This is a genomic window from Stutzerimonas kunmingensis (genome assembly GCF_032106285.1).
GTDB classification, from domain to species: Bacteria; Pseudomonadota; Gammaproteobacteria; order Pseudomonadales; family Pseudomonadaceae; genus Stutzerimonas; species Stutzerimonas kunmingensis_B.
In genome coordinates, this window is sequence record NZ_DAMCPO010000007.1 from 691 (window position 1) to 58,361 (window position 57,671).

General features: G+C 61.3%; 51 protein-coding genes and 3 tRNA genes (1 of these 54 running past the window's edge). 31 read left to right on the forward strand and 23 right to left on the reverse strand.

Going from position 1 to position 57,671, the window contains the following annotated elements; translation table 11 throughout:
• Positions 1-437 precede the first annotated feature (437 nt).
• The 10 genes from RT582_RS07415 to RT582_RS07460 form a co-directional block, all read right to left on the reverse strand.
• A tRNA-Pro gene (locus RT582_RS07415) sits at positions 438-514 on the reverse strand.
• A gap of 85 nt (positions 515-599) precedes the next feature.
• The gene (locus RT582_RS07420) at positions 600-956 is read right to left on the reverse strand and encodes a MerR family transcriptional regulator (RefSeq protein WP_003298372.1); all 357 of its coding nucleotides are present in this window, start codon (positions 954-956) and stop codon (positions 600-602) included.
• Positions 937-1,239, reverse strand: a complete 303-nt coding sequence (gene ihfA, locus RT582_RS07425) for an integration host factor subunit alpha (RefSeq protein WP_003282572.1) — start codon at positions 1,237-1,239, stop codon at positions 937-939. The genes RT582_RS07420 and ihfA overlap by 20 nt, the downstream gene beginning before the upstream one ends.
• A 3-nt stretch (positions 1,240-1,242) precedes the next feature.
• The gene (gene pheT / locus RT582_RS07430) at positions 1,243-3,621 is read right to left on the reverse strand and encodes a phenylalanine--tRNA ligase subunit beta (RefSeq protein WP_313477042.1); all 2,379 of its coding nucleotides are present in this window, start codon (positions 3,619-3,621) and stop codon (positions 1,243-1,245) included.
• Between the two features lie 31 nt (positions 3,622-3,652).
• Entirely contained in the window at positions 3,653-4,657 is a 1,005-nt protein-coding gene (gene pheS / locus RT582_RS07435; protein WP_058064614.1) for a phenylalanine--tRNA ligase subunit alpha, read from the reverse strand.
• A 173-nt stretch (positions 4,658-4,830) separates the two neighbouring features.
• Positions 4,831-5,187, reverse strand: coding sequence for a 50S ribosomal protein L20 (gene rplT / locus RT582_RS07440; RefSeq protein ID WP_003282569.1), 357 nt, complete (start codon positions 5,185-5,187; stop codon positions 4,831-4,833).
• 27 nt (positions 5,188-5,214) lie between these two features.
• Positions 5,215-5,409 (reverse strand): 50S ribosomal protein L35, encoded by a 195-nt coding sequence (gene rpmI, locus RT582_RS07445; protein ID WP_003289526.1) that lies wholly within the window; start codon positions 5,407-5,409, stop codon positions 5,215-5,217.
• A 62-nt stretch (positions 5,410-5,471) separates the two neighbouring features.
• On the reverse strand, positions 5,472-6,023 hold the full coding sequence (infC, locus tag RT582_RS07450; RefSeq protein WP_172602761.1) for a translation initiation factor IF-3: 552 nt from the start codon (positions 6,021-6,023) through the stop codon (positions 5,472-5,474).
• Positions 6,023-7,945, reverse strand: a complete 1,923-nt coding sequence (gene thrS, locus RT582_RS07455) for a threonine--tRNA ligase (RefSeq protein WP_313477043.1) — start codon at positions 7,943-7,945, stop codon at positions 6,023-6,025. The genes infC and thrS overlap by 1 nt, the downstream gene beginning before the upstream one ends.
• Before the next feature lie 227 nt (positions 7,946-8,172).
• Positions 8,173-8,249 (reverse strand) — tRNA-Val (locus RT582_RS07460).
• A gap of 168 nt (positions 8,250-8,417) precedes the next feature.
• On the opposite strand from RT582_RS07460, the gene RT582_RS07465 reads away from it, so the two are divergent.
• Positions 8,418-9,701 carry an NAD(P)/FAD-dependent oxidoreductase gene (locus tag RT582_RS07465; protein WP_313477044.1) on the forward strand — a complete coding sequence of 428 codons (1,284 nt, stop codon included), beginning with the start codon at positions 8,418-8,420 and terminating at the stop codon, positions 9,699-9,701.
• Positions 9,702-9,707: 6 nt separating this feature from the next.
• Here the strand turns inward: RT582_RS07465 and RT582_RS07470 are convergent, their stop codons facing one another.
• Complete coding sequence (locus RT582_RS07470; RefSeq protein WP_312168146.1) at positions 9,708-10,661, reverse strand: PA2778 family cysteine peptidase; 954 nt, start codon at positions 10,659-10,661, stop codon at positions 9,708-9,710.
• A complete protein-coding gene (locus RT582_RS07475; RefSeq protein WP_003298355.1) occupies positions 10,658-11,059 on the reverse strand; it encodes a PA2779 family protein in 402 nt (133 codons plus the stop codon). The genes RT582_RS07470 and RT582_RS07475 overlap by 4 nt, the downstream gene beginning before the upstream one ends.
• Before the next feature lie 185 nt (positions 11,060-11,244).
• Between RT582_RS07475 and RT582_RS07480 the strand changes: the two genes are divergently transcribed.
• Entirely contained in the window at positions 11,245-11,562 is a 318-nt protein-coding gene (locus tag RT582_RS07480; RefSeq protein WP_185743965.1) for an I78 family peptidase inhibitor, read from the forward strand.
• Positions 11,563-11,636: 74 nt separating this feature from the next.
• Here RT582_RS07480 and RT582_RS07485 read toward each other — a convergent pair whose 3' ends face one another.
• On the reverse strand, positions 11,637-12,668 hold the full coding sequence (locus tag RT582_RS07485) for an acyltransferase family protein (protein WP_313477045.1): 1,032 nt from the start codon (positions 12,666-12,668) through the stop codon (positions 11,637-11,639).
• A 230-nt stretch (positions 12,669-12,898) separates the two neighbouring features.
• Between RT582_RS07485 and mobA the strand changes: the two genes are divergently transcribed.
• The 3 genes from mobA (at position 12,899) to RT582_RS07500 (ending at position 14,002) form a co-directional block, all read left to right on the forward strand.
• On the forward strand, positions 12,899-13,504 hold the full coding sequence (gene mobA / locus RT582_RS07490) for a molybdenum cofactor guanylyltransferase MobA (protein ID WP_313239633.1): 606 nt from the start codon (positions 12,899-12,901) through the stop codon (positions 13,502-13,504).
• A 45-nt stretch (positions 13,505-13,549) separates the two neighbouring features.
• Positions 13,550-13,771: a YgdI/YgdR family lipoprotein gene (locus RT582_RS07495; RefSeq protein ID WP_313477046.1), complete on the forward strand. Its 222-nt coding sequence runs from the start codon at positions 13,550-13,552 to the stop codon at positions 13,769-13,771.
• A 154-nt stretch (positions 13,772-13,925) separates the two neighbouring features.
• Positions 13,926-14,002: transfer RNA gene (locus RT582_RS07500), tRNA-Pro, on the forward strand.
• A gap of 83 nt (positions 14,003-14,085) precedes the next feature.
• On the opposite strand, the gene RT582_RS07505 is transcribed toward RT582_RS07500, so the two are convergent.
• Positions 14,086-14,331, reverse strand: a complete 246-nt coding sequence (locus RT582_RS07505; RefSeq protein WP_104097365.1) for a glutaredoxin family protein — start codon at positions 14,329-14,331, stop codon at positions 14,086-14,088.
• 422 nt (positions 14,332-14,753) lie between these two features.
• Here RT582_RS07505 and RT582_RS07510 point away from each other — a divergent pair, with 422 nt between their 5' ends.
• The 6 genes from RT582_RS07510 to RT582_RS07535 all read left to right on the forward strand — a co-directional run bounded on the left by RT582_RS07510 (position 14,754) and on the right by RT582_RS07535 (position 19,939).
• On the forward strand, positions 14,754-16,028 hold the full coding sequence (locus RT582_RS07510; RefSeq protein ID WP_090523278.1) for an OprD family porin: 1,275 nt from the start codon (positions 14,754-14,756) through the stop codon (positions 16,026-16,028).
• Between the two features lie 201 nt (positions 16,029-16,229).
• Entirely contained in the window at positions 16,230-16,631 is a 402-nt protein-coding gene (locus tag RT582_RS07515) for a DUF883 family protein (RefSeq protein ID WP_003298345.1), read from the forward strand.
• A gap of 14 nt (positions 16,632-16,645) precedes the next feature.
• On the forward strand, positions 16,646-17,026 hold the full coding sequence (locus RT582_RS07520) for a phage holin family protein (protein ID WP_278444505.1): 381 nt from the start codon (positions 16,646-16,648) through the stop codon (positions 17,024-17,026).
• Positions 17,023-17,343, forward strand: a complete 321-nt coding sequence (locus RT582_RS07525) for a hypothetical protein (RefSeq protein ID WP_278444507.1) — start codon at positions 17,023-17,025, stop codon at positions 17,341-17,343. Before RT582_RS07520 ends, RT582_RS07525 begins: the two co-directional genes overlap by 4 nt.
• A gap of 164 nt (positions 17,344-17,507) precedes the next feature.
• Positions 17,508-18,839 carry a deoxyguanosinetriphosphate triphosphohydrolase gene (locus RT582_RS07530; protein ID WP_278414124.1) on the forward strand — a complete coding sequence of 444 codons (1,332 nt, stop codon included), beginning with the start codon at positions 17,508-17,510 and terminating at the stop codon, positions 18,837-18,839.
• A 5-nt stretch (positions 18,840-18,844) separates the two neighbouring features.
• Complete coding sequence (locus RT582_RS07535; RefSeq protein WP_313477047.1) at positions 18,845-19,939, forward strand: FUSC family protein; 1,095 nt, start codon at positions 18,845-18,847, stop codon at positions 19,937-19,939.
• Here RT582_RS07535 and RT582_RS07540 read toward each other — a convergent pair.
• A complete protein-coding gene (locus RT582_RS07540) occupies positions 19,923-20,267 on the reverse strand; it encodes a YggL family protein (protein WP_313477048.1) in 345 nt (114 codons plus the stop codon). The two genes, RT582_RS07535 and RT582_RS07540, sit on opposite strands and share 17 nt — an antisense overlap.
• Before the next feature lie 276 nt (positions 20,268-20,543).
• On the opposite strand from RT582_RS07540, the gene dacB reads away from it, so the two are divergent.
• A complete protein-coding gene (gene dacB / locus RT582_RS07545) occupies positions 20,544-22,001 on the forward strand; it encodes a D-alanyl-D-alanine carboxypeptidase/D-alanyl-D-alanine endopeptidase (protein ID WP_313477049.1) in 1,458 nt (485 codons plus the stop codon).
• Between the two features lie 44 nt (positions 22,002-22,045).
• Here dacB and rlmKL read toward each other — a convergent pair whose 3' ends face one another.
• Positions 22,046-24,226, reverse strand: coding sequence for a bifunctional 23S rRNA (guanine(2069)-N(7))-methyltransferase RlmK/23S rRNA (guanine(2445)-N(2))-methyltransferase RlmL (rlmKL, locus tag RT582_RS07550; RefSeq protein ID WP_313477050.1), 2,181 nt, complete (start codon positions 24,224-24,226; stop codon positions 22,046-22,048).
• A gap of 359 nt (positions 24,227-24,585) precedes the next feature.
• On the opposite strand from rlmKL, the gene rmf reads away from it, so the two are divergent.
• Positions 24,586-24,801 carry a ribosome modulation factor gene (gene rmf, locus RT582_RS07555; protein ID WP_003280740.1) on the forward strand — a complete coding sequence of 72 codons (216 nt, stop codon included), beginning with the start codon at positions 24,586-24,588 and terminating at the stop codon, positions 24,799-24,801.
• 91 nt (positions 24,802-24,892) lie between these two features.
• On the opposite strand, the gene RT582_RS07560 is transcribed toward rmf, so the two are convergent.
• Both RT582_RS07560 and RT582_RS07565 read right to left on the reverse strand, forming a co-directional pair.
• Complete coding sequence (locus RT582_RS07560) at positions 24,893-25,927, reverse strand: quinone-dependent dihydroorotate dehydrogenase (protein ID WP_313477051.1); 1,035 nt, start codon at positions 25,925-25,927, stop codon at positions 24,893-24,895.
• A gap of 111 nt (positions 25,928-26,038) precedes the next feature.
• Entirely contained in the window at positions 26,039-26,260 is a 222-nt protein-coding gene (locus RT582_RS07565) for a DUF2835 domain-containing protein (protein WP_003298332.1), read from the reverse strand.
• Between the two features lie 158 nt (positions 26,261-26,418).
• Between RT582_RS07565 and RT582_RS07570 the strand changes: the two genes are divergently transcribed.
• Positions 26,419-27,333, forward strand: coding sequence for a DUF6685 family protein (locus RT582_RS07570; protein WP_041754446.1), 915 nt, complete (start codon positions 26,419-26,421; stop codon positions 27,331-27,333).
• 147 nt (positions 27,334-27,480) lie between these two features.
• Here the strand turns inward: RT582_RS07570 and RT582_RS07575 are convergent, their stop codons facing one another.
• Complete coding sequence (locus tag RT582_RS07575) at positions 27,481-32,331, reverse strand: NAD-glutamate dehydrogenase (protein ID WP_313477052.1); 4,851 nt, start codon at positions 32,329-32,331, stop codon at positions 27,481-27,483.
• A gap of 210 nt (positions 32,332-32,541) precedes the next feature.
• Between RT582_RS07575 and RT582_RS07580 the strand changes: the two genes are divergently transcribed.
• The 10 genes from RT582_RS07580 to RT582_RS07625 all read left to right on the forward strand — a co-directional run bounded on the left by RT582_RS07580 (position 32,542) and on the right by RT582_RS07625 (position 42,998).
• Positions 32,542-33,501: an AAA family ATPase gene (locus tag RT582_RS07580; RefSeq protein ID WP_003298329.1), complete on the forward strand. Its 960-nt coding sequence runs from the start codon at positions 32,542-32,544 to the stop codon at positions 33,499-33,501.
• Positions 33,501-34,463 (forward strand): DUF58 domain-containing protein, encoded by a 963-nt coding sequence (locus RT582_RS07585; protein WP_042925063.1) that lies wholly within the window; start codon positions 33,501-33,503, stop codon positions 34,461-34,463. The genes RT582_RS07580 and RT582_RS07585 overlap by 1 nt, the downstream gene beginning before the upstream one ends.
• Complete coding sequence (locus tag RT582_RS07590; RefSeq protein WP_104097358.1) at positions 34,460-34,954, forward strand: DUF4381 domain-containing protein; 495 nt, start codon at positions 34,460-34,462, stop codon at positions 34,952-34,954. The genes RT582_RS07585 and RT582_RS07590 overlap by 4 nt, the downstream gene beginning before the upstream one ends.
• Positions 34,947-35,966: a vWA domain-containing protein gene (locus RT582_RS07595; protein ID WP_313477053.1), complete on the forward strand. Its 1,020-nt coding sequence runs from the start codon at positions 34,947-34,949 to the stop codon at positions 35,964-35,966. Before RT582_RS07590 ends, RT582_RS07595 begins: the two co-directional genes overlap by 8 nt.
• Positions 35,963-37,687 carry a VWA domain-containing protein gene (locus tag RT582_RS07600; RefSeq protein ID WP_014820699.1) on the forward strand — a complete coding sequence of 575 codons (1,725 nt, stop codon included), beginning with the start codon at positions 35,963-35,965 and terminating at the stop codon, positions 37,685-37,687. Before RT582_RS07595 ends, RT582_RS07600 begins: the two co-directional genes overlap by 4 nt.
• Positions 37,684-39,312, forward strand: coding sequence for a BatD family protein (locus RT582_RS07605; RefSeq protein WP_014820700.1), 1,629 nt, complete (start codon positions 37,684-37,686; stop codon positions 39,310-39,312). The genes RT582_RS07600 and RT582_RS07605 overlap by 4 nt, the downstream gene beginning before the upstream one ends.
• A 177-nt stretch (positions 39,313-39,489) precedes the next feature.
• Entirely contained in the window at positions 39,490-40,710 is a 1,221-nt protein-coding gene (locus RT582_RS07610) for a CmpA/NrtA family ABC transporter substrate-binding protein (protein WP_313477054.1), read from the forward strand.
• A 14-nt stretch (positions 40,711-40,724) separates the two neighbouring features.
• Positions 40,725-41,303: an ANTAR domain-containing response regulator gene (locus tag RT582_RS07615; protein WP_313477055.1), complete on the forward strand. Its 579-nt coding sequence runs from the start codon at positions 40,725-40,727 to the stop codon at positions 41,301-41,303.
• 300 nt (positions 41,304-41,603) lie between these two features.
• Entirely contained in the window at positions 41,604-42,326 is a 723-nt protein-coding gene (locus tag RT582_RS07620) for a hypothetical protein (RefSeq protein ID WP_313477056.1), read from the forward strand.
• A 228-nt stretch (positions 42,327-42,554) separates the two neighbouring features.
• Positions 42,555-42,998: a thioesterase family protein gene (locus RT582_RS07625; protein WP_003280718.1), complete on the forward strand. Its 444-nt coding sequence runs from the start codon at positions 42,555-42,557 to the stop codon at positions 42,996-42,998.
• Here RT582_RS07625 and RT582_RS07630 read toward each other — a convergent pair.
• The gene (locus tag RT582_RS07630) at positions 42,982-43,932 is read right to left on the reverse strand and encodes a 1-phosphofructokinase family hexose kinase (RefSeq protein ID WP_313477057.1); all 951 of its coding nucleotides are present in this window, start codon (positions 43,930-43,932) and stop codon (positions 42,982-42,984) included. The genes RT582_RS07625 and RT582_RS07630 overlap by 17 nt on opposite strands.
• Positions 43,933-44,289: 357 nt before the next feature.
• On the opposite strand from RT582_RS07630, the gene RT582_RS07635 reads away from it, so the two are divergent.
• The gene (locus RT582_RS07635; protein ID WP_313477058.1) at positions 44,290-45,501 is read left to right on the forward strand and encodes a nitrate/nitrite transporter; all 1,212 of its coding nucleotides are present in this window, start codon (positions 44,290-44,292) and stop codon (positions 45,499-45,501) included.
• Between the two features lie 67 nt (positions 45,502-45,568).
• On the forward strand, positions 45,569-47,242 hold the full coding sequence (locus RT582_RS07640) for a bifunctional protein-serine/threonine kinase/phosphatase (RefSeq protein WP_313477059.1): 1,674 nt from the start codon (positions 45,569-45,571) through the stop codon (positions 47,240-47,242).
• A gap of 3 nt (positions 47,243-47,245) precedes the next feature.
• Here RT582_RS07640 and RT582_RS07645 read toward each other — a convergent pair whose 3' ends face one another.
• Positions 47,246-47,554 carry a hypothetical protein gene (locus RT582_RS07645; protein WP_042925043.1) on the reverse strand — a complete coding sequence of 103 codons (309 nt, stop codon included), beginning with the start codon at positions 47,552-47,554 and terminating at the stop codon, positions 47,246-47,248.
• Positions 47,555-48,046: 492 nt separating this feature from the next.
• Between RT582_RS07645 and nirB the strand changes: the two genes are divergently transcribed.
• From nirB to RT582_RS07670, 5 genes are all read left to right on the forward strand, one after another.
• Positions 48,047-50,497 carry a nitrite reductase large subunit NirB gene (nirB, locus tag RT582_RS07650; protein WP_313477060.1) on the forward strand — a complete coding sequence of 817 codons (2,451 nt, stop codon included), beginning with the start codon at positions 48,047-48,049 and terminating at the stop codon, positions 50,495-50,497.
• A gap of 24 nt (positions 50,498-50,521) precedes the next feature.
• On the forward strand, positions 50,522-50,851 hold the full coding sequence (gene nirD / locus RT582_RS07655; protein WP_015276768.1) for a nitrite reductase small subunit NirD: 330 nt from the start codon (positions 50,522-50,524) through the stop codon (positions 50,849-50,851).
• A gap of 43 nt (positions 50,852-50,894) precedes the next feature.
• On the forward strand, positions 50,895-53,600 hold the full coding sequence (locus tag RT582_RS07660; protein WP_313477061.1) for a nitrate reductase: 2,706 nt from the start codon (positions 50,895-50,897) through the stop codon (positions 53,598-53,600).
• 25 nt (positions 53,601-53,625) lie between these two features.
• On the forward strand, positions 53,626-54,363 hold the full coding sequence (cobA, locus tag RT582_RS07665; RefSeq protein WP_313477062.1) for a uroporphyrinogen-III C-methyltransferase: 738 nt from the start codon (positions 53,626-53,628) through the stop codon (positions 54,361-54,363).
• A 150-nt stretch (positions 54,364-54,513) separates the two neighbouring features.
• Positions 54,514-54,717 carry a hypothetical protein gene (locus RT582_RS07670; RefSeq protein WP_230356145.1) on the forward strand — a complete coding sequence of 68 codons (204 nt, stop codon included), beginning with the start codon at positions 54,514-54,516 and terminating at the stop codon, positions 54,715-54,717.
• Positions 54,718-54,780: 63 nt separating this feature from the next.
• Here RT582_RS07670 and RT582_RS07675 read toward each other — a convergent pair whose 3' ends face one another.
• Positions 54,781-57,135 (reverse strand): efflux RND transporter permease subunit, encoded by a 2,355-nt coding sequence (locus RT582_RS07675; RefSeq protein ID WP_014820713.1) that lies wholly within the window; start codon positions 57,133-57,135, stop codon positions 54,781-54,783.
• Positions 57,136-57,151: 16 nt separating this feature from the next.
• Positions 57,152-57,671 carry the 3' portion of a WD40/YVTN/BNR-like repeat-containing protein gene (locus RT582_RS07680; RefSeq protein ID WP_313477121.1) on the reverse strand. The gene runs 479 nt beyond the window's last position, so only the last 520 of its 999 coding nucleotides appear in the window; the start codon falls outside the window, past its right edge; its stop codon occupies positions 57,152-57,154.

Here is a 57,671-nt window from a genome sequence, read left to right on the forward strand (position 1 = left end):
CCAGATTGCTCAGGATTTACGTTCACCCCCGCCAAGGCGGGGAATACACACTACGTCAAACCCAGATTGCTCAGGATTTACGTTCACCCCCGCCAAGGCGGGGAATACACACTACGCCAAACCCAGATTGCTCAGGATTTGCGTTCACCCCCGCCAAGGCGGGGAATACATTCCAAGTCGCGTACAGGTTTCCCCGGACTAACGCTTACCCCAAGCAGAATCCATATTAGGCACTCCCGCATCCATGATGCAATGACTATCGCGGAGAAAGGCCAAATACCCTCGCCAGTCGGACTCGAAAAAATTGCCATTAGCCCTACCGTCCGCCCCGGAAAAATCAGTGGCACAAAAAGTGGCACAAAAAATACCGCCCCAAGAAAACAGCAAGCATAAAAAAATCCAGTCACCGTTAAGTGACTGGATTTTTTAGGGTTTTTTGGTCGGGACGGAGTGATTCGAACACTCGACCCCTTGCACCCCATGCAAGTGCGCTACCAGGCTGCGCTACGCCCCGACTGACGCCAACAGCACTGCTGAAAGCGGATCGAACTATACATTAAGCATCTGAAAATGTGAAAGTTTTTTAGATACCAGATCGACTATTTCCTCAGCACCTGAAGAACCTCTTCCAACTCCGAGATCATCTGCCGAATGAGCTGCTTGTACTGAGTGGTGTCGTCGCGCGCTTCGTCGCCGGACATGCGCTGTCTGGCGCCACCGATGGTGAAGCCTTGATCGTACAGCAGCGCACGAATCTGACGAATCATCAGGACATCCTGCCGCTGGTAGTAGCGCCGGTTGCCGCGCCGCTTAACCGGATTGAGCTGAGGGAACTCCTGCTCCCAGTAACGCAGCACGTGAGGCTTGACCGCACAAAGCTCGCTCACCTCACCAATGGTGAAATAGCGCTTGCCGGGGATCGACGGAAGCTCGTCGTTATGACTTGGTTCCAGCATAGGCCTCGACTCTCGCTTTGAGTTTCTGCCCTGGACGGAACGTCACCACGCGACGCGCCGTGATAGGTATCTCCTCACCTGTCTTCGGATTGCGACCCGGCCGCTGACGCTTGTCGCGCAGGTCGAAATTGCCGAACCCGGACAACTTGACCTGCTCGTTATGCTCGAGCGCCTGACGGATCTCCTCGAAAAACAGCTCCACCAACTCCTTGGCCTCGCGCTTATTCAAGCCCAGCTCTTCATATAGACGTTCCGCCATTTCAGCTTTCGTCAGAGCCCCCATACGCTATTTCCTTAACGTGGCGTTGAACCTTTCTTCCAGGGAGGTGAGGATTTTCTGCATCGCACCGTTCACCTCATCGTCGTTTAGAGTGCGCGATGGGTGCTGCCAGGTCAAGCCGACTGCCATACTTTTGCTAAGGGGATCAATACCTTTCCCCTGATAGACATCAAATAGCTTGAGGTCTGTCAGATTCTCGCCCGCAGCATCACGAATGCAACTCAGGATGTCTTCGGCCGCGATCTCCCGCCCGACCAGCACAGCAAGGTCACGCCGGACTTCCGGGAATCGCGACAGCTCCGTGAAGGAAGGCATCCGCCCCTCGGCAATCTCGCTAAGCTTCAACTCGAACATGTAGACCGGCTGATCGATACCCAGAGTGCTTGCCAGCTCAGGATGGAGACTCCCAACGAATCCGACCAATCGGCCGTCGCGCTCGATACGCGCGGTCTGCCCCGGGTGCAGTGCCGGATGTTCTCCCGCAACGAAACGATAGACGCCAGCATTTCCGGCAAAAGCAAGCAGCGCCTCGACATCTGCCTTGATGTCGTAAAAGTCCACCGCCTCGCGCGAGTTCGTCCAACCCTCTGGCTGACGGCTCCCGGTTAGCACGCCAGCCAGCATACTTTCCTGCTCAAGCTCTTGTAACTGACCAACAAAGCGCAACCCTGCCTCGAACAGACGCACACGTGGTTGCTGCCGGTTGAGGTTGTACTGCAGCGCCTTGACCAGCCCTGGCCAAAGCGACGCGCGCATGGCCGCCATATCAGCGGAGATCGGGTTGGCAAGCTGCAACGGCTTCATGTCAGGACTGAACAGCTCGAACAGCTTGGGATCGATGAAGCTGTAAGTGATCGCCTCCTGATATCCGCGGGCGACCAGTAAACGCCGAAGCAAAGGTAGCTCGGCACGAGCCTCGGGCTTTGCCTCAGGTGCAAGCCGGGCCTGCGGATAACGCACGGGCAAGCGGTCATAACCATACAGCCGACCCAGCTCTTCGATCAGATCGACCTCAAGACTGATATCGAAGCGGTGACTCGGAACACAGACCTGCCAGCGACCTTTAGCCTCTTCGATAACCACCAAGTCCAAGGATGTCAGCAGGCGCACCACTTCGGCGCCATTCATTTCCAGCCCCAGCATCTGGTTGATGCGCTCAGCGCGCAAAGTTACTGGAGCGACTTTCGGCAAGTCGTCTTCGCTGACCACCTCAATGATCGGGCCCGCCTCGCCGCCAACGATATCCAGTAACAGACTCGTTGCACGCTCCATTGCCTGACGGGCGAGCTGCGAGTCGACGCCCCGCTCGTAGCGATGGGAAGCATCGGTGTGCAAACCGTAGGAACGAGCTTTGCCGGCCAACGCAATGGTGTCGAAAAAGGCACTTTCGAGGAAGATATTCTGGGTAGCGGTGCTTACGCCGCTGTGCTCTCCACCCATGACACCCGCGATGGCAAGAGCGCGCTGATGGTCTGCAATAACGAGCGTATCCGCACGCAGGGCGATCTCCTGACCGTCAAGCAAGACGAGCTTTTCGCCCTCCTCAGCCATCCGAACCCGGATACCGCCCTTGATCTCGGCAAGGTCGAAGGCATGCAGGGGCTGACCCAGTTCGAGCATTACGTAGTTGGTTACATCGACGATGGCATCAATGCTACGGATATCGGAGCGGCGCAGACGCTCAACCATCCAAAGCGGCGCCGGGCGCGACAGATCAACATTACGGACAACACGCCCGAGATAACGCGGGCATGCCTTGGGAGCCAGGACCTCGACTGGACAGGTGTCGTCATGGTGCAGCGGGGCCACGGCGAATTGCACCGGACTCACCACTGAGTCATAAATGGCGCCAACTTCACGAGCCAAGCCAGCGATGGAGAGGCAATCACCGCGGTTTGGGGTCAAACCGATTTCAATGCTTGCATCGTCAAGACCGAGATACTCACGAACATCGGCACCGACCGGCGCGTCGCCGCTCAGCTCCATCAGGCCGCTATCGTCACTACCCACCTGCAACTCGGTTTCCGAGCAAAGCATGCCGTTGGATTCGACACCGCGGAGCTTGGCCTTCTTGATCTTGAAGTCGCCCGGCAACTGAGCGCCGATCATCGCAAAGGGGATTTTCAGGCCAGGCCGCACATTCGGCGCTCCGCACACAACCTGAAAGGTTTCACTTCCATTGCTGACCTGACAGACCCGAAGCTTGTCGGCATCAGGATGCTGCACAGTTTCGAGGACCTCACCGACAAACACACCGCTGAAGCTGCCAGCAACGGGCGTCACAGCATCAACCTCAAGCCCCACCATGGACAGACGAGCAACCAGCTCCTCGCGGGAAACCTGCGGGTTTACCCAGCTCCGCAGCCATTGTTCACTGAATTTCATGCTGTTCTCCTGGAAACTACAGCGTCATTTCTTAGCGGAACTGCTCAAGAAACCGCAGATCGTTGTCGAAAAAAATACGCAGATCCGTGACCCCGTAGCGCAACATTGCAAGCCGCTCGACACCCATTCCGAAAGCGAAGCCCTGATACCTATCCGGGTCGATTCCAGACATTCGCAACACGTTCGGATGCACCATCCCACAACCCAGAACCTCCAACCAATCCGACTTGGTTTCGCCGTTCTTGGTTATGACCCGCCGAATATCAACCTCGGCCGACGGCTCGGTGAAAGGGAAGAATGAAGGACGGAAACGCACCTCAAGATCAGCCTCAAAGAACTCTCGCAGAAAAGCCTGAATAGTGCCTTTAAGGTCCGCAAAACTGACGCCCTCGTCGATCAACAAGCCTTCGACCTGATGGAACATCGGAGAATGCGTCTGATCAGAGTCGCACCGATATACGCGACCTGGACAGATAATGCGTATCGGCGGCTGCTGCGACTCCATTGTCCGAACCTGTACCGAGGACGTATGCGTACGAAGAACCGTGTTGGCATTGAAATAGAAGGTATCGTGCATTGCCCGTGCGGGATGGTGGCTAGGAATGTTGAGCGCCTCGAAGTTGTGATAGTCGTCCTCAACTTCAGGCCCCTCGGCAACGCTATAGCCAATGCGACTAAAAATTTGTTCCATTCGCTCCAAAGCCCGAGAGATTGGATGCAATCCCCCGCTTGCCTGTCCGCGCCCAGGCAGTGTCACATCGATTCGCTCGGCTGACAATTTGGCATCCAAAGCAGCCTTCTCTAGGTCAGCCTTGCGAGCATTCAGGACATCCTGAACACTGCTCTTGGCGGCATTGATCAGCGCACCAGCCTGCGGCCGCTCCTCAGCAGAAAGCTTCCCCAGGGTTTGCATCAACTGGGTGAGCTCGCCCTTCTTACCCAGATATTGGACGCGCACCTGCTCGAGAGCCGCAATGTCTCCACTTCGTTGCACAGCCTCAAGCGCTTGCGAGACCAGTGCATCCAAATTTTCCATGTACATAACCTCCAGAGGTTCTTGCAGAACCGCGCTGGTATCGTCCCGTAGCGACCGACTGCCAAGCGCCCTTTTGCAAAAGCCCCTTCTCAGATACGAAATAGGGGAAGAGCACAAGGCTCTTCCCCTATTGATGACGTTGCAACGAACCCGAGAGTCCGGATTGTCGGGGCTTAAGCCAGAGAAGCTTTGGCTTTCTCGACAATCGCAGCAAACGCCGCTTTTTCGTTCACTGCCAGATCGGCCAGAACCTTGCGGTCGATCTCGATGGCCGCCTTTTTCAGACCGGCGATCAGACGGCTGTAAGACAGACCGTTAACACGAGCACCAGCATTGATACGAGCGATCCACAGAGCGCGGAACTGACGCTTGCGCTGACGGCGGTCGCGGTAGGCATACTGGCCAGCCTTGATTACCGCCTGCTTGGCGACGCGGAATACACGCGAACGCGCTCCGTAGTAGCCTTTGGCGAGTTTCAGAATTTTCTTGTGACGGCGACGGGCAACGACGCCACGCTTAACACGAGCCATGAGTTATTCCTCTGAGTCTTGACCGGATCAACGAACGCGCAGCATGCGCTCCACTTTTGCAACGTCGGACGGGTGCACTTGCGAGCAACCGCGCAGCTGACGCTTACGCTTGGTGGACATCTTGGTCAGGATGTGGCTCTTGAAAGCGTGCTTGTGCTTGAAGCCGTTAGCAGTCTTCTTGAAGCGCTTCGCAGCACCACTTTTAGTCTTCATCTTTGGCATGTTCGGTACTCCACATTGTGGGTGATTACAAATAACCGCAAGGCCTGCCAGTGCCCTGGGGGTTACTTTTTCTTCTTGGGAGCGATGACCATGATCAGCTGGCGTCCTTCCATCTTCGGATGCTGTTCGACCGAGCCATATTCAGCGAGATCGTTTTCGACCCGCTTCAACAGCTCCATCCCCAGCTCCTGATGGGCCATCTCACGGCCACGGAATCGCAAAGATACCTTGGCCCTGTCCCCGTCACTCAGGAAACGCACCAGGTTGCGTAGCTTGACCTGGTAGTCCCCTTCTTCCGTCCCTGGACGAAATTTTACTTCTTTAACCTGAATCTGCTTCTGGTTTTTCTTCGCCGCAGCAACCTGTTTTTTCTTCTCAAACAGATGCTTGCCGTAATCCATGATCCGACATACCGGAGGATTTGCATCGGCGGAAATTTCAACCAGATCCAGCTTGGCTTCTTCAGCTACTTGCAGCGCTTCATCAATCGAGACGATGCCAATCTGCTCGCCGTCAGCACCAATCAAACGGACCTCACGAGCCGAGATATTCTCGTTGATCGGGGCCTTGGGTGCAGCTCGTTTATCCTGTCTCATTTCACGCTTAATAGTCATTACTCCAATTCTTGGCGACCACGCCGGGAAACCGCCTGTGTCAACATCTGCGCGAACTGCTCGAGGGGCATAGAGCCCAGATCGACGCCTTCACGGGTGCGCACAGCAACGGATCGTGTCTCAACCTCCCGATCCCCGATAACCAAGAGATAAGGAGTCTTGAGCAAAGTATGCTCGCGGATTTTAAAGCCGATCTTTTCGTTTCTCAAGTCGCACTTGGCACGAAACCCGCTTTGGACGAGCGTTTTTTCGACTTCAGCGGCAAAAGCGGCCTGCTTGTCGGTGATATTCATGATCACCGCCTGCGTCGGCGCAAGCCAGGCCGGGAAAGCGCCCTCGTAATGCTCGATCAGAATGCCAATGAAACGCTCGAACGAACCGAGGATGGCTCGATGCAGCATGACCGGGTGCTGCCGATCATTATTCTCGCTGACATACTCTGCGCCCAGCCGCACCGGAAGATTGAAGTCCAGCTGCAGGGTACCGCACTGCCATACACGGCCCAGACAATCGCGCAAGGAGAACTCGATCTTGGGGCCATAAAAAGCCCCCTCGCCCGGCTGCAGGTCGTACGGCAGCCCAGCACTTTCCAGCGCCGCCGCCAGCGCCGCTTCAGCCTTATCCCAAAGCTCATCGGAGCCGACACGCTTCTCGGGACGGGTCGACAGCTTCAGTTCGATATCCGAAAAACCGAAATCGGCATACACCGCTTGCGTCAGCCTGATGAACGCCGCCGACTCAGCCTGCATCTGCTCTTCGGTGCAGAAGATGTGCGCATCGTCCTGAGTAAAGCCTCGCACCCGCATGATGCCGTGCAGAGCACCAGACGGCTCATTACGGTGGCAAGCGCCAAATTCCGCTAGCCGCAGCGGCAGCTCGCGATAGCTCTTCAAGCCCTGATTGTAAACCTGCACATGGCAGGGGCAGTTCATCGGCTTGATCGCGTAATCACGACTTTCCGACTCAGTCGTGAACATGTTTTCGGCGTAGTTCGCCCAATGCCCGGATTTCTCCCAGAGCACGCGATCAACCACCTGCGGCGTCCTAATTTCCAGGTAACCGTTTTCGCGCTGAACCTGCCGCATGTACTGCTCTAGCACCTGATACAGCGTCCAACCATTGGGATGCCAGAACACCATCCCAGGCGCCTCTTCCTGGGTATGAAACAGATCCAGACGCTTGCCGATCTTGCGGTGGTCGCGCTTTTCAGCTTCCTCGATACGCTGGATATAAGCAGCCAGCTGCTTCTTGTCGGCCCAAGCCGTACCGTAGATGCGCTGGAGCTGCTCATTCTTCGCATCTCCACGCCAGTAGGCACCAGACAGCTTGGTGAGCTTGAAAGACTTCAGAAAGCGTGTATTCGGCACGTGCGGACCACGGCACATGTCGACGTACTCTTCGTGGTAATACAAGCCCATCGCCTGTTCGTCGGGCATATCTTCGACCAGACGAAGCTTGTAATCCTCGCCGCGCGAGGCAAATACATCTATCACCTCCGCTCGCGGCGTCACCTTCTTGATGACGTCGTAGTCGCGATCGATCAGCTCTTTCATACGCTGCTCGATGGCAGCAACGTCATCGGGAGTGAAAGGACGTTCGTAGGCGATATCGTAGTAGAAGCCCTCATCAATGACCGGCCCAATGACCATGCGGGCGGTCGGGTAGAGCTGCTTCACAGCATGCCCGATAAGGTGCGCACAGGAGTGGCGAATGATCTCCAGCCCTTCCTCATCCTTCGGCGTGATGATCTGCAGCGCTGCATCTTTTTCAATCAGATCACAAGCATCGACCAGCTTACCGTCGACCTTACCGGCAACGGTCGCCTTGGCGAGACCAGCACCAATGGACTGAGCCACTTCGGCCACAGTAACCGGATGATCGAACGAACGCTTACTGCCATCGGGAAGAGTAATGGTGGGCATGGCGCCTCCTCTCCTAGTGGTGACCCGTACCAAAGGCCACATGGGTTGGGATGAGCCAGTAAAGCGATTCAGCGAGCACACCTGCCGCACAATGGCAGGAGCCTGAGGCTCACCCGACCGAACCGAAGTCACTGGAGGAAAATAAGACTGGCGATGCTTTCAGAAACCCCGACCTCTGACAAGCAAGCCAAAAAAAAGGGTCGCGCAAGCGACCCTTTTATTCGAATTGGTAGGCACAATTGGATTCGAACCAACGACCCCCACCATGTCAAGGTGGTGCTCTAACCAACTGAGCTATGTGCCTTCGATGGGGGCGCATTCTAAAGCCAAGAAAAAAAGAGTCAAGCGGTTTTTTCTTCTAACTCACTGATATCTGGAAATTTTGAAAATTCCTGCTTGCAATGTTGCGACGCTGGCGAGCTACAGGGTCAAGCGCTAGGATGCGTAAAAAATTCAGAACAGAGAATCCAAGATGCCGCACAACAATTATCCCGCTTCCTACTACGCAGCGACGGCCAACGCGACAGGTGTTCGACAAGAACTTCAGGAAAACAAGCAGGCCGACGTGTGCGTGATCGGCGCCGGATACACAGGCCTGTCGACGGCCCTGTTTCTTCTTGAAAAGGGTTTCAGCGTAATCATATTGGAAGCAGCCAGGGTCGGCTTCGGCGCCTCTGGGCGCAATGGCGGGCAGATCGTCAACAGCTACAGCCGAGACCTTGACAGCATCGAGCGCAGCGCGAGCGCCTCGGCAGCGAAGCTGATCGGGGATATGGCATTCGAAGGCGGACGAATTATCCGTGAACGTGTAGCACGCTATGGCATTCAGTGCGACCTGAAAGACGGCGGCGTATTTGCCGCCTTCAATCAGAAGCAGATGCACCACCTCGAAGCACAGAAGGCCTTGTGGGAAAGATATGGCTACCCGCACCTCGAGCTACTGGATAAACAAGGCATACAGCGAGTGGTCGCTAGCGAGAGCTATGCCGGAGGTATGCTCGACAAGCAAGGCGGCCATATCCACCCTCTCAATCTGGCACTCGGAGAAGCAGAAGCTGTTGAATCACTGGGAGGCAGCATCTTCGAGCAATCCCCCGCGCTTCGCATCGAATATGGCGACGCACCGCTGGTGCACACTCCAAAGGGGGCCGTGCGCGCAAGATTCGTCGTGGTAGCAGGCAACGCCTATCTTGGCAATTTGATTCCCGAGCTCGCTGCCAAATCCATGCCTTGCGGCACACAAGTGGTCGCGACGGAGCCACTTGATGATGAACTCGCGAACAGCCTTCTGCCTCAGGACTATTGCGTAGAAGACTGCAATTATCTGCTTGATTACTACCGGCTCTCAGCGGATAAACGGCTCATCTACGGGGGCGGCGTAGTGTATGGCGCACGTGATCCCGCCGACATCGAATCGATCATACGGCCCAAGATGCTGAAGACCTTTCCGCAGCTGGAAAAAGTGAAGATCGACTTTGCCTGGACAGGCAATTTCCTGCTGACGCTTTCACGGCTGCCCCAGGTGGGACGGCTGGGCAGCAACATCTACTACTCGCAGGGCTGTAGCGGCCATGGCGTCACCTATACACATGTTGCTGGAAAGGTGATCGCCGAGGCCCTGAGCGGCCAGGCAGAGCGCTTTGATGCGCTCGCCAGCCTGCCTCACTACCCTTTCCCTGGAGGACAGCGTTTTCAGGTACCGCTCAGCGCTCTCGGAGCGATGTACTACAACCTGCGCGACAGGCTTGGCTTCTGACCGAAATCACTTGGACACGCATGGCGGGCTCGGCAAGCATTGCGCCGCCCGCTTGCCCTCCAGGGCCGGCAGCGGCGCCCTGAGCCGATCATCATCCGGATCCATTTGCACGGCACAGGCCTGTGCTTGGCGAGCACCCAGGTCACAACCCTTCTCAGCCATTACCTGCGATAGATTGAACCAGCCAATGGCGAAGCCCGGGTCGAGACGAACACTGAGCCGTAACGATTCCTCAGCCGCAGCCGTTTCTCCAGCCGCATACTGACTGTTCGCCAAAGCAAACTGCGTGAGCGCTGAGTTCCAGCGCTTCGCGCCGGCTTCGTACGCCACCCGAGCCGCGCGCAATTGCCCAACCTCTTCCAGATCGCTGGCACTGCGCAGCCAGACAGTTTCTTGCGCAGTTTGTGGTATCCGCTGTGGCTGCAAAGTAAGCACGGCCCAGCGCTCCGCCTTGCGCCACGAGCGCTCGAACTCGTGAAAACTCACCACCAAACGCTTGGTAGTACCAGACCTAAGCACAATTTTCTGACCTGCAAGGTCATAGCCCACCACCACGGCAAAATGCCACTGGGGCCAACGATCGAAAGCGAGGTTCTGTAGAACCAGAACCGGGTTGCCCGCCGCGACTTCGGCAAGAAGATCACTGAGACTAGGCTGCAGCGGATATACAAGAAGCCCAGCAGAACGGGCGGCAGCAACCATCTCCACCTGCAAGCTGCCTTTGCGCTTGGGAATGTAGACCTGCTCTACAAGCGCTTCCGGCGTTACTTCGATGTCACGCTGGACGAGCATGGTTGCCAATGCAGCGGGTCCGCATTGGTAGTCTTCCTGCGGGTAGAACGGAACGTCCACCAACTCGGCTCTTGTCGGGAGCTGAGCATGATCGACAAGCGTAACCGTCGTTCGCGCACAGCCCCCGAGCAGACCGATCAGGAGCAGTATGAGTAGCCGCTGGCTCAACGATTGATGCAGTTGACGAAGTTGAAGATGTTAGTGGCGCAGAGCATATCCGTGATGATGAAGATCACCAGGAACAGCACGATCACGCCGACAACGCCTGCCCCTGCGGGGGCCTGATCAAGTTGCTGATTGAACTGGGCCAGTTCCGCTGCCGTCAGGCCGTTGATGCGCTTTTCAACCTGATCACGTTCGACGCCCATCGCTTCCAGCTTCTTTTGCACATCCTGATCATCCAGCATCGTCAGCAACTGTTGCCGATCGACCTGCTGCTGATGTTCAGCAACAACCTCAGGCGTGCCGATCATCGCAGCTTGTGCCAGCGGAACTTGAGCTACCAGAAGCAAGTGCAGAGCAGCTAGCACCGTAGCGACACGCTTGAGTAGGGGGGAATTGAACATAGCGGAACTCCTTATTTTTCTTGCAGCCAGGGGGATTGCAAAGCGCCATCAGCCATTAAGACGAGCCAACGCCGCTTCGGTTCCCATCCACAGCTGCTTTTTCCAACTGGCATGGAGGCCTATCGGCATGCCCGTATCTTTGATAGTAGTTGCGCTCCGACAAACCAGACGAAAAAGGAGACGCTGTGCAGCGCATCAAACGAGCCCTACCAATTGCCATAGCCTCGGCCGCATTTGTACTGACAGGCTGTCAAACGACTTCTACAGCACCGTCAAACAGCAGCCCGACTGAGTCAGTCGGACGGTGCAACGCCGATGCCGTGGCAAGCTTGACCGGCCAAACCGTCACGCCAGAAATACTTGAACGAGCAAGGGAGCAATCCGGGGCAATCACCGCGCGGGTCCTGCGGCCAGACGATATCGTCACGCTGGAATACAACTCGCAGAGACTGAATATCTATACCGACAAGGATATGACCATAGAGCGCATCGGCTGCGGCTAATACCGCATGCGCGATACCGCTCAGCAAGCATGGCTTGCTGAGCGGTATCTGCGTCGGTGCATGACAGGGCCGCGCTAGTGGGCAACAGCCTTGCGCATATGGAACTGAGATGCCGAAATCTGCTTGGGCGGGGTGAGCAAGAAGTACAGTTTGTAGCGATTGATCACGACTTGCGCCAACAACGGAGCCGCCGTACCGATCAGCGTTCCGATAACCAGATGCGCTGTGATTGAATCAATACCGAGGAATTTGCTGAGTATTACCCGCACCCCGCTACCGGCCAGAATATGCATCAGGTAGATCGTCATCGACGAAACGCCGATGAACAGAAACCAATCCACGCGAAACTGACCTAGCCACATCGACAACGCGATCATGAAGAAGATGGATATGGTTGCAAGCGCGAGTACCGCCATGCCCCCATCGGCATAGTTCAGACCGAAGGTCACATGAAACAGGTACTGCCCCAGGATGAACAGCGCACCAAAAAATAGTGTCAGCTGGGTATAACGCGCAAGGAAGAACGTCTTGACCTCGTTGAACCAGACGCCCAATGCAAAGAAGACGGTATTGCCCAGGATAAAGCGGGTCATGTTGTTTACCGTCAGATCCTGCTGGAAGACATACAGCAAGCCAAACAGGACCACGAATGGCAGGAAATAGCGCCGATCTGCTCGCGCATAAAGAAACGCACAAACCACGAACACCAGAAACAGAGCGTACAGGAACCAGAACTGCGCTCGCGGCATCCAGAGCAACGAGAACACCTCAACCAAGTTGACCTGACCGTTCGTGTAATTCGACAGGACGACTTCGAACAGACCTTGTAGTAAAGACCAGACAATAAAGGGATAGACGATTGTGTCGACCTTGTTGATGATCAACCCGCCCCGGCCCCGCTTCTGCAACGAATCGAAGAAGAATAAACCCGACAGGAAGAAGAACAGCGGCATGTGAAAGCTGTAAATGATGCTGTCGACCAGCACGAATCGCGCCTCATCCATCGGCAACCCGGCATTGAATACGCCTCGCGCGACATGCCCGTAGACAACAAGAATGATTCCGATCGCCTTGGCATAATCAACCCAAACGTTTCTCTCCTGCATTTGATTGTTCTCCTTGTATCAGCCAATGAGCAGGCGGCACCCGCTTCCAGAGAAAGTGGATGGAGGAGATAGACAACAGGATTTTTCATTGGTTTAGCTGAAGCACTCCTGGGTCGCCGAAGCGCGACACAGATTCCAATAACCCGAGCGCCTGGCCTCCACACCTCCCGTGCGCACGCTGCCCGACCGCCAGCCCGAGCGCTATATGCAATCTTTTCTGGAGCGATGATATGCCCGACCCGCTACTGCCTTCCTGCTCCATCCTGCTTCTGGCGGGTGGCCGTGGGCAACGCATGGGAGGAAAGGACAAAGGACTGGTCGAATGGCAGGGACGCCCATTGATTGCATGGTTGCATGAGACCGTTCGGCCATTGACAGACGACCTCCTGCTGTCCTGCAACCGCAATCGAGCCCGCTACTCGGCCTATGCCGATCGATTGATTAGCGATGAAGAGCAGGGATTCCCCGGCCCCCTTGCAGGAATACGCAGCGGTCTTGCAGCTGCTCGCAACGCCTGGATGCTCGTACTGCCGTGCGACACCCCGTTGATTGATCGCCCCTTGCTGCAGTCGCTCTACCAGACCGCGCTCGAAGAGCCAGACAGGCCAGTCATGCTGAGCTGCGAAGGCCAGTGGGAGCCCCTGTTCAGCATAATTCCCACCGGCCGACAGGCCGTAGTTGACGCTTGCTGGCAATCTGGAGAACGCAGCCCTTTGCGTGCACTTCTTCATCTTGGCGCCCGTGCGCTTGAGGTACACCGGGGCGACCCCCGCCTCGCCAACCTGAATACACCGGAGCTGCTCAAGATCACTGGCTCGAGGGGAACTTCGTCCTAGCGGGTTTCGTCCCATGGGTATCGAACCCGCAGAAGGAACAGCGTCATGCAACCACGCCTCATCCCCGCCCTGCTACTCGCGCTGGGCTTTACCGTCCTTGCCGGCTGCGCGAACCCCAGCGTGATCACGCTCAACGATGGTCGTGAAATTCAAACTCTGGACCATCCCGATTTCGATGACGAGTCGGGCTTCTACGAATATGAGCAAATCGATGGCAAGCCAGGCAAAGTGAACAAGGATCAGGTTCGCACCGTACGAGAACTCTGAGCCAGGTCGACCTTCGCACAAGATAGATCCTAGGTTATCTGCCGCGAAGGTCGGTTGTTCCGCCAGCAGTTCGCAAAAGGCTGGCTGCGCCCTAAAAAAATCCCTCCTAACACCTTGTGCAACAAAACTTTTTCTGTAGAATGCGCGCCATCTTCGGAGCGTAGCGCAGCTTGGTAGCGCGTCTCGTTCGGGACGAGAAGGTCGCTGGTTCGAATCCAGTCGCTCCGACCATATCCCGCTGTTCAGCTAGCTGCTTAGCTGAACAAAAAACCGGCAAACATGCCGGTTTTTTTATGCCTGTAATTTTTTCAACATCACGTCGAACCCTGAAGAAAACTCACCACCTGCTCTGCCTCGAACGGCCAGTTCAATTCGGAACCGGTATCGACGCGACGAAGCACCGGGATTCGCAAACCATAATCCTCGACCCAATCAGGGCGCTCAGCGATATCGATCAACTCGACCAGCAGCCCATATTCGACCAAAGGCATGAGCACTTCCTCGGCCTGCTCGCATAGATGGCAGCCCAAGGTCCCGAACAGTTGGCATTCCGGTAACATCTGACGTTCTCGCAATGTTATGTGCTCGAATTCTAGCAAGCGTTATTCGGCGCGCCATTGATAAATGACTTCGGTCGGCAGACGCGCCAGCAACAAAAATGTGAATTCAACCTCACTCATCAGGCGATTATGCGATGGCCATTCGACTCTGCCCGAGCAAAACGCTAGGATGCTGCCACCCGCTGCGACGCAGATTGCCCGGCACACCCTTTAGTCTTTAACCGCCAGGCCGTTGTCTTGTGCCACTTTACGGGTCGTACACGAATATCGCGCACATGCACGATATGCCCGCGACCGTCTAGCACGTTGACTTGCGGGACTTGGCGACTAAAGTCTAAAGGTTGAAAAACCTCTGTAATGTTTTATTGCATGGCGCCGTAAAGAGCGACTTCAGAGCATCATCCAACGAGGAGAAATAAGAAATGCTCAAGACCCCCATCGCCCGGGGCGTGGCCCTCGCCACTCTGGGAGCAACACTGGCTATCCCAACAATGGCCCAAGCCGCCTTCATCGAAGACACCAAGGCTGGTCTGGAACTGCGTAACTTCTATTTCAACCGTGATTTCCGCGAGAATCTCAATACTGAGAACAGCAAAGCGGAAGCATGGGCTCAGGGCTTTCTGCTTCGTGTCGAATCCGGCTATACCGAAGGTACCGTAGGCTTCGGTGTTGACGCTCTCGGCCTAGTGGGAGTCAAGCTCGACTCTGGCGGCGGACGTACTGGCACTGGCCTGCTGCCGTTAGACTCCGGTAAGCCAGCAGATGACTATTCTTCGCTCGGCTTGGCCGCTAAGGCCAAAGTATCCGAGACCGTCCTGAAGGTCGGTACCTTGCAGCCGAAGAACATGGCAATCTCGTCGAGCGACTCTCGTCTGTTGCCGCAAACATTCCAAGGCGCACAGATCGTTTCCAAAGAGATCCAGGGCCTGACGCTGGATGGCGGCTATCTGAACCGCGCCAACCATCGCGACTCTTCCAACAACGAAGCACTGGCTTACGGCGGCAAGGCTGCGGCTGTAGGCGAAACCGGTATCGACGCCAGCGATGTGGATGATTTCATCTTCGCAGGTGGTAGCTACAAGCTGACCGACGATCTCACCGCTTCTTACTATTACAGTAATCTGGAAGAGGTCTACAAGCAGCACTCGACCAACCTGGTGCATGTACTTCCGCTGGGCGACAAGCAATCTCTCAAGACCGATTTGCGCTATGCTCGCTCTTCTGAAGACGGCTCCTCGAACGTCGATAACCGCGCATTGGGCGCGATGCTCACCTACTCACTTAGCGGCCACAGCTTTGGCCTTGGCTATCAGAAGATGAGCGGCGACACTGGCTTTGCATATGTCGGCGAATTTACAGATCCGTATCTCGTCAACTATGTCCAGATCAATGATTTCGCTATCGCTGACATGAAATCTTGGCAGGCACGTTACGATTTCAACTTCGCGTCTGTAGGCATTCCTGGCCTTACCTTCATGACTCGCTATGTAACCGGCGACAACGTCGAGCGTGGCGCAGGTCAGTCCGAAGGCAAGATCTGGGAACGCGACATGGACATCGGCTACACCTTCCAGGAAGGTGCGCTGAAGAACCTGAACGTGAAATGGCGTAACGCAACTGCCCGGGGCAATATTGCTCGCGGCAACAACGTTGACGAAAACCGCCTGATCGTTAGCTACACCATCCCGCTGATGTAAATAGCGGCTACTGCACTCGTTGCTGTAGACAGGAAAACCCGCTTCGGCGGGTTTTCTTTTTTTCCCTTGCCGTTATTGCCAGAACCACGCGATTGAAGCTGTCTACACGGCTCAACGAAGCGGGGAACCTTTAACGAGGCGCAATGCTCGAAACTTGAGGCAACGGGGCCTTTTGCCCCGAAGAATCAAGAGGAGCTGCGCATGTCTACCGAGTCCACTTTCGGCACCAGCGATAACACCCCAATTCCTGAAGGTCCCGCTGGGAGCACCCGCCCCCTGATCGATACATCCGCCCATCGCCGCAACCTGCAAGCTGCGCAGAACGCACTGATTGAAGAGTTTCATACTCTGATCGGCGACACTGAGCGTCTGCTCAAGCACACTCAGGAAACCGCAGGCGGCCAAACCGAAGAGCTGCGCAGCAAGATCAACGCAAACATTGCCAAGGCTCGTGAAATGCTCAAGGAGCGGGAAGGCTCGATGCGCGAGCAGGGTCAGGCTGCCATCCAGTGCACCGAGGAATATGTACACACCCATCCCTGGCAATCGATCGGCATCGCTGCCGGCGTCGGCTTTCTGCTCGGTCTGATTTCACGCCGCTGATGGGAGAGCCAGCAATGGAAGCGAAGCCCGGCACCGAAGCCCCCAAGCCATCGCTGAAGAAGCTGGGCGGCGCATTCGTCGGCCTGCTTCAAGGACATCTCGAACTGGCTGGCATCGAGGTTCAGGAGGAGAAAGCCCGTACCTTTCGGCTATTTCTACTGGCCGGGATCAGCCTGATTCTCGGCTTATTGATTCTGGTAGGGCTTTCCGCAGCGATCGTTATCGCCTTTTGGGAGACTCACCCCATCGCGGCGATTCTCACGCTATGCGCGATCTATGCGGTCGTGATGATCATCTGCGTGAGCCGGGCCGCTTCGCTCGCCAAACAATGTGCCGCACCGTTCCAGGCCACGCTTGAAGAACTGGAGCGCAACCGGGAGCGATTACTGCCATGAGCCAACCGTTGAGCACATCGAATGATCTGAGCATGCGCAAGGATCTGGTGCGACTGCGCATGGAAATGCACCGTCAACAGATGCTCTATCACGCGCAGCCCCTTTCACATCCACTGCAGCAGATGAAGAGCTTCGTAAGTTCGCGTCGATCATCAAGCGAACACAGTTCCGGCAAGGGACCGATGATGATCGCCGCGACAGTCGTACTCGCGCTGTTCGGACGCAGGATGGGGAAAATGGGAAAGCTGGCTCGCGTGGCGCTGACGCTGTATCCGCTAATCAAGGGTCAGCAAAAGCTGCGGGAAAAGCTGCACTAGCCCAGCCGCCTACCCTGGCTGAACAACACTGTACCCGCGGCCAACCGCGGGTAGGTTGCCACGCCTCTGAACTGGTTATCCTTCTAATGCGCCAGCACCGATCAGCGATTCGGCAGTTGTGGTAGCTTTGCACCAGCCCGCTAATGGCAATACGGAGATGGTCCTTGGACTGGCACACACTGCTTACCCGCGAACGACTCGGCAAATCCGCCCACAGTAGCGACGAGTTGGGCCGCAGCCCTTTTCACAAGGATCATGACCGCATCATTTTTTCCGGTGCATTTCGCCGGCTCGGGCGCAAGACTCAGGTTCATCCGGTATCTAGCAACGATCACATCCATACCCGCCTTACGCACTCCCTTGAGGTGAGTTGTGTTGGCCGCTCGCTCGGCATGCGTGTCGGTGAAGTGTTGCGCGATGACCTACCCGAATGGTGCAGCCCAGCCGACCTCGGGATGATCGTCCAGTCAGCCTGCCTGGCCCACGACATCGGCAACCCGCCCTTCGGCCATTCCGGCGAGGACGCCATTCGCTGCTGGTTCCAGCAAGCCGCCGGGCGCGGATGGCTCGACGATATGAGCGACGCGCAACGCGCGGACTTTCTCAACTTCGAAGGCAACGCACAGGGATTTCGAGTGCTTACGCAACTCGAATACCACCAGTTCGACGGTGGAACGCGACTGACCTACGCCACCCTCGGCACGTATCTCAAGTACCCCTGGACTTCACGCCATGCAGAGGCGCTGGGGTACAAGAAGCACAAATTCGGGTGCTATCAGAATGAGCAGCCACTGCTCGAGCAGATCGCACAGAAGCTGAACCTACCCAACGTCGCTGAGCAACGCTGGGCTCGCCATCCTCTGGTTTATCTCATGGAGGCAGCAGACGACATCTGTTACGGCCTGATCGACCTGGAAGATGGCCTCGAGATGGAGCTGCTGGAATATTCGGAAGTCGAAGCGCTGTTACTGGCTCTGGTGGGCGATGACATTCCGGAAACCTATCGTCAGCTGGGCCCGCGGGATTCAAGGCGGCGCAAACTGGCCATTCTGCGCGGCAAGGCGATCGAACACCTGACCAATGCGGCCGCTGGTGCCTTCGTCGAGCAGCAGAGCAACCTGCTTCGTGGCGAGTTGCACGGTGACCTGGTCGAGCATATGCATGGTCCGGCCAAAGAGTGCGTATTGCAGGCAAAGGCGATGGCGCGGGAGAAGATTTTTCAGGACAAGCGCAAAACCCTGCACGAGATTGGCGCCTACACCACGCTGGAAATACTGCTCAATGCATTTTGCGGCGCAGCACTGGAACAACATCGCGGCGGCACCCCCTCGTTCAAGAATCAGCGGATCCTCGACCTGCTCGGACGCAGCGCGCCCTCGCCCGAGCTACCGCTCTATCAGTCGTTCCTGCGCATGATCGACTTCATCGCAGGCATGACCGATAGCTACGCCACGGAGATGGCCGGCGAGATGACCGGCCGCTCCAGCCCGGTTTGACCCACATGAAGCGCCTGCTGCGGCAAAGCATCCACTGGCACCCTGTGCACCCCGCCTGGGGCGCTGCCATGGTGGCCGGCTTTGGTTGCGCCTTGCCGTTGCTGCTGGGGCTGTTCAGCGGCCATCCCGGCTTCCTCTGGGCAACGGTCGGCGCCTTTCAGGCGGCCAAAGCCAACCCACTTCATCGCTTCGGCATGCTGCGCATGCTGTTACTCATCGCGCTGGGCGCCGGGAGTGCCGGACTGGGCTTCTGGTCGGCGACTCATCCATTGATCAGTCTCGGCCTTTTCGCCTTCTACGGCCTGCTGCTGGCCTGGTTACAGCGCTACGGCAGCGAAGCGGGAAAGCTCGGTATCGGTTTGGCGATCTGCCTCTGCCTCGGCCAAGGGCAGCACGGCATTGGCGATTTCAACAACCCGTACGCCATAGCCTTTCTTTTCGCGCTCGGGGGACTCTGGGTTACCTTGCTCGCCTTCGGCCTGCGGGGGATGCATGGGCTGCGCATGTGGCCATATATGCCGCGGCTTATGAGCATCCTGCGGGTGCTGCGCAGGCACGCTCGCCGAACGCCGATCCGGCAATGGCGTGTGCACGCCCTGACCTACATCCTGGCCGGAGCATTGGGTGGGGTGATCGTGAATATGGCTGAACTGCCAAGAGGCTACTGGTTGACGCTGGCGGTGTTCACCACGCTGCAGATGGATCTGGAGCGGAGTCTGGTGCGGGCGCTACAGGCCAGCCTGGGAATATTGGCGGCTGCGGCCATACTGATCTACATTGGCCACGGCCTGGCCGACCCGCCACTGATGGTGATGATCCTGCTGCCGCTTATCGTGCTGGGCAGAGCGTTTCAGGCGAATCACTATGGGCTATTCGTCCTGCAGACCACGCTGCTGTTCCTGCTGCTGGCAGAGACGCTGGCCCAGGACTGGAACCTGCCGCAGATACGGCTCATCAATGCTGCCATTGGTGTAGGTGTGGCGCTATTCATCGCAACACTGATGCACGTATTGCAGATGCTGCTGGCCAGGCGTTCGCGCAGGAAGGCCCAGCGGGCAGCATCGCAGCGATCAGACGAAGAGACTACTTCTCAGCCCTGATCGGGTTTTCCGGATACCACACGTCCATCAGCGGGCTGACACTGTACTCAGCCAGCTCGCCGCGGCCTTTCAACCAGGCGTCGACCTTTGCACGCTGCTCTTCGCTGACCGAGCCACGGCGGCCAAGGCAGACAAAACCGTAGTCTTCACCACCGATATAGCCGAGTGCATTGGCTTCCATCGCTTCGCTGATAAAAGCTTCGAGGAAGTCGTCCACAGCCTTGCTTTCGATACCTTCGCGGTAGGTGAGATTGACCTCGAAGCCGAGCTCCTGGAACTCATCGACACAGAGTTTCTTACGCAGGCGACGCGAACGATTGGTAGCCATTTGGGGGCGATCCTTTTTCTACTTGATGACGGCGCGCACTCTAACAGCAACCCCGCGCCAAGGCGATGACCGACAGCAGCGGTTGAGCTCATCGCAGCCTGGTGCGCATCTGTCTTTGCAGTAACCTGTGTACCGCAGCTACGCTTATCGGATAGAGGCACGACGCCTCTACAGCACGGGCATAATGGCCCGCATTCGTTCCCTAAGAGCAGTGGGAAACACATGTCAAATCAAACCGCCAGCAGCCCCCTGTGTTTGCCCAGAGGCGCTCGTACGATGAGCTCCATCCTCCGCGGCATCACCTTAGCCATCTTCGCCCTGCCCTTGACTCTGCCAGCCCAGGCCGCCGGGGTGAACCAGACACTGCCACCGCGCGTCGAACAGGCACTGAAGGCCAACAAGATCAGCAGCGACGCACTGTCCGTAGTCATGCTGCCACTGACCGGTGACGCCGCGCCGACGTTCGTCAACGCCGACGTATCGGTCAACCCCGCCTCGACCATGAAGCTGGTTACCACCTACGCCGCCCTCGAACTGCTCGGCCCCAACCACCAGTGGAAGACCGAGTTCTATGCCGACGGCCCGCTGGTGGACGGCACCCTCAACGGCAATCTCTACCTCAAGGGCGGCGGCGACCCGAAACTGAACATGGAGAAGCTCTGGCTGCTGCTGCGAGATTTGCGTGCCAACGGAGTTACCAAGGTCACTGGCGACCTGGTGCTCGATCGCAGCCATTTCGTCCAGCCCGACCTGCCCGTCTTCGATGACGACGGCAATGACAAGAACAAGCCCTTTCTAGTTGGTCCCGACTCACTATTGGTCAACCTCAAGGCGCTGCGCTTCATCGTCCGCAACGATGGCGGAAAGGTGAATATCGCAGTCGAGCCGCCGATCGCCAGCATTCGAATAGACAACCGGGTCAAAGCGCTGCCCGCAGGCAAATGCCCAGGCTGGCCGGACGTGCTCTACAACCCGGTTGGGGATGGGGATGGCGTGACCGTCGTGGTCACCGGCAAACTCGCCGACGGCTGCAGCGCACAGACCTACCTTTCACTGCTCGATCACCAGCGCTATGCCGCCGGCGCGGTGCGTGCTATCTGGGCCGAGCTCGGCGGCAGCATTCTCGGCATCGACCGTGTGGCCCAGGTGCCAGACAAAGCAAGACTGCTGGCGAGGGCCTATTCGCCGGATCTCACCGAGATCATTCGAGACATCAACAAGTACAGCAACAACACCATGGCCAAGCAGCTGTTTCTAAGCCTCGGCGCCGAATTCCGTAACGAGGCGGATGCCGATGACGCCAAAGCGGCACAGCGGGTCATCCGCCAGTGGCTGGCCAAGAAGGGGCTTATCTCGCCGCATCTGGTGATCGAGAACGGCTCCGGGCTTTCCCGCGCCGAACGCGTCAGCGCACGCGAGCTGGGGAGCTTGCTGCAGGCCGCCTGGCGCAGCCCTTACTCGGCCGAGTTCATTTCGTCGATGCCATTAGCCGCCGTGGACGGCACCATGCGCAAGCGCCTGCGCAATACGCCTGTCGCCGGCAAGGCGCACCTCAAGACGGGAACCCTGAACACCGTGCGCGCCATCGCAGGTTACAGCCGTGACGGCGACGGCAATGTCTGGGCAGTCGTGGCGATCCTGAACCATCCCCGCCCATGGGGCGCAGCCTCGATTCTCGATCAGGTGCTGGTCAGCCTCTACGGTCAGCGCAACCAGAACACCGCACAACGCTGATGTGACTCAGGCAGGCCGAACGGCCCGCCTATATCACCGGATGATCACCGCGCGTGGAATTTCCAGGCGCGGTGGATCCGGGGATTACGACGGAAATCCTCGTCCAGCGTTGCGCTGCTGATTTCCTCTACGGCATAGCGGTCGCTCAGGCTGGCATCCAGCACGAATTTGCGGAAGTTGTTGGAGAAATACAGCGCTCCGCCCGTCGCCAATCGAGCCATCGCCAGATCGAGCAGCGCCTGGTGGTCCCGCTGTACGTCGAACACACCTTCCATGCGCTTGGAATTGGAGAACGTCGGCGGGTCGATGAAGATCAGGTCGTACTCACCACGGTCTTCTTCCAGCCAGGCCATCACGTCGCCCTGTTCCAGGCGCTGGCGATCCGAAAGGCCATTCAACGAGAGATTGCGACGCGCCCAGTCCAGATAGGTTTTCGACAGGTCGACGCTGGTCGTGCTGCGCGCACCACCTTTGGCCGCATGAACCGTGGCGGTTGCGGTATAGCAGAACAGGTTGAGGAAACGCTTGCCGGCCGCTTCACGCTGAATGCGAAGGCGCAATGGGCGATGATCGAGGAACAGGCCGGTATCCAGATAATCGGTGAGATTCACCAGCAGCTTGACGCCGCCCTCGGTCACTTCGAGAAACTCGCCCTGACTGGCCTGACGCTCATACTGGCGCGTTCCCGTCTGGCGCTCGCGGCGCTTTACCACCACCTTCTCGCGTGGAATGCCCAGTGCTTGCGGTATGGCAGCCAATGCATCGAGCAGGCGCACCTGGGCCTTCTCCGGATCGATGGAGCGCGGCGGCGCATACTCCTGCACGTGCACCCAGTCACCGTACAGATCGATCGCCAGGGCGTACTCAGGCATATCCGCGTCGTATAGCCGGTAGCATTCGATACCCTCACGACGCGCCCATTTGCCGAGCTGACGCAGATTCTTCTGTAGGCGATTGGCGAACATCTGCCCGCCTTCGCTGAGGCGTGCCTGCTCGACCGGCGCCTGCTGCTGTAAATGTTCCTCATGGCCGGCGCCGCGCTGACCTGTCACGAACTGATCCAGCTCGACCTTGATCAGCAGCAGCTTGCACGGCAGCGCACCGTTCCAGAACGCGTACTGCTTGTGACTGCGGATGCCCATGCGCTTGCCGAGATCCGGCGCGGCGGTGAATACCGCGGCTTCCCAGCCCAGGCAGGCCTGGCGCAGGCGTTCGCCGAGGTTCTGGTAGAGATAGAGAAGGCTCGCCTCGTCGCCGAGGCGCTCACCATAGGGCGGATTGCAGATCACCAAGCCCTTCTGATTCTGGTCCGGGCGCGGCTCGAAGTCGCCGACATCACCCTGGTAGACCTTAATCCAGCCGGCCAGCCCAGCGCGTTCGATGTTGTTGCGTCCCGGCTGGATCAGCCGCGGATCGGCCTCATAGCCGCGAATCCATAAGGGCGGCTTGGCCAAGCCAACCTCTGCCCGTGCCTGAGCTTCGGCATGCAGTCGCGACCACAGCGCGGGTACGTGCCCCAGCCAGGCACTGAAACCCCAACGCTCGCGCTTGAGGTTCGGCGCGATGTCCGCCGCCATCATCGCCCCTTCGACAAGAAAGGTGCCGACGCCGCACATGGGATCTGTCAACGCGCCACCAGCAGCGGCGATACGTGGCCAGCCGGCACGCATCAGGATCGCGGCAGCAAGGTTTTCCTTGAGCGGCGCTGCACCCTGCTGCAGTCGATAGCCACGCTGGTGCAGGCTGTGCCCGGAGAGGTCGAGCGAAAGCACCGCTTGCCCCTTGTCGAGGCGCAGATGCACGCGCAGATCAGGATCGAGCTTGTCGATGCTGGGCCTCTCGCCAGATGCGGTTCGCAGCCGATCCACGATGGCGTCCTTGACCTTGAGCGCACCGAAATGGGTGTTGTCGATGCCCGAGCCACGACCACTGAACTCCACTGCCAGGCTGCCGGCAGGCTGCAGATGGTCAGCCCAGTCGACGGCGTGAACCCCTTGGTAAAGCGTCTCGGCGTCTACAGTGGGAAAGCGGCTGATCACCAGCAGCACGCGATTGGCCAGGCGCGACCATAGGCAGAGCCGGTAGGCCACCTCCAGCGTACCGAAGCCGCGAATCGCGGATGTCTGCTCGCGACTCTCCTCCAGTCCAAGCGCGGTGGCTTCCTCGAGCAGCAGGCCTTCGAGTCCCTTGGGACAGGTCAGGATCAGTTCATGGCGGTCGGTCATGGAGTTTCCACAAAAGGTGCTTCGGACCGTCGCGACCCTTTCGTCGGAACAGGCCCAGCAAAGAAAATTAGAAAGAGGTTACAAACATCATGGTTGCAATCATGCAGAAGTGGCCAAGCAGTGCACTTCGCATCCCTTGCCCTTTCAGGCTTATGGGTAGAACCATAGATTCGTTACCTACTTATGACAAAACGATCATTCCAGCGTCTTCAGCATTGCGTTAGAACTCACCTCAGGCCGACATCGCAATGGTGCCGGCGAAGCGCGCCACGCCGGCAGCGCGCTTCATTGGCAGTCTATCTGCCCGGTCTCGCCATGAGGCCACAGGAACACCAGTCAACCACTGAGGGCAATACCCAATGAGAAGACTCAAGCGTGATCCGATGGAACGAGCATTTCTACGCGGTTATCAGCACGGCATACATGGCAAATCTCGCGACCTCTGTCCTTTTTCCCATCCCAATGTTCGCCAAGCCTGGATTAACGGCTGGCGGGAGGGTCGCGGCGACAACTGGGATGGTCTGACCGGCACGGCCGGTCTGCATAGACTCAACGAACTTCACGCGGTCGGCTAATTCACCGATCCACCCGACTTGATATAGCGCGTCCCACCCGGGCGGCGGGCGAGAAGCCCAGGGGCTCCCAACAGGAGCCCCTTCCGGGCGATCATGAATGCGCTTTTGAACGCAGCGCCGCGATGGCATCCACCGCCTCGCGGATCAATGCCGGTCCCTTGTAGATGAAACCTGAATACAACTGAACCAGGCTGGCACCCGCCTCGATCTTCTCTGCCGCGTGCCTGCCCTCGGTGATGCCGCCCACGGCAATGATCGGCAGCCGTCCGCCTAGCGTCTGTGCCAGCACCCTGACCGTGTGCGTGCTCTTCTCCCGAACGGGCGCACCAGACAGGCCACCAGCTTCGTCAGCATGAGCCAAGCCGGCAACGCCTTCTCGGCCAAGGGTAGTGTTGGTGGCGATGATCGCGTCCATCCCGGCCTGGAATACCGCCTCGCCCACCAGAGCGGTTTCTTCGTCGGTCATGTCCGGAGCGATCTTGATCGCAAGCGGCACGCGCTTGCCATGCATGATCTCCAGATCCTCACGGCGCAGTCGCAACGCATCGAGCAAATGCTTGAGCGAGTCGCCGAACTGCAGGCTGCGCAAGCCAGGCGTGTTCGGCGAACTAACGTTGACGGTGACGTAGCTTGCGTGGTGATAGACCTTGTCCAGGCAGAGCAGGTAGTCCTCCTCGGCGCGCTCGACAGGGGTATCGAAATTCTTGCCGATGTTGATACCGAGGACGCCCTTGAACCCGGCGGCCTCTACCCGAGCCAGCAGCGCATCTACACCATGGTTATTGAAACCCATGCGATTGATGATCGCCTCGGCCTCGGGCAGGCGGAATATCCGTGGCTTGGGGTTGCCTGGCTGCGGGCGCGGCGTCACGGTTCCCACTTCGATGAAACCGAAGCCCAGCTGCGACATTCCGCGAATGGCTTCGCCGTTCTTGTCCAACCCTGCTGCCAGGCCGACTGGATTGGGGAAATCGAGCCCCATCACGTGAACAGGAAGACTTGCTGGCGCTTTGCCGAGCATTGCATTGAGCCCGAGACGGCCACCGGCGCCAATCAGCTCGAGGGAAAGTTCATGGGAAGTTTCCGGAGATAACTTGAACAATAGCTGGCGGGCCAGGTTATACATACGCAGCCTAAGGTCTCGGTAAATGTGGACGCGGAGTATAGCAGCCCGAGAGGGCTTCAGCCGCTGCCGCCAGTGAGGAAATAGGCCGGTCGAGCGCACCGACCGACGGGTTCATTGCAGACGCCGCAAACGCAGCAATTGTCCCTGCTCAGCGAATTCGAGCTCGAAGGAACCATATATCCCTTCGTGGGTCAGAAACGGGCGCAGATGATGCGCCGGCAAGCTGACTCGCGTGCCGTCGCGACTTCGAATCAGGACTCGATTCGCATGGCCCTGGTAGACCGCCTTCATTCGTTCGGCGGACAGCGCGATATCCAGTACCAGATTTGGCATGGAGGCTCCTCAGTGATCTATTCAGCGATATTGCCACATCGACACGCGATCTTTGCCCAAGGCTGTGACGCAGGCCAGCGCTACGGGTGGCGCAAAGCCCGTGCGCAAATGACACGGGTCTGCCACACTTCGGCCGTAGCCCTGAGAGCTCAAGCATCATGATGAGCCTGCCCGAGCCAATGCCTTCACTGACTTCTCAAATCGCACGACTTGCGCAACGCCTCGGGCTGCGCTCCAAGGCTTCGCTTCCCATTCAGGATCGCGCCAGCAGCCTGCAGCTGCCCTTTTCCCGCCTACCCGAGCCTGAGCCCAGCATTTTCTGGAACGATGGCCCCTGCCTGCAACGCTTGCTGGAGCTGCCACGTGGTGCGCTCTCCGGTCCGGTGCAGGAAGACAAGGCCCGTGCCCATGCTGCGCTGACCCGCTTGATCAGCAAGGATTGCACCCGGTCACGGCTCGACCTGCGGCAGATCGACGGCTTCGGCGGGCAGCGCAAAAATGAACCGAGTTACCCGACCTTCGAAGCCTTTTCCAGCACGGCGGGTTGTCGACAGGTACGAATCATCAGCTACAAGGATTTTCTTCGAGCACTCGGTACCGCCTTGCCCGGCTTCGACAAGGGGGCAGCGATCGATGTTCGCCAGGCCAGCTGGCTCGGGGAGCGGCTTTATTGGGCCGGCGAACACCATCTGGAAGCCTTTGCCTGCGCCGTGGCCTACGCGCGCTTGCGCGGCCTGGAAGTCATGCTGCCGGCGGAGGTCACCGATTACCGCCTCGACCGCTCCGGTGTTCACGCGCTGGACGCTGACTACCACGCCGTGACAATGCCTGCTCAGGCCTGGAGCGACCGTGAATTCATGGCCATGCTGCTCGACAGCCAGGTTCCCTATGCCCGCTTGACACTACTGCGCGATGCCAGCAATTCCGAGTTGCTGTTGCTGGAGAAGCGTGACCCCACAGCCAATGCCATTGGCGAGGGGCTGAAACTGGCAGGCGCACCTGACCTGATCCGCTACCTGCGCGATCTGCCGCAGATCACTCGCTTCAAGGTCGGACTGCCTGCGCAGGACTGAGCGTTTACCGCCACGGACTCACTGCGCAAACACCCATCCGCTAAAAAAACGCACCGCCCGAGGGCAGTGCGTTTTTCAGTTGCGCCGCATTAACGGCGCGGCCTCTGCCGCGGACGGATCGTCCACGGACGAAGCCGCAAGACCTCGTCAGCCATGCCCTACCGACTGCGCCAGCCCCTGCAGCTCGCGGCTGGCGACTGCATAGATGGCGTAGTCGGTGCCGCTGGCGCCGCGCAGCTCGGCCAGCATCGAGCGCCAGCGCTCCATTAAAACTGGTCGTTGAGACAACCAGGCGTCGACCCGCTCGCTGATCGCCTCCGGACCGTTCTCCATCTGCAGCACCGATACCGTGATGCTGCGCTGCTGTGAGTCGAGGTCGTCGCGGAAGCTTTCACGCGCCAGGGCCTGCCAGTTGTTGGCAACCGGCAGGTTGGTGAGCAGCTGCAGATACCAGGGAAGCTCCAGCGCACCACCGACGGCGAAGTAGGTTGCCGCCACCAGCGCAGGCACCTGGCCAGTTTCGTCAGCGGCCTCCAGAATCGGCAGCAGCGTGTACAGATGGCTGGTACCGGCCACCATGCGCGCCAGCAGCTCCGGCACCCCGGCTTCGGTGTAACGCTTATAGCGCTCCTGCCAGCGGTCACGCGTCGAGCCTTGCAGCAGTTCATCGAGCTTTAGACCAAGGGCAGCGACCCGCGGGCCAAAGTGCGCGACGTCGCGTGCGGCATCCAGCTCGCTACGACGATTGCGCAGGAACCAGCGCGTCGCGCGGCGGCCCAGACGCATCAGCTCATCCATCAAGGCCAACTGCAGCTCCGCCGGTACCTTGTGATCCAGCGCCTCGATCTGCCGGAACCAGTGAGGCAGATGGAAGATGTCGCGCACGATCACGTAGGCTCCGGCGACATTCGCCGCACTCATGCCCGTCGCCTCGTTCAGGCGCTGAACGAAAGTGATGCCCATGTTGTTGACCAGATCGTTGGCAATCTGGGTAGCGACGATTTCGCGCTTGAGGCGATGTTGCAGCATGGCATCGTGGAAACGCTCGCTCAGTTGCTGCGGGAAGGCACTTTCCATTTCGCGGGCGAGGTAGTCGTCGTCCGGCACGCGCGAATCCAGCAGCGCTTTCTTCAGTTCGATCTTGCTGTAGGAAATCAGAACCGACAGCTCCGGCCGGGTCAGCCCCTTGCCGATGCTGGCGCGCTCGGTTAGGGCGTCATCGCTGGGCAGGAACTCGAGCGCGCGGTCGAGCTGCCCCGCCGCCTCCAGCGCATTGATCAACCGAACATACTCGGCGGCCCGCTCCCGCGAGCGATGCTGCGCCTGGGACAGCGCCTGGGTCTGCTTGTAGTTGTTCTGCAGCACCAGCTCGGCCACCGCGTCGGTCATTTCGAACAGCAGTTGATCGCGCTGCTTGGCGGTCATGTCGCCAGCGCTGACCACCTCATTGAGCAGGATCTTGATGTTCACTTCATGATCCGAGCAATCGACGCCGCCGGCATTGTCGATGAAGTCGGTATTGCTCGATCCGCCATGCAGCGCGTACTCGACGCGCCCCAGCTGGGTCATGCCGAGGTTGCCGCCCTCGCCCACCACCTTGGCTCGTAGATCGGCGCCATTGACCCGCACCGCATCGTTGGCCTTGTCGCCGACTTCGGCGTGGCTTTCGCCGCCGCTCTTCACATAGGTACCGATACCGCCATTCCATAGCAGGTCCACCGGCGCCTTGAGCAGCGCGTGGATCAGCTCGGCTGGAGTCAGCTGATCCGCCTCGATGGCGAAGCGCTCTTTCATCTGTGGCGTGATCGCGACTCGCTTGGCCGAACGCGGGAAGATGCCACCGCCTTCCGAGATCAGCGACACGTCGTAATCGGTCCATGACGAGCGCGGCAGGTCGAACAGGCGCTTGCGCTCGATGAAACTGCGCGCAGGATCGGGATTGGGGTCGATGAAAATATGCAGATGGTTGAACGCGGCCACCAGCTGCAGGGTTTCGGACATCAGCAGACCGTTGCCGAACACATCGCCAGCCATGTCACCGATGCCGATGACGCTGATCACGTCGGTCTGCACGTTTATGCCGCGCTCACGGAAGTGCCGCTGCACCGAAACCCAGGCGCCGCGCGCGGTGATGCCCATCTTCTTGTGGTCGTAGCCTGCCGAGCCGCCCGAGGCAAAGGCGTCGCCGAGCCAGAAGTCGTATTCGGCGGCGATGCCGTTGGCGATGTCCGAAAAGCTCGCTGTGCCCTTGTCCGCAGCGACCACCAGATAGGGATCGTCACCGTCATAGCGCAGTACATTGGCGGGCGGAACGACCTGGCCTTCATGCAGGTTATCGGTGATGTCGAGCAGGCCACTGATGAAAATGCGATAGCAGGCGATCGCTTCGGCCTGAATATCATCCCGCGTGCCACTGGTAGGCAGACGACGCGGCACGAAACCGCCTTTCGCGCCGCCGGGAACGATTACCGCATTCTTCACCTGCTGCGCCTTGACCAGGCCGAGCACTTCGGTGCGGTAGTCCTCTTCACGGTCGGACCAGCGCAACCCGCCACGCGCCACCTTGCCGCCGCGCAGGTGCACGCCCTCGACCCGTGGCGAATAGACGAATATCTCGTACATCGGTGCCGGGCGCGGCATCTCCGGGATCGAGCGCGGATCGAGCTTGAAGCTGAAATACGACTTGGGTTTGCCGTTGGCATCCGGCTGATAGAAGTTGGTTCGCAGGGTGGCCTGAATCAGCGCCAGATAGCGCCGCAGAATCCGGTCCTCGTTGAGTACCGCCACCTCATCCAGCGCTGTGAGAATCGCCTGTTCCAGCCGTTGCTGCTTGTCTGCCAGATCCTCGTCACCGAGCTTGCGCGCCAGGTAGAAGCGCATCTTGAACAGCCGCACCAGCTCGCGGGCGATATCCGTGTGGTTGAGCAGCGCGCTGGCAATATAGCCAAGGTCGAAGCCCATGCGAATCTGCTTGAGATAGCGCGCATAGGCGCGCAGCAGCGCCACTTCCCGCCAGGCCAACCCGGCGGTCAGCACCAGACGGTTGAATCCATCGTTCTCGGCAAAGCCGCCGTAGATATGGATGAACGCATCCTGCAGCGCCTCGTTGATCTCCAGCAGGTCGATTTCCAGACCTTCGGCATAAGTGAAGGCGAAGTCGTGTATCCAGTACTCGCGGCCGCTGCGGTCACGCAACCGAAACGGAAACTCGCCGAGCACCCGCAGCCCCAGGTTCTCCATGATCGGCAGGATGTCCGACAGCGGCAGCGGTGTATTCAGGTGGTAGAGCTTGCAGTGCAGGCGGTTCTCTTCAGCCGTGATCGGCTGATAGAAGCTCATCACCAGCGGGCGTTCCTCGCTGAGGTCGAGCACATGCTGCATGTCGACGGTGGCCGATTGCGGCGAGAAGCGCTCGCGGTAGCCGGCCGGGAAACCTTTCGGAAACTCGCTGAGCAGATGGGTGCCCCTGGCCTCGCCGAAGCGCTCGACCACCAGGCTCTGGTAATCGTCCTGCCAGGTACGGCAGGCCTGCAGCACTTCCTGCTCCAGGCGCACCGTATCCACCTGCAGCGCGCGACTGGGGTCCAGACGCAGGATGAACTGCACGCGCGTCAGCACCGATTCGGAGAAATAGGTGGAGAACTCGCAGTCGCTGGCTTCGAGCCGCTCCTGCAGCACCTGCTGGATTTTCAGCCGTGTCTCGGTGGAGTAACTGTCACGCGGCACGTACACCAGGCAGTAGCAGAAACGCCGATAGGGGTCGAAACGCAGGAACAGCCGCAGCCGATTGCGCTCCTGGATCTGCACGATGGCGATGGCGTTTTCGAACAGCTCGTCGATTGGCGCCTGGAACAGCTCGTCACGCGGCAGCACCTCGAGAACCTGCACCAGCTCCTTGGCCAGATGCGCGGAGCTACCGAAATTGGCGCGCTGCACGACCGTCTCGACCTTGCTGCGGATGAACGGGATGCGTCGCACGCTCTGGGTGTAGACCGACGAGGTGAACAGGCCGAGGAAGCGGCATTCGCGAACCACCCGCCCCTCGTCATCGAATTCACGCACCGAGACGAAGTCAGGGTAAGCCGGACGGTGCACGCGACTGGGCATGGCCGCCTTGGCGAACGACAGCAGCAGCGGCTCACGCAGGTAGCTGACCGATTGGGCGGTGAGCGATTGCTCCTCCTCGGAAAGCCCGGTGCGCATGCTGCGCGACAGACCCAGCAGCGAGCTTTCGTCATAGACGATGCGCCCGCCCTCGGCCTGTTCCTGCACGGAGAACTCTTCGTAGCCGAGGAAGGTGAAATGGTCGTCCGCCAGCCAGCGCATGAAGTCGCGAATCTCGTCCAGCTCGTCGCCGTTGATGCTCAGGTTGACCTGCTCCAGACGCCCTTGCAGCTCGACCGCCTTGCCCTTCATCGCCGCAAAGTCACCCACCACCTGACGCACATCAGCCAGCACACCCAGCAGTGACTGCTCGAGCTCGCGCAGGGCCGTCGGACTGGCGCAGCGATCGATCTCGACGAAGATCAACGATTCGGCGTGGCTGTCAGCGGCGCGCTCGTCCTTGGGCAGCAACTCCAACAAGCTGCCGTCGGCCCCGCGACGCACCTGCAGCACGCTGGTTTGCAGGGTATGGATGCTGTAGCCGCGGCGCGTCAGCTCCATGCGCACTGAATCGACCAGGAACGGCATGTCCGGATGCAGCACCTCGACCACGCTGTGGGTCGATTGCCAGCCGTGCTTCTCGAAGTCGGGGTTGAATACCTGCACCTCGGGTTTGGCGGGATCGAAGCGCTCCAGCAGGCGCCAGCTGGCCAGTGTCGAGCCGACCAGATCGCTCATGCGCCGTTCGGTGAGTTCGGGCAGCGCGACGATGCCGAAGAACTGTTCGGCGAACAGGCTCAGTTGCGGCAGGATTTTCGGGTCTACGTGTTGCGCTAACGCTGTCTGCAATTGCTGCTGAAAGTCGGCCTTGCTGGCCGCTGAAAAGAACGCCATGTATGGCTCCGCTTGGCTTGCTGGGGAAAGAGACGTCGGTAGTGACTGACGGCACAGGTCGAAGGTTCAAGGTTAGTCTAGTCGAGGGTTAATGCAGTAAAGTGGCGCTTCTCCTGCAGTCGCCTGCGACTGTCTGTAGCAGCCAATAGCAGCCGGCGTCTCTGCCCGCCGCGCCAGCCGATTTGCCGCCCACCTGGAAGACTCGAAACGATGGATCACCGTGAATCGATAATCGCGCTGCGACAGTTCCTGTCCACCCAGATCCTGGGGCAGGAACGGCTGATCGAACGCCTGCTGATCGCCCTGCTCGCCGACGGCCACATGCTCGTCGAAGGGGCGCCGGGCCTGGCCAAGACCCGGGCCATCAAGGAGCTCGCCGAAGGCCTGGAGGCGGAGTTCCATCGAATCCAGTTCACCCCCGACCTACTGCCCGCCGACATCACCGGTACCGAAATCTATCGCCCGGAGACCGGCAGCTTCGTCTTCCAGCAGGGGCCTATCTTCCACAACCTGGTGCTCGCGGACGAAATCAATCGCGCGCCGGCCAAGGTGCAATCGGCGCTGCTCGAAGCCATGGCCGAGCGCCAGGTCAGCGTCGGCCGCAGCACCTATGACCTGCCGCCGCTGTTTCTGGTGATGGCGACACAGAACCCGATCGAGCAGGAAGGCACCTACCCCCTGCCCGAAGCACAGCTCGACCGCTTCCTGCTGCACGTGAAGATCGGCTTCCCCGACGCCTCGGTGGAACGACGCATCCTGCAGCAGGCCCGTGGCGAGGCGATCAATGGCGAGGCGGCGCCGGAACATCGGGTCAGCCAGCAGGCGATCTTCGCCGCGCGCAAGGACATCCTCGGCCTGTACATGGCCGATGCGGTGGAGGAATACCTGGTGCAGCTGGTCATGGCCACGCGTACCCCGGCCAAGTTCGATGCCGAACTGGCCGAATGGATAGCCTATGGTGCGAGTCCGCGCGGTTCGATCTCGCTGGATCGCTGCGCCCGTGCCCATGCCTGGCTGGCCGGACGCGATTTCGTCAGCCCCGAGGACATACAGGCGATGCTTTTCGATGTACTGCGTCACCGCCTGATTCTCTCCTTCGAGGCAGAAGCCGCCGGCATTGATCAGGACCGGGTCATCCAGCGCATTCTCGACGTGGTAGCGGTGGCCTGATGCAACCGCAGGCTTCCGCCGCCGGGCAGCCAACCGAGCAGGGCTCCGGTATCCGTGTGAGCCTGGCCGAACTCATCGATATGCGTCATCGCGTCCGTGAAGTGCCGCTGTTTTCCACACCGCATCGCCGCAGCCCGCTGGTCGGGCTGCATCATTCCAAGCTGCGCGGGCGTGGTGTGGATTTCGACCAGGTTCGCATCTATCAGCCCGGCGACGACGTGCGCACCATCGACTGGCGCGTCACCGCACGCACCCAGGAGCCGCACACCAAGCTGTTCCATGAAGAACGCGAGCGGCCGATCTATATCGTGGTCGAGCAGAGCCCGCGACTGTTCTTCGGCAGCGGCCGACTGTTCAAGTCGGTGCTGGCGGCGCAGGCGGCGAGCCTGATCGGCTGGGCGGCGCTCAGCCACAATGATCGGGTTGGCGGGCTGGTGTTCGGCGATGAGCGTCAGGAAATCAAGCCACGGCGCAGCAAGCAGAGCCTGCTGCAGCTGCTGGATCGCGTCACCCGCGCCAACAATCGCCTGCAGCCAGACAACCCGATCGACCCCGACGCTTTCAGCATGGCCCTGCGCCGGGCACGGGAAGTGCTGCGTCCGGGCAGTCTGTCGGTGATTCTCTGCGACGAGCGCACCCTCACCGATGCCGCCGAGCAGCAGCTCAGCCTGCTCGCGCGCCATGTCGACCTGCTGTTGCTGCCGCTGTTCGATCCACTGGATCACGCCCTGCCCGCGGCCGGCCTGCTACGCTTCAGCGAAGGCAATGCGCGGCTTGAACTGGATACCCAGGATGCGGATCTGCGTCAGCGCTACCGCGAGCAGGGCGAGGCGCGCAGCGCCCGCTGGCAGCGTCTGGCCGATCGCCTGCGGGTGCCGCTGATGCCGCTGGATACCCAGCACGATCTGGTCGAGCAGTTGCGCGAGCACCTGAGCGTCCGCCATCCGAGCGCACGGCGATGAATCCGCTCGATCAACTGGCTCCGCTGATCAGCCCCGAGCCGATCAGCTGGTGGCCTCCAGCGCCGGGCTGGTGGCTGCTCGGCCTGGTGCTGCTGATGGCGCTTGGCTTGCTCTGGCGACTTCGTCACCGGCTGCTCAGGCGCAAGCCCCGTGTGCAGCCGGAGCCACCGCTGGAACCGCAGCGTCAGGAGGCGCTCATCGAGCTTTCGCGCTTGAGCAAACCCTACGGCGGGCAACCGGCCAGCCAGTGGCTGCAACAACTCAATGGGCTGCTCAAGCGGCTCTGTCGCATTCGTTATCCCAACGACCACCCGCACACACTCAGTGGGCGTGCGTGGCTGGCCTTTCTCGACAACCGCTGCCCGGCCGCCGGGCTGACCCGCTGGATGATTCTTGTCGAAGGTGCCTACCGGGCCGAGTGCCGCCTCGACGACAAGGCAATCGACGGGCTCGAACAGGCCGTCGACATCTGGATCCGCAAGCATGTTTGAACTGGCCTGGCCCTGGGTCTTCCTGCTGCTACCGCTGCCCTGGCTGCTGCGCGCACTGCTGCCGCCGGCCGATAGCGGCGAAGCCGCGCTGAAGGTCAGCTTCCTCGACGAACTGCAGCAGCTGTCCGGCCGGCGCGCGCGTGTCGCCCTGCCTGCCTGGCGCCAGCAACTGCCCTACCTGACCATCTGGCTGTTGCTGCTGTTCGCCGCAGCACGCCCCCAGTGGCTGGGTGAACCACTGCCGCTGCCCACCAGCGGCCGCGATCTGCTGCTGGCAGTGGACGTCTCCGGCTCGATGGATTACCCCGACATGCAGTGGCAGGACGAGGAGCTGACGCGGCTGGAACTGGTCAAGGTGCTGCTCGGCGACTTCATCGAGGAGCGTCGTGGCGATCGCGTCGGCCTGATTCTCTTCGGCAGCAAGGCCTATCTGCAGGCGCCACTGACCTTCGATCGCCTCACCGTGCGAGTCTGGCTGGACGAAGCCCGGGTTGGCATCGCCGGCAGCAACACTGCGATAGGGGACGCCATCGGCCTGGCGGTTAAACGCCTCAGGGAGCGACCGACGAACAGTCGCGTGCTGGTACTGATCACCGACGGTGCCAACAACGGTGGCGAAATCGAGCCACTGCTGGCGGCCTCGCTGGCCGCCGAAGAAGGCGTACGGGTCCACACCATCGGCATCGGCGCCTTGCCGGAAGAAGGTGGCGTGCTCAGCCGCTTCGGTTTCAACCCTGGCCTGGACCTCGACGAGCCGACTCTGCGCGCCATTTCCGAGCAAACCGGCGGTGAGTATTTCCGCGCCTCGTCGAGCGCAGAGCTGAAGGCGATCGGCGATACGCTGGATCGTCTCGAGCCGGCAGCGCAGCAACCAGCCCAGGCCCGTGTGGCCGAGGCCCTGTACATCTGGCCGCTGTCGGCGGCTTTGCTGATCAGCCTGCTGATGGTCGCGGCCAGCCTGTGGAGTGCACAGTTGCAACGCCTGGCCTGGCGACGGGAGCAGCGCCGATGAGCGAACTGCTACCCCATCTGTTGCGGCCATACTGGCTGCTCATCCTGCCGCTACTGATCTGGCTGCTGTGGCGGCTCTGGCATCGGCAGTTGCAGGTCGGGCGCTGGCAGCGTCTTCTGCCGGAAGCCTTTCATGCCGCCTTGCTGACCCGTGGCCGACTGCGCCACAGTCGCCTGCCCTGGCTGGTGCTGGGCCTGGCCTGGCTGCTGGCGGTCATCGCATTGCTCGGGCCCAGCTGGCAACGCTTCGAACAGCCGAGCATGAAGCGCAGCGATCCCCTGGTGGTGCTGCTGGAACTCACGCCATCGATGCTCGCCAGCGACGCACCACCCACTCGCCTGGAACAGGCCAAGCGCAAGCTGCTGGATCTGCTCGAGCGCCGGCAGGACGTACAGACCGCCGTCGTGGTATTCGCCGGCAGCGCCCACACCGTGGTGCCGCTATCCGATGACCTGGCGACCACCCGCAACCTGCTCGACGCCCTGCACCCGACGCTGATGCCCGAGCAGGGCCAGCGCGCGGACCTTGCCGTGGCCAAAGGCCTCGCCCTGCTCGAGCAGGCTGGCCTGGGGCGCGGGCGCTTGCTGCTGATCGGCAGCAGCCTGGACGAGCACGAACGCAGCGCCATCGTCACGCTGATGGAGGGCAGAAACGAGCAACTGCTGATACTCGGCGTCGGCACCGAACAAGGCGCGCCAATCGCCGGCAAGGACGGCAGTTTCATCAAGGATGCCCAAGGCGCAATCCTCATCCCGCGCCTGGACAACGCCAGACTGCAACGCCTGGCCAACGAGCTGGGAGGGCGCTATCAGCGCGCGCGGCTGGGTGACGACGACCTGACGGCCCTCGGTCTGCTCGATCAAACTGGCACGTTGCGCCAGGACGATGAAATCACGCGGCTGGAAGCCTGGCTGGATCAGGGGCACTGGCTGCTGTTGCCACTGCTCTTGCTGGCCGCCCTCGCCGGTCGCCGCGGCTGGTTGTTCTGCCTACCGCTATTGCTGCTGCAGCCGCAGCCTGCCAATGCCTTCGAGCTACAGGATCTCTGGCTACGTCGCGATCAGCAGGGCCAACGCCTGCTGGACGCGGAGCGGCCGGCCGAGGCCGCCGAGCGCTTCACCGATCGCCGCTGGCAGGCCACCGCCCGCTATCAGGCCGGCGACTATGCCGGCGCGGCAGAACTGTTCGCCGAAGGCAACACGGCCGCCGATCACTACAACCGTGGCAATGCCCTGGCTCGTAGCGAAGCCTTCGACGCCGCCATCGAAGCCTATGACCAGGCGCTGGACCTGCAGCCTGATCTACAGGCGGCGCAGCGCAACAAGGCGCTGATCGAAGAGCTGCTGCGCCGCCAGCAGGAACAGCCCGAGCCCGAGCAGGAACAGAATCAGCAGGACGAGCAAACCGAAGAACCACTGCCGCAACCCGAGCAGCCGCAATCACAGGAAGCGGGCTCTGCCCATTCCCCTTCGCCGGAGGATGCCCAGGGCGAGCCGTCCAGCGAAGCCAGCGGCGCCTCGCAGCCATCGACAACCGAAGCCACGCCCGAGACCGAAGAAATGGATGGCAGCGCGGCCCAGGCGCAACACGAGGCGCTCCCCGAGCAGGAACGGCAACAGGCGATGGAGCAATGGTTGCGGCAGATTCCGGACGATCCCGGCGAGCTGCTGCGAAGGAAATTCCTCTACGAACAACGCAAGCACCAGGAAACCAATCGATGATGCGCCTGATGGCTTTTCTTCTGCTCGGCCTCCTTGCTGGTCAGGCCGCAGCCGCCGGCCTGTTCGCCCGGGTTGACCGCACCCAGCTGAGCATTGACGAAACCCTGGAGCTGAGCCTGGAAAGCCAGGGCAGCACGGTATTCGGCAAGCCCGACCTGCAGCCGCTGGAGCCATTGTTCGAGGTGTTCGACACCCGTCAGGTCAACCAGCTTTCCAGCAGCAACGGCGAAGCCTATGCGATCACACGCTGGTTGATTACCCTGCGGCCGAAGCAGACCGGCTACGTGATCATCCCTCCGCTGCAACTGGGCGACTGGCGCAGCGAGCCGATCACATTGATGGTCCAGGAATCGCTGAAAAATACCGAAAGCGACCAGCTGGCCCCGATCTTCATCGATGCCAGCGTCGATCAGGAAAACGTTTACGTTCAGGCCCAGGTGATTCTTACCCTGCGCATCTATCATTCGGTTTCGCTGTACGACGACAGCACCCTCTCGCCGCTGCAGATGCCGGAAGCCCTGGTCGAACGGCTCGGTGAGCCACGCACCTACGAGAAAACCATCAACGGCATTCGCCACGGCGTCATCGAAGTGCGCTATGCGCTGTTCCCGCAGAAGTCCGGCGAGCTGACCATCCCTGCCCAACTGTTCAGCGCCACCACCGTGACCAATGGCAGCAACCCGCTGTTCGGCTCGCGTTCGGGCCGCTCGACGCAGGTCAGGTCACCAAGCATCCCGCTGACGGTCAAGCGCAAACCGGCGGACTACCCCGCCGCGGCGCCCTGGCTGCCGGCACGCAGCCTGACCCTGGTCGAGGCCTGGAGCCCGGAGCCCGATCAGGCACAGACCGGCGAATCGCTCACCCGCAGCCTGTTGCTCAAGGCCGAAGGCCTGACCAGCACCCAGTTGCCCGCCATCGGTTCTGCCCAGAGCCCCGACCTGCGCCGCTACCCGGATCAACCGATCCTGGCCAACGAAGTCAGTGGCGCGGGTCTGGTCGGTAGCCGCGAGCAGCGCGAGGCGCTGATTCCCACGCGCAGCGGCGCGTTGCAGCTACCCGCCGTGGAAGTGGTCTGGTGGAACACCGTGGAAGACCGGCTAGAACGTACCACGCTGGACGAACGGCCCCTGAATGTCGCCGATAATCCGAATCTCGCGCCGACGCCCGCCGAGCAACCGGCCGCAACGCCACTACCTGCCGAGCAGCAGCTACTGTGGCCCTGGCAGCTGAGTACCCTGCTCTTCGCCCTGTCCACCCTCGCCGGTTTCGGTCTGTGGCTACACGCGCGGCGGCAACCCGCAGTGCAGCGCGCACTGCAGCCTGGCCCGACCCCACGCAGCCTGCTCGACGACCTGCGTCGCGCCTGCCAGGCCAACGACTCGCAGGCCACTCGCCAGGCGCTGGATGCCTGGGCGCGGCAACAGCCGGAGACGCTGGCCGACATGGCTGCGCGCTTCGTGCCGCTGTCCGATGCGCTGGACGGACTCAACGGTGCGCTGTACAGCGAAGCCGGCCAGCGTTGGCAGGGAGAGGCGCTGTGGCAGGCTATCCAGACGCTCCCTCCAGCGACCAGTCCGAGTGTCGAGCAGGACCACAGCGCCCTGCCACCACTGTATCCACGCTGACCGGCAACGCTGCACCGCTTCACACCAGATGCGCCTGAACAACGCGGTGCACGGGCACCGCATGGCGCACCACTTTCTCGTTGGCATATCGCTTGCTTCAGGCTTGGCATAGACCACTCCTGATCCGTCGTGCACGGTTACCTGTGCCGCACGCTTCGCAATCGAAAGGCCCACAGCATGACCGAACCCTCCACGCCGCCCCGCCACGATGCACTGGCCTGGGTCGCCGGCAGCGATGCACCGGAAAAGAGCTCGCTCAACCTGGGCTTTCTGCCACTCACCGATGCCGCCTCGCTAATCGTCGCCGCCACTCAGGGCTTCGCCCAGCCCTTCGGCCTGACGCTCAACCTGCACCGCCAGAACTCGTGGTCGGGCCTGCGCGACAAGCTGATCGGCGGTGAACTGGACGCAGCGCACGGCCTGTACGGACTGATATATGCCGTGCACCTGGGAATCGGCGGCAGCCACGCCGTGGATATGGCGGTGCTCATGGGGCTTGCGCAGAACGGCCAGAGCATCAACCTGTCGACCCCGCTCAAGGCTGCCGGCGTGACCGATCCCGAGGCATTGCGCAACAGCGTGCGCCAAAGCGGTGCACGCCTGACTCTCGCGCATACCTTCCCCACCGGCACCCACGCGCTGTGGCTCTATTATTGGCTGGCCGCCAATGGTATCCACCCGCTGCAGGATGTGCGGACGCTGGTGCTGCCGCCATCGCAGATGGTGGCGTACCTGCAGGCCGGGCGCATCGACGGTTTCTGCGCCGGCGAACCCTGGGGTGCGCAGGCGATCGCCGAGGGGGTCGGCTTCACCCTCGCAACCAGCCAGTCGATATGGCCGGATCATCCGGAAAAGGTGCTCGGCTGCACCCGCGCATTCGTCGAGCAGTACCCCAACACCGCGCGCGCACTGGTGATGGCGGTGCTCGAAGCGAGTCGCTTCATCGACCAGAGCCAGGAAAACCGCCGCAGCACCGCACAGCTGATTGCCGGGAGCGAGTATGTCAACGCGCCGCTGGCAGCCATCGAATCACGCTTTCTCGGCTCGTATCAGGATGGGCTGGGCAACGCCTGGAATGACCAACACCCGCTGCGCTTCTTTGCCGATGGCGCGGCGAACATGCCCTACCTGTCCGACGGCCTCTGGTTCATGACCCAGCTGCGGCGCTGGGGTCTATTGCGCCAGGACCCGGACTACCAGCTGGTTGCAAGCCAGGTGCAACAGATCGAGCTGTACCGACAGGCCGCCGGAGCGCTGGGCATCACCGTGCAGGAGTCGCCCATGCGCAGCGCCACACTGATGGATGGCAAGACCTGGGACGGCAGCGATCCGGCAGCCTACGCCCGCAGTTTCCCCCTGCACGCCATGGCCGATCAGGCGATGGCGGCTGCACTTTGAGCAGGGGATCAGGCATGTTGCGCATCCTGCTGATCGACGACACCCCACGCAAGATCGGGCGCCTGCGAAGCGCGCTGATCGAGGCCGGCTTCGAAGTCATCGATGAATCCGGCCTGACCATCGATCTGCCCGAACGGGTCGAGGCGATCCGCCCGGACGTGGTGCTGATCGACACCGACTCACCGGGCCGAGATGTGCTAGAGCAAGTGGTGCTAGTCAGCCGCGATCAACCGCGGCCCATCGTCATGTTCACCGACGACGGTGACCCGGATGCCATGCGTCAGGCCATCCGCGCCGGGGTCAGCGCCTATATCGTCGAGGGCATTCAGGCCCAGCGGCTCAAGCCGATCCTCGATGTGGCGATGGCGCGTTTCGAGACCGACCAGGCGATGCGCGCGCAATTGCTGGCCCGCGAGCAGCAACTCGCGGAACGCAAGCGCATCGAGCTGGCCAAGGGCATGCTGATGAAGATGCGCGACTGCAAGGAGGATGAGGCCTACACCCTGATGCGCCGCCAGGCGATGAGTCGCCAGCAGAAGCTGATCCAGGTCGCCGAGCAGATCATCGCCATGAACGAGCTGCTTGGGCAGTGAGCTGCCCGCCCGCAGTGCAACCGCTCGACCAAACGCACCATCGGCGAGCGTGCTCTCGGTCCCTCGGCATGGACCGTGAGACAGCCGCAACGCCGCCATCCGCCACGACGCGGCGTTCAGCCGAAAGCCTGCAGCAAGCGGCAGGCTGGCAAGCAGCTTGCTAGATGGATTGGCCGAGCCAACGAAGGCGTCCGGCAAAGACGAAGGCGTCCCTGCACCGCATGTTTCGACATGCCGGTCCGGACGCCTTTTTTGTTGCCCGTGCGGCAGTGCCGCGCGCTCACTTCAGGGATTTGCAGAATGACCATCACCGCGACCTTGGCGATCGCCTGTGCACTGCTGATGCTGGGCCACTATCTGAACGGCATGGCCAGCGCACAACATTCCCGACGCGTAGCGCAGTTGCGCCTGCTGGCAGTTCAGGAAGATCTGGAGGTTCTCCGCCTGCTGCAACAGCATCGCGGTCTGGGCGTACAGAGCGAACCCACTGCGGTAGCGCTGCGCTGCACGCTGGCGACAAGCCTGACGCAACGTCTGCAACAGCGCAGTGCCCTGCCCGATGCGTATTCGATAACCGAAGGCTGGCTGGTTCTGCGCAACAACCCTGCCGATTTCGACGGGCATTGCGCTCTGATCGAAACCCTTATCGATGCGCTTGAGAAGCGGGCGCCGATATCGAGCAACGAACCCACCGAAGCCGCTCGCGCCTGCCGCGAACTGGAAGACGTGGCACGCCTGCGCGGCCTCTGCGTCGTCGCCTCGAATCAGGGCGGCTGCACGCCGGCGTTGCAAAAGCGCCTGAAAGCACTCTGTCGGCGCATGGTTACAGACACCGATATGGAGCTGAAGCGGCTGGTCGGCAAGCTGGAGCGCAGCGTGATCCATGCAGCCCAACCGAGGCTGAGCCCGCCCGAGTGTTTTGCCCTGGTCACTCCCTTCATCGACGCGCGCCTGCAGTTGATCCAGCAACGTCTGCAGCACAGTGGCGTACAAGCGCAGCGTGGCTTGCATCGGGCGGGCTGACGGATCGAGGTTGCGGGGTCTGCCTCCGCTCCATTCGTAGCCGCCAACGCATGGCTACGTGCAGGCGCCGCTCCACCTAGGGCCTCCAGTAGGAGCGACCTCAGCCGCGAATGGGCCCGCCCGGTGCCGGCTCATTCGCGGTCAAGACCGCTCCCACGAGCCCGCATCTAACCTGGGCGAATGACACAACGCTAGAATGCGCACCTTCGACCGATTACCGAGCGACCCATGGCGCGTCTTACCCTGCATTTCCCGGAAGACCAGTACTGCTTTTCCACCCAGCTCACCGTGCGAATCACCGACATCAACGCCGGCAACCATCTGGCCAACGACTCGATGATCTCGATGATTTCCGAGGCGCGGGCGCGCTTCCTGTTCGCCTACGGGGTTGCCGAGACCCGTCAGGACGGTGCCGGGATCATCGTGACCGACCTTGCCACGACCTACAAAGCCGAGGCCCATGCCCGTGATGCGCTGCTGTTCGAGGTCGGCGTGATGGATTTCAACAAGTACGGCGGCGATATCATCTTCCGCATCACCCGCCCTGCCGACGGCACACTGATCGCCATGGCCAAATCCGGTTTCGTCTTCTACGACTATGCCCAAAGCCGCGTCGTCGCCATGCCCGAGGCGTTCGCCGGCAAGTTTCCGCGGGTCAACCGGATCGACTAGGGGCGTCTGCCACAGATTGCAGCAACCGCTGGACATCCTCGCGGTGACACAGCTCGGTGCCCGGACGCATCACCGTCGCGGCACCCGCGGCAATGCCCCGACACACCGCATCCTGTAGCGAGCGCGCCTCGGCCAGCGCCAGCACCATGGCGCCGAGCATGCTGTCACCCGCACCCACCGCGCTGACTACCGGGACATCCGCCGACGGCAGGCGCTGCAGCTCATCGCCACAGGCGTATAGCGCACCCTGGGCTCCCAGCGACAACACGACCACTTCGGCGCAGCCCTGAGCGATCAGACGGCGCAGCGCTGTCGCCTGTTCGGCCCCGCTGGAGATGGGGTAGCCCACAAGGCTGGAAAGCTCGTCGAGGCTCGGCTTCATCAGGTATGCACCGCCCTGCCGGGCGGCGTGGCGTAATGGCTCGCCGGACAAATCGACGACCAGCCGCGCACCGATACCGCGCGTCAATGCCAGCAGCTCGTCGTAGAAACCCAGGTCGACGCCAGGTGGAAAGCTGCCGCTCAGCACCACATAGGCCGGTGCTGGCTGCAGCGCTGCGAGGCTGTCGAGGCAACGCTGAAGTTCCTGCGCGGATAGCGTCGGACCGGGCAACACGAAACGGTACTGCAGGCCTGAGCCCAGCTCATCGACAGTGAAACTCTCGCGGGTATCGCCAGTAATGGACACCGGACGATGCACCAGACCCAGTTCGTCCAGCGAACGTTGCAGGAGATCGCCAAAGGGCCCTCCAGCCGGATAGATGGCGATCGCCCTGCCTCCGAGCGTCTTCACCACCCGCGCCACGTTGATCCCGCCGCCACCCGGGTCGTGGCGCGGCAGCGAACACCGCAGCTTTTCGGTACTGATCACCCGGGCGGTGCTGACGGAAAGGTCCATCGCGGGGTTGAGGGTCAGGGTCGCAATCAGAGGCATCGCTCGCTCCTTGGCAAAAGCCGCTCAAGACTAACAGCAAGCGCGCCTGGGTTTTACGAGATGCCTTGCCCTGATTTGGCGCGCGGTTGCGCGCTATCTGTGCGCTTTGTCGTCGTACGCCATCTGCTTAGCCACGCCGAACGCACAGAATCGGCGGCCTCCGCAGGCTGGCACGCTAGATGCTAGTTCCGCTTCAGGCAGGCCAACGGCGGTCTGCAATATCACGACAAAGGCGTCGCACCACACCTGCTCCGGCAGGCGTGCTGCGGCGCCTTTTTGTTTTCCGCCTCGACGAGGGGGCGGTCTGAGCAGCCCTAGCGGCCAACGCCGCGTCATGAACGCCCTGGAGCCAATCCAATGAGCACGAGTTTCTGGAAAGCCGGCCATGCGCCGACCCTGTTTGCCTCCTTCCTCTACTTCGACCTGAGCTTCATGGTCTGGTACGTCCTCGGCCCGCTGGGCGTGCAGATCGCCGCCGATCTCGGCCTGACCACCCAGCAACGCGCCTTCATGGTCGCCACGCCGATCCTCGCCGGTGCCGTCCTACGTCTCGCGCTGGGCATCCTGGCGGATCGTACATCGCCGAAAACCGCGGGGCTGTTCGGCCAGATTGTCGTCATCGTCGCGCTGCTCGTCGCCTGGCTGCATGGCATCCACAGTTACGAGCAGGCACTGCTGCTCGGCCTGTTCCTCGGCATGGCCGGCGCATCCTTTGCCGTCGCGCTGCCGCTGGCCTCACAGTGGTATCCGGCAGAGCACCAGGGCAAGGCGATGGGCATCGCCGGTGCCGGTAACTCCGGCACTGTGCTGGCGGCCCTGTTCGCGCCGGTCCTGGCGGCGATCTTCGGCTGGAACAACGTATTCGGCCTGGCGCTGATCCCGCTGGTCCTCACCCTGATCATCTTCGCCAGCGTGGCGAAGAATGCGCCCAATCGCCCGACACCGAAGTCGCTGGCCGATTACATGAAAGCGCTGGGCGACCGCGACAGCTGGTGGTTCATGTTCTTCTACAGCGTCACCTTTGGCGGCTTTCTCGGCCTGGCCAGTACCCTGCCCGGCTATTTCCACGACCAGTACGCCTTCGACCCGGTCAAAGCCGGCTACTACACCGCGGCCTGCGTCTTCGCCGGCAGCCTGCTGCGCCCGCTCGGCGGTGCACTGGCCGACCGCATCGGCGGCATTCGGGCGCTGCTGGTGATGTACACCGTCGCGGCATTCTGTATCGCCGTGGTGGGGTTCAATCTGGCCAGTTCGACTGCAGCGCTGGCGCTGTTCGTGGTCGCCATGCTCAGCCTGGGCGCCGGCAATGGAGCGGTGTTCCAGCTGGTGCCGCAGCGTTTCAACAAGGAAATCGGCGTGATGACCGGACTGGTCGGTATGGCCGGCGGTATCGGTGGCTTTCTGCTCACCGCCGGGCTTGGCGCAGTCAAGCAATCGACCGGTGATTACCAAATCGGCCTCTGGTTGTTCGCCAGCCTCGGCGTGCTCGCCTGGTTCGGTCTCTATGGCGTCAAGCGTCGCTGGCGCACCACCTGGGGTTCGGCGGCGGTAACCGCGGCGCGGGTGTGATGCCCATGCAGATCCTGCAGGGCGCGAATATTGCTCTGCTGCAGTACGCAGCCATTCGAGAACGACCATGCCCCTGCGATTGAGCTATGGCGAGGCCAGCGCCGCCGGGCCGCGCCCGGAAAATCAGGATGCGATACGCATCGTCACTCCGGCGCCCGGGCTGGCAACCGGCAAGGGCTATCTGTTCGCGCTGGCCGATGGCGTCAGCCAATGCGCCGATGGCGGGCTGGCGGCCCGCGCGACCTTGCAGGCACTGGCCTTCGACTACTACGCGACGCCCGAAACCTGGGCCGTCGCGCAATCACTCGACCGCGTGCTGGTCGCGCACAATCGCTGGCTGCAGGCCAACGGCGGCAACCAGCCGCTGTTGACCACCCTCACCACACTGGTGCTGCGCGGTCGACGCTTCACCCTGGCCCACGTCGGCGATTGCCGCGCCTACCGCTGGAACGGCTCCCAGCTCGAGCGACTCAGCGAAGACCATGTCTGGGAACAGTCGGGCATGCAGCATGTGCTCAAGCGTGCGCTGGGACTGGATCAGCACCTGGTGATGGACTACCTCGACGGCGAGCTGCAAGAAGGCGAAAGCTACCTGCTGCTGAGCGACGGCGTCTGGTCCTGCGTCCCCGAACGCGACATCGCGCATATCCTGCACGATCAACCCGACCTAGGCGCCGCGGCACGGGCGCTGGTCAATCTGGCGCACCAGAGCGGCAGTCAGGACAACGCCAGTGCCTTGCTTCTGCGCGTCGAAGCCCTGCCCGAAGCGGTGCTGGCCGACGCCCTCGCCCAGCTCGATCATTGGCCGTTGCCGCCGAAGCTGCGCCCCGGCCAGCTGTTCGAGGGCTGGCAGGTGAATGCACTGCTGCACGAGTCGCGGCAGTCGCTGATCTACCGGGTGCAGGATGCTCAGGGCCAGGCCTGGCTGCTGAAGACGCTGCCACCCAGCCGGCAGGACGAGGCAGACGCCGGGCCGGCGTTGCTGCAGGAAGAATGGTTCATGCGCCGGGTTGCCGGGCGCAACTTCGCCGAACTGCATCCGCTACCAGAACGCCAACACCTCTATTACGTGCAGCGCGAGTACAGCGGGACGACCCTGGCGCAACGCTTCGAACGAGACGGCCCGCCGCCACTGGCCGATTTGCTGCAGGGCTCCTCCCGACTTGTCCGGGCCGGTGAGATGCTGCATCGGCGCAATATCCTGCATCGTGACATCAAGCCGGAAAACCTGCTGCTGGGTGAGGACGGCGAGCTGCGTATCCTGGATTTCGGCCTGGCGTTCTGCCCCGGGCTGACTCGCGATCTACCCAATCACCTGCCCGGAACCCCGAGTTTCATTGCCCCGGAGGCATTCACAGGGGCCGAACCCAGCGCAGCGCAGGATCTCTATGCGACCGGCGTGACACTCTATTACCTGCTGACCGGGCACTACCCATACGGCGAGATCGAAGCCTTCCAGCATCCACGCTTCGGCAACCCGACACCGGCCAGCCGCTATCGCCCGGACGTGCCGACCTGGCTGGAGGAAAGTCTCGCCCGCGCGCTAGCGGTCGATCCACGACAGCGTTTCGAAACCGCCGAGCAATGGCTGCTTGAACTGGAACAGGGCGAACAGCGCAGCGCCAGCCTTCGGCCGCGCCCGCTGCTCGAACGTGAGCCGCTCAAGGTATGGCGCGGCATGGCACTGCTTTCGCTGCTGCTCAACCTGCTGCTGGTCGTGCTGCTGATAAAAGGCGCGTGACGCTCAGCGACGGGTAATCAGCCCCTGGCGCGCCACCCGGGTCAGCTCGCGCACGCACTCTTCCAGGCGCTCGGCGGTCGGCGCCTGAATCACCGCCATATCGAAACTGTCGGTGGCAAAACGCGCCAGCGACTCGTCGGCCGTAGCGAACTGGATAAGCAGGGCGCGGGATTTGCGGTGACGTCGCGGCCAACCTTCGAGGTAGCGCAACAGAGACGGCTGGTGAGTGCCGCCAAGGAGAATTTTCGGATTGCTGGGGTGCAGGCCGCTGGTGATCGGGGCCAGGCGCAACTGGGCGTGCTTTGCGTTCATCGATTTCAACTTCCGCCTCGAGGATTCCGCTGGGCAGCGGTGGGAGGCGACACCGGAACCAGCGCTTTAGCGGTATTTCGAAGCCATCGGCTCCAGGCGCCCCGCAAGTAGCTGACTAAATCGGCGCATGGGCGAAACTTTAGAAAGCTGGTCGCGGCCTGTCAACGGCCTTTTAAGGATCAATAACAGGCGCAATTCGCACCACCACGGCGCAAGCCGCTGCATATCAGTGCAACGATCAACCTCTGAGCCACGCGCCGGGAAGCTCCAACCCATTGAAAAATGGCGTATTGGAAAGTTGGCACAGCCTCTGCAATGTGAAATATCGAAGAATCATTACGACCTGACCCTCAACGTGGAGCGGCAGGTTTCCCGAGAGAGCGGGACACGGACAAAGGCGTCCTCACTGGGTAACCGGTGGGACGCCTTTTTTGTTGTTGAAAAATTTCGAGCAGGCCGGACGGCAGCTGTCGACTGGCACGGAGAACGGGCATGAAGAAACTCAAATTGGTGATGATCGGCAACGGCATGGCTGGCGTGCGGACCCTTGAGGAACTGCTCAAGCTCACCAACGAGCTCTATGACATCACGGTGTTCGGCGCCGAGCCGCATCCCAACTACAACCGCATCCTGCTCTCCCCGGTGCTGGCCGGCGAACAGCAGTTCGAAGAGATCGTGCTCAACGACCTGAACTGGTACGCCGAGAACGATATCCACCTCAAGCTCAACCGCAAGGTGGTGAAGATTGACCGGGTCAAACGCCGGGTGATCGCCGATGACGGCAGCGAGGCGGAATACGACCGCCTGCTCATCGCCACCGGCTCCAACCCGTTCATCCTGCCGATTCCCGGCAAGGACCTGCAGGGCGTGATCGGCTACCGCGACATTGCCGACACCCAGGTGATGATGGAAACCGCCAAGCCCCACAAACACGCGGTGGTCATCGGCGGCGGCCTGCTCGGCCTGGAAGCGGCCAACGGCCTCAAGCTGCGGGGCATGGACGTCACCGTGGTGCACATCGGTGACTGGCTGATGGAACGCCAGCTCGACAAGACCGCCGGCACCCTGCTGCAGAGCGCGCTGGAAAGCCGTGGCCTGAAGTTTCTCCTGCCCAAGCACACCGCCGAACTGCTCGACAACGGCGAAGGCCGGGTATGCGCGGTCAAGTTCAAGGACGGCGACGTGATCCCCGCCGACCTGGTGGCGATGGCCGCCGGCATCCGCCCCAACAGCGAACTGGCCGAACAGGCCGGCATCCCGTGCAATCGCGGCATTCTGGTCAACGACACCCTGCAGACCTACGACCCGCGCATCTACGCCGTCGGCGAATGCGCCAACCATCGCGGCACCGCCTATGGCCTGGTCGCGCCGCTGTTCGAACAAGCCAAGGTCTGCGCCAACCACCTGGCCATGCTTGGCTTCTCCCGCTATCTCGGCTCGGTGACTTCGACCAAGCTAAAGGTCACCGGCATCGACCTGTTCTCGGCTGGCGATTTCATCGGCGGCGACGGTACCGAGACCATCACCCTCTCCGACCCCATCGGCGGTGTCTACAAGAAGCTGGTGATCAAGGACGACGTGCTGGTCGGCGCCTGCCTGTACGGTGATACCGCCGATGGCGGCTGGTACTTCCGCCAGGTACGCGAGGGCCAGAACGTGGGCCAGATCCGCGACCATCTGATGTTCGGCGAGGGCGCCATCGGCGATGCTGGCCACCAGGGCCAGAGCAAGGCCATGTCGATGCCGGACGACATGGAAGTCTGCGGCTGTAACGGTGTGTGCAAGGGCACCATCGTCAAGGCGATTCAGGAACACGGGCTGTTCTCGGTGGACGAGGTGAAAAAGCACACCAAGGCCGCCAGTTCCTGCGGCTCCTGTGCCGGCCTGGTCGAGCAGATTCTGATCAACACCGTGGGTGGCGCCGCCGACGTCAAGCCGAAGAGCGAAAAAGCCATCTGCGGCTGTAGCGACCTCAACCACGGTCAGGTGCGCAAGGCCATTCGCGAGCACCACCTGACCAGCATTCCGGCGGCCATGGCCTTCATGGAATGGCGCACGCCGAACGGCTGCGCCACCTGCCGCCCGGCGCTGAACTACTACCTGATCTCCACCTGGCCGGGCGAAGCCAAGGACGACCCGCAATCGCGCTTCATCAACGAGCGCGCCCACGCCAACATCCAGAAGGACGGCACCTACTCGGTCATCCCGCGGATGTGGGGCGGCGTCACCAATGCCGCCGAGCTGCGGCGCATCGCCGATGTGGCGGACAAGTATCAGGTGCCGATGGTCAAGGTCACCGGCGGCCAGCGCATCGACCTGCTGGGCATCCGCAAGGAAGACCTGCCAGGCGTCTGGAAAGACCTGGATATGCCCTCCGGCCACGCCTACGGCAAATCCATCCGCACCGTGAAGACCTGCGTCGGCAGCGAGTTCTGCCGCTTCGGTACGCAGAACTCGACGCAGATGGGCATCGACCTGGAACACGCCCTGTTCAACATGTGGTCTCCGCACAAGGTCAAGCTGGCCGTCTCCGGCTGCCCGCGCAACTGCGCCGAATCCGGTATCAAGGACGTCGGCATCATCGGCGTGGACTCCGGCTGGGAGCTGTACGTCGGCGGCAACGGCGGCATCAAGACCGAAGCCGGCGAGTTCTTCGTCAAGGTGAAGAGCGCCGAGGAGGTCATGGAGTACAGCCTGGCGTTCCTGCAGCTCTACCGCGAAGAAGCCTTCTACCTCGAACGCACCGTGCACTACATGCAGCGCGTCGGCATGGACCACATCAAGAAGGCCGTGCTGGACGACGCCGAGCGACGCAAGGCGCTGCATCAGCGGCTGTTGTTCTCGCTCTCCTTCGAGCAGGACCCGTGGCAGGAGCAACTTTCCAAGCCGCAGCTGAAGAAGGAATTCGACCGCATCGCCGTCAAGCAGCTGGAAAACGCCTGAGAACCTGATCTGGAGAGACACCGCATGAACTGGCTCGATATCTGCGCACTGGATGAGATCAACCCGCTCGGCTCGCGCATCATCGCCGGCCCCAAGGGCGATATCGCGATCTTCCGCACCTCCGACGATCAGGTCTTTGCCCTCGACGACCGTTGCCCACACAAGGGCGGGCCGCTGTCGCAGGGGATCGTCTACGGCAAGCAGGTCGCCTGCCCATTGCACAACTGGCAGATCGATCTGGCCAGCGGCGAGGCCTTGGCGCCGGATGTCGGCTGCGCCCATCGCCACGAGGCGCGCGTCGAGAATGGTCGCGTGCAGCTTTCGCTTAACCAGCGCAAGGAATGCGCGGCCTGAACACACCGCAGTTGACCAGCACCTTTTCCCAGGAGACGACGCCATGCGTATGACAACCGCCTCGACCTGCTGCTACTGCGGTGTCGGCTGTGGCGTGCTGATCGAGCACGACGGCGAGCGCATCCTCGACGTGGCTGGCGACCCCAGCCATCCGGCCAACTTCGGCAAGCTGTGCAGCAAGGGTTCGACCCTGCACCTGACCGGCGACCTCGATGCCCGCGCGCTCTACCCCGAGCTGCGCCTGGGCAAGGGCCTGGCCCGCGGCCGTACCGACTGGGACAGCGCCCTGGAGCATGCCGCTACCGTGTTCGCCGAGACCATACGCGAACACGGGCCGGACAGCGTCGCCTTCTATGTCTCCGGCCAGCTGCTGACCGAGGACTATTACGCCTTCAACAAACTGGCCCGCGCCCTGGTCGGCACCAACAACCTGGATTCCAACTCGCGGCTGTGCATGTCCTCGGCGGTGGTCGGCTACAAGCGCAGCCTGGGCGCCGACGCCCCACCCTGCTCCTACGAGGACATCGAGCAGGCCGACTGCCTGCTGATCGTCGGCAGCAACATGGCCTATGCGCATCCGGTGCTGTTCCGCCGTCTGGAAGAAGCCAAGGCGAAGCGGCCGGAGATGACCATCATCGTCGTCGACCCGCGGCGCACCGACACCAGCGAGCTCGCCGACCTGCACCTGCCGATCCTGCCGGGCACCGATGTCGCGCTGTTCCACGGCCTGCTGCATATTCTCATGTGGGAAGGCTGGATCGACCGCCGCTTCATCGATGCCCATACCGAAGGCTTCGATGCGCTGAAAAGCCTGGTGCGCGACTACACCCCGGCAATGGTCGCCGACCTCTGCGGCATCTCTGTAGATGATCTGCAAACCTGTGCACGGCTGATTGGAAGCGCGCCTGCTTTCCTCTCCCTGTGGTGCATGGGGCTGAATCAATCCACCGCCGGCAGCGCCAAGAACAGTGCGTTGATCAACCTGCACCTGGCCACCGGACAGATCGGCAAGCCGGGCGCCGGCCCCTTCTCGCTCACCGGCCAACCGAACGCCATGGGCGGCCGTGAGACCGGCAGCCTGTCCAATCTGCTGCCCGGTCACCGCGAAGCGGCCAACGCCGAACACCGTGCCGAAGTCGCGGACTACTGGGGCGTCGAGCAGCTGCCAAAACAGCCTGGCCTGTCCGCCATCGAGCTGTTCGAGGCGGTGCGCGCCGGCAAGATCAAGGCGCTGTGGATCGCCTGCACCAACCCGGCTCAGTCGCTGCCGGACCAGCAGAAAGTCCATGAGGCCCTGGCCGCCTGCCCCTTCGTCGTGGTGCAGGAAGCCTTCTTCACCACCGAAACCTGCCGCCACGCCGACCTTCTGCTGCCGGCCGCGAGCTGGGGCGAGAAGGAAGGCACGGTGACCAACTCCGAGCGCCGTATCAGCCACGTGCGCCGCGCCGTACCGGCCCCAGGCGAAGCCCGTGCGGACTGGGCGATCACCTGCGATTTCGCCCGGCGTCTGGAGCGTCACCTGCGCCCCGACCAGCCGAGCCTGTTCGCATTCGAGAATGCCGAAGCGCTGTTCGACGAGTACAAGCCGCTCACTGCTGCCCGCGATCTGGACTACAGCGGCCTGAGCTATGCCGTGCTCGATGCGCGTGGCCCACAGCAATGGCCGTTCCCACCGGACAGCGAACACGGTACCGCGCGGCTGTACACCGATGGCCTGTTTCCGACGGCCAATGGCCGAGCTCGCTTTATCGCCGAGCACTACCAGGCGCCGAAGGAAAAGCGCGAGGCGCGCTACCCGCTGACGCTCAATACCGGCCGGCTGCGGGACCAGTGGCACGGCATGAGCCGCACTGGCACCGCGGCGCGGCTGTTCGGCCATGTCGAAGAAGCGTTGCTCGGAATGAACGCTGATGACATGCGCCGCCGGCGTCTGCTGGACGGCCAGCTGGTGACGGTGAAAAGCCGTCGCGGCAGCCTGATCCTCCCGGTGCAGAAAGATGACAGCCTGCGTGCCGGCCAGGCCTTCCTGCCGATGCACTGGGGCGATCGCTTTCTCAAGGGGCTGGGCAGCAACGTACTGACCCTGGCCAGCGTCGATCCGCTGTCGAAACAGCCGGAACTCAAGCACGCCGGCATCGAAGTCGAACAGGTCGAATTGCCCTGGCAGTTCTTCGCGCTGGTTGAGGGCGATGTGCAGCGACGCTTCGAGGCGCTGCGGCCATTGTTCGAAACCTTCGACTACGCCAGTTTCAGCCTCGGCGGGCGCGAACGCTCGGCGTTGCTGATCCGCGCCGCCCGGAATGCGGCGCCAACGGCTGCCGAGCTGGACGCCATCGACAGCCTGCTCGGCCTCGACGAAGGCCCGGTGCTGGCCTATGACGACCCGCGTCGCGCGGTCGGCAAGCGCGTACGCATCGAGGACGGTCGCATCGTCGCCCTGCGCCTGGCCGGCGAAACCGCCGCCCGGCAGTGGCTGCGCGGACTCTGGGAAAGCGGCAGTGCCGACGCCGAACTGCGTCGCTGGCTGCTGGCGCCCCTCAGCGCGCCGCCTGGCGGCGCGACGATCAACACCGACCGCACCCTGTGCAACTGCATGAACGTCAGCCAGAGCAGGGTCCGTGCAGGCATCGAGCGCGGTCTCGATCTGGCCGGCCTCAAGCAGGAACTCGGCTGCGGCACCAGCTGTGGCTCCTGCGTGCCCGAACTCAAGCGCCTGCTGGCCCACCAGCCGGAACGCGCACTTCTCTGATACCAACCAAGACGAGGATTACCCCATGAGCGCAAAAGTCTGGCTGGTAGGCGCCGGCCCTGGCGACCCGGAACTGCTGACCCTCAAGGCCGTGCGCGCGTTGGGCGAGGCACAGGTGGTGATGATCGATGACCTGGTCAACCCCGCCGTGCTCGAACACTGCCCGAACGCTCGCATCATCCCGGTGGGCAAGCGCGGCGGCTGCCGCTCCACACCGCAAGCCTTCATCCACCGTCTGATGCAGCGTTACGCCCGCCAGGGCAAGTGCGTGGTGCGCCTCAAGGGTGGCGATCCGTGCATCTTCGGCCGAGGTGGCGAAGAAGCCGAATGGTTGTCGGCACGCGGGATCGAGGTCGAACTGGTGAACGGCATCACCGCCGGCCTGGCCGGCGCCACGCAATGCGGCATCTCGCTGACCCAGCGCGGCGTAGCCCGCGGCGTCACCCTGGTAACAGCGCACACGCTCGACGACAGCAGTCCGGAATGGCAGGCGCTGGCCAAAAGCGGCACCACGCTGGTGGTGTACATGGGTGTGAGCAAGCTGGAACAGGTGCAGGCCGGGCTGTTGGAGGGCGGCCTTCCGGCCGGTACACCAGTGGCGATGATCGAAAACGCTTCACTGCCGCAGCAACGCGAATGCCATTCGAGCCTCGCCGGCATGTGCCGCGATGCCTTGGCCTTCAAGCTGAAGAGCCCGGCGATCCTGGTGATCGGCGAAGTGGCCGCGCAGGCCGTTATACAGATGCAGGACATGACGGCATGACCTAGGGCGGGCTACGTTCCCAGATAGTCGAAGGCGACACTGACGCTCAGCATGTCTGGACTGGCTTCGGCCCAACATGCAGCCGGTAGTGATGGTGGCGATATGATGGTAGATTCCGCGCCCCAACACATATGGCATGGAGCCGACAGAATGAAAACTTCCGCCTATCTCGCCGCCTTAGTTGCGTCAATGCTGCTGTCAGGCTGTGTGGTACAGAGCACATACAGCAAGACCGTAACGGTCACCAAAGACCCTAGCGGTAAGATTCTAAACATCGTCGAAACCGAAACCGTGGTACAGCCTGCCCAGGGCTATCCGCTCAAACTGAAATTGATTGACGGGGTTCAGCCTTAACCAATCGCTAGCAACAAAAAACCCCGCTCTGCGGGGTTTTTGTTCGCTAGCGCTTTGGCCTGGTCACGCCTTCTGACGCAGCTTCTCCGGTTTGATCAGGAAGCGAGCCAGGGCCGGCAGCAGCCAGATCGCGCCGACCATGTTCCAGAGGAACATGAAGGTCAGCATCAGACCCATGTCGGCCTGGAACTTGATCGCCGAGAACACCCAGGTCACCACACCAATCGCCAGGCAGACACCGGTGAAGATCACCGCCTTGCCGGTGGATTTCAGGGTCTGGTAGTAGGCTTCCTGAAGGGTCATGCCCTGGCGCAGGAACGACTCCAGACGGCTGTAGATATAGATCCCGTAGTCCACACCAATACCCACGCCCAGCGCGATCACCGGCAGCGTGGCGACCTTCACCCCGATGCCCATGAAGGCCATCAGCGCGTTACCGAGGATCGAAGTCAGCACCAGCGGCAGGATCACGCAAAGCGTGGCCGCCAGCGAGCGGAAGGTCAGCAGGCACATGATGCTCACAGCCAGGTAGACGGCGATCAGCATGGTGGTTTCCGACGCCGCGATGACCTCGTTGGTGGCCGCTTCGATACCGGCATTACCTGCCGCCAGCACGAACTCCAGTCCTTCGCGGTTGTTCTCCTCGGCAAACTCCTTCGCCGCGGCGACCACGTGTTCCAGCGTCTCGGCCTTATGGTCGTTGAGAAACACCAGTACCGGTGCCAGCGAGCAGTCGCTGTTGTACATACCTTCGGCACGGGCGATGGAGTTGTTCAGCACATGCTGGTTACGCGAAAGCGTTTCCCATTTAAGGCTGCCCTCGTTCATGCCCTTGATGCCCTGGCGCGCCACCGACACCATCGACACCGCCGACTGCACGCCCTCGGTGTTCTGCATCTTCCACATCAGCTCGTCCATGGCGGCGAGCGTGTCGTAGTGCGAACAGCCTTCCGGCGCGGTCTTGACCATCACTACCAGCACGTCGGAACTGGTCGAGTAGTTGCGGATGACGAAGTCGTTGTCCAGGTTGTAGCGCGAATCCGGATGCAGCTCCGGCGCGCCCTGATCAAGGTCGCCGATCTTCAGGTTCTGGCCGTACCAGAGGCCACCCGCCAGCGCGACCACGGCGATAGTGATGGAGATCGGTGCCACCTTCGGGCTGGCGAAATTCGACAGCGCGCGCCAGAACGGATGATCGCGCGAGGCCTCTTCGCGGGCCTGCTTGATCGCCCGCTGGCTGATGCCCATGTAGGAGATCGCTACCGGCAGCAGGATCAGGTTGGTCAGGATGATCACCGCCACGCCCAGCGACGCCCCGATGGCCAGCTCGCGGATCACGCCGATATCGATCAGCAGCAGGGTAACGAAACCCACCGCATCCGACAGCAACGCCACCATGCCGGGGATGAACAGCTGACGGAACGCCATGCGCGCCGCCGTCACCGGGTCTTCGGTATAGCCGGAGGCCATGGCGATGCCGTTGATCTTCTGCACGCCGTGGGAAATACCGATGGCGAAGACCAGGAACGGTACCAGCATCGAGTACGGATCGAGCCCGAAGCCCAGCGTGTGCAACAGGCCGAGCTGCCAGGTCACGGCGATCAGCGTGGTGATCAACACCGCGATGGTGCTCTTCAGGCAACGGGTAAACCACAGCAGCAGGACGAAGGTGATGCCGATGGCGACGATGAAGAACAACGCCACACCGACCAGCCCGTCGATCAGGTCACCGACCTTCTTGGCGAAGCCGATGATGTGAATCTCCACATTCGGGTTCTGCGTCTCGTACTTGTCGCGAATCTTCTCTTCCAGCTCGTGGGAGAACTTTTGGTAGTCCAGCTTGATCTGCTTGCTGCGATCTTCCGGATCCGAGTAGGACTCCATCAGCGGCACGTCGATGATGCTGGACTTGAAGTCATTGGCGACCAGACGCCCGACCTGACCGGACTTGAGAATGTTGCTGCGAAGGTCATCGAGACTTTCCGGCGACCCGTCATAGGTCTGCGGAATGACCTCACCGCCGGCGAAGCCTTGCTCTGTCACCTCGGTCCAGCGAACGCTGGGACTCCAAAGCGACTTCATGTTGGAGCGATCGACACCTTGGATATAGAACACTTCGTCATGAATCTGCCGCAGCGTTTCCATGTAGTCCTTGGCGAAGATGTCACCATCTTTTGCTGCCACGGAGATCCGCACCGTGTTGCCGAGGTTGGCCAGATCATTCTGGTGCTCGAGCATCTTCTGGATATACGGATGCCCCAGCGGAATCATCTTCTCGAAGCTGGTCTGCGGCCGAACCTGGGCCGCCTGATAGAAGAGAAATGCGCTGATCAGCAGGCAGAGTACGACGACTGCCGGCCGGTTGTTGAAGATCAGGCGCTCGAGGAACGACGCCGGCTTCTGGTGGTGCTTGGTCATGCAGACTCTCCCGGCTTTATTGTTGTGTGGCCAGATCCGCGCCCGATGGCGAGGCGATGCGAACACCACCCTGCCCTACCAGGATCAGGTTGCCTTGGGAATCGGAGGTGACACCCGACAGCGAACGGCGGTCGGGGCGATTGAACAGCTTGAAGCTACGGCCCTGATCGTCGCTGGTGAGCACGGCGCCGCCGTGACCGACCACCACGATGCGCCCATCACGCAGAAGGTTGCCGTCGGCCAGCCCGGACTCCAGCACATTGCCATTACCGTTGCTGAGCTCGATGCCTTCCCAGTTGTCGCCGAAGTCGACGGAGCGAAACAGGTGGCCGCGCAGCCCGAAGGCAACCACCACCCCCGGCTCCGAGCCGCCGACCACCCCGAAGAACGAACCCTGATACGGCGACTCGACGCGCTCCCAGGTTTCGCCCATATCGGCAGAACGGAACATTCCGCCCAGTTCGCCTACGACGAACAGGCCCGAGCCCTGGATATGGGTGATGGCGTTCAGGTGATAACCGTCCTCGTTGTCAAGG

Coding starts and splice junctions, on each gene's coding strand:
- RT582_RS07420 (WP_003298372.1), bottom strand. CDS start 956: ATGCTGGAACCAAGTCATAACGACGAGCTTCCGTCGATCCCCGGCAAG.
- ihfA (WP_003282572.1), bottom strand. CDS start 1,239: ATGGGGGCTCTGACGAAAGCTGAAATGGCGGAACGTCTATATGAAGAG.
- pheT (WP_313477042.1), bottom strand. CDS start 3,621: ATGAAATTCAGTGAACAATGGCTGCGGAGCTGGGTAAACCCGCAGGTT.
- pheS (WP_058064614.1), bottom strand. CDS start 4,657: ATGGAAAATTTGGATGCACTGGTCTCGCAAGCGCTTGAGGCTGTGCAA.
- rplT (WP_003282569.1), bottom strand. CDS start 5,187: ATGGCTCGTGTTAAGCGTGGCGTCGTTGCCCGTCGCCGTCACAAGAAA.
- rpmI (WP_003289526.1), bottom strand. CDS start 5,409: ATGCCAAAGATGAAGACTAAAAGTGGTGCTGCGAAGCGCTTCAAGAAG.
- infC (WP_172602761.1), bottom strand. CDS start 6,023: ATGACTATTAAGCGTGAAATGAGACAGGATAAACGAGCTGCACCCAAG.
- thrS (WP_313477043.1), bottom strand. CDS start 7,945: ATGCCCACCATTACTCTTCCCGATGGCAGTAAGCGTTCGTTCGATCAT.
- RT582_RS07465 (WP_313477044.1), top strand. CDS start 8,418: ATGCCGCACAACAATTATCCCGCTTCCTACTACGCAGCGACGGCCAAC.
- RT582_RS07475 (WP_003298355.1), bottom strand. CDS start 11,059: ATGTTCAATTCCCCCCTACTCAAGCGTGTCGCTACGGTGCTAGCTGCT.
- RT582_RS07485 (WP_313477045.1), bottom strand. CDS start 12,668: ATGCAGGAGAGAAACGTTTGGGTTGATTATGCCAAGGCGATCGGAATC.
- mobA (WP_313239633.1), top strand. CDS start 12,899: ATGCCCGACCCGCTACTGCCTTCCTGCTCCATCCTGCTTCTGGCGGGT.
- RT582_RS07495 (WP_313477046.1), top strand. CDS start 13,550: ATGCAACCACGCCTCATCCCCGCCCTGCTACTCGCGCTGGGCTTTACC.
- RT582_RS07505 (WP_104097365.1), bottom strand. CDS start 14,331: ATGTTACCGGAATGCCAACTGTTCGGGACCTTGGGCTGCCATCTATGC.
- RT582_RS07510 (WP_090523278.1), top strand. CDS start 14,754: ATGCTCAAGACCCCCATCGCCCGGGGCGTGGCCCTCGCCACTCTGGGA.
- RT582_RS07515 (WP_003298345.1), top strand. CDS start 16,230: ATGTCTACCGAGTCCACTTTCGGCACCAGCGATAACACCCCAATTCCT.
- RT582_RS07520 (WP_278444505.1), top strand. CDS start 16,646: ATGGAAGCGAAGCCCGGCACCGAAGCCCCCAAGCCATCGCTGAAGAAG.
- RT582_RS07525 (WP_278444507.1), top strand. CDS start 17,023: ATGAGCCAACCGTTGAGCACATCGAATGATCTGAGCATGCGCAAGGAT.
- RT582_RS07535 (WP_313477047.1), top strand. CDS start 18,845: ATGAAGCGCCTGCTGCGGCAAAGCATCCACTGGCACCCTGTGCACCCC.
- RT582_RS07540 (WP_313477048.1), bottom strand. CDS start 20,267: ATGGCTACCAATCGTTCGCGTCGCCTGCGTAAGAAACTCTGTGTCGAT.
- dacB (WP_313477049.1), top strand. CDS start 20,544: ATGAGCTCCATCCTCCGCGGCATCACCTTAGCCATCTTCGCCCTGCCC.
- rlmKL (WP_313477050.1), bottom strand. CDS start 24,226: ATGACCGACCGCCATGAACTGATCCTGACCTGTCCCAAGGGACTCGAA.
- rmf (WP_003280740.1), top strand. CDS start 24,586: ATGAGAAGACTCAAGCGTGATCCGATGGAACGAGCATTTCTACGCGGT.
- RT582_RS07560 (WP_313477051.1), bottom strand. CDS start 25,927: ATGTATAACCTGGCCCGCCAGCTATTGTTCAAGTTATCTCCGGAAACT.
- RT582_RS07565 (WP_003298332.1), bottom strand. CDS start 26,260: ATGCCAAATCTGGTACTGGATATCGCGCTGTCCGCCGAACGAATGAAG.
- RT582_RS07570 (WP_041754446.1), top strand. CDS start 26,419: ATGATGAGCCTGCCCGAGCCAATGCCTTCACTGACTTCTCAAATCGCA.
- RT582_RS07575 (WP_313477052.1), bottom strand. CDS start 32,331: ATGGCGTTCTTTTCAGCGGCCAGCAAGGCCGACTTTCAGCAGCAATTG.
- RT582_RS07580 (WP_003298329.1), top strand. CDS start 32,542: ATGGATCACCGTGAATCGATAATCGCGCTGCGACAGTTCCTGTCCACC.
- RT582_RS07585 (WP_042925063.1), top strand. CDS start 33,501: ATGCAACCGCAGGCTTCCGCCGCCGGGCAGCCAACCGAGCAGGGCTCC.
- RT582_RS07590 (WP_104097358.1), top strand. CDS start 34,460: ATGAATCCGCTCGATCAACTGGCTCCGCTGATCAGCCCCGAGCCGATC.
- RT582_RS07595 (WP_313477053.1), top strand. CDS start 34,947: ATGTTTGAACTGGCCTGGCCCTGGGTCTTCCTGCTGCTACCGCTGCCC.
- RT582_RS07600 (WP_014820699.1), top strand. CDS start 35,963: ATGAGCGAACTGCTACCCCATCTGTTGCGGCCATACTGGCTGCTCATC.
- RT582_RS07605 (WP_014820700.1), top strand. CDS start 37,684: ATGATGCGCCTGATGGCTTTTCTTCTGCTCGGCCTCCTTGCTGGTCAG.
- RT582_RS07610 (WP_313477054.1), top strand. CDS start 39,490: ATGACCGAACCCTCCACGCCGCCCCGCCACGATGCACTGGCCTGGGTC.
- RT582_RS07615 (WP_313477055.1), top strand. CDS start 40,725: ATGTTGCGCATCCTGCTGATCGACGACACCCCACGCAAGATCGGGCGC.
- RT582_RS07620 (WP_313477056.1), top strand. CDS start 41,604: ATGACCATCACCGCGACCTTGGCGATCGCCTGTGCACTGCTGATGCTG.
- RT582_RS07625 (WP_003280718.1), top strand. CDS start 42,555: ATGGCGCGTCTTACCCTGCATTTCCCGGAAGACCAGTACTGCTTTTCC.
- RT582_RS07630 (WP_313477057.1), bottom strand. CDS start 43,932: ATGCCTCTGATTGCGACCCTGACCCTCAACCCCGCGATGGACCTTTCC.
- RT582_RS07635 (WP_313477058.1), top strand. CDS start 44,290: ATGAGCACGAGTTTCTGGAAAGCCGGCCATGCGCCGACCCTGTTTGCC.
- RT582_RS07640 (WP_313477059.1), top strand. CDS start 45,569: ATGCCCCTGCGATTGAGCTATGGCGAGGCCAGCGCCGCCGGGCCGCGC.
- RT582_RS07645 (WP_042925043.1), bottom strand. CDS start 47,554: ATGAACGCAAAGCACGCCCAGTTGCGCCTGGCCCCGATCACCAGCGGC.
- nirB (WP_313477060.1), top strand. CDS start 48,047: ATGAAGAAACTCAAATTGGTGATGATCGGCAACGGCATGGCTGGCGTG.
- nirD (WP_015276768.1), top strand. CDS start 50,522: ATGAACTGGCTCGATATCTGCGCACTGGATGAGATCAACCCGCTCGGC.
- RT582_RS07660 (WP_313477061.1), top strand. CDS start 50,895: ATGCGTATGACAACCGCCTCGACCTGCTGCTACTGCGGTGTCGGCTGT.
- cobA (WP_313477062.1), top strand. CDS start 53,626: ATGAGCGCAAAAGTCTGGCTGGTAGGCGCCGGCCCTGGCGACCCGGAA.
- RT582_RS07670 (WP_230356145.1), top strand. CDS start 54,514: ATGAAAACTTCCGCCTATCTCGCCGCCTTAGTTGCGTCAATGCTGCTG.
- RT582_RS07675 (WP_014820713.1), bottom strand. CDS start 57,135: ATGACCAAGCACCACCAGAAGCCGGCGTCGTTCCTCGAGCGCCTGATC.